The organism is Streptomyces sp. NPDC093600, assembly GCF_044764755.1.
GTDB lineage: Bacteria > Actinomycetota > Actinomycetes > Streptomycetales > Streptomycetaceae > Streptomyces.
This window is the reverse complement of the sequence record NZ_JBIWIU010000001.1, coordinates 791,569-847,823: the sequence shown is the minus strand read 5'-3', so window position 1 is coordinate 847,823 and position 56,255 is coordinate 791,569. Positions and strand designations below refer to the sequence as shown.

52 protein-coding genes (2 of these 52 only partly in view) are annotated in these 56,255 nt (G+C 70.1%); 19 read left to right on the top strand and 33 right to left on the bottom strand.

Going from position 1 to position 56,255, the window contains the following annotated elements:
• A protein-coding gene (locus tag ACIRB4_RS04160) for a DUF397 domain-containing protein (RefSeq protein ID WP_403288301.1) crosses the window boundary here: on the bottom strand, positions 1–50 show its 5' end (the start). 244 nt of this gene lie to the left of the window's left edge; only the first 50 of its 294 coding nucleotides appear in the window; its start codon is at positions 48–50; its stop codon lies off the left edge, out of view.
• On the bottom strand, positions 22–861 hold the full coding sequence (locus ACIRB4_RS04155; RefSeq protein WP_403288300.1) for a Scr1 family TA system antitoxin-like transcriptional regulator: 840 nt from the start codon (positions 859–861) through the stop codon (positions 22–24). The genes ACIRB4_RS04160 and ACIRB4_RS04155 overlap by 29 nt, the downstream gene beginning before the upstream one ends.
• A 111-nt stretch (positions 862–972) precedes the next feature.
• Here ACIRB4_RS04155 and ACIRB4_RS04150 point away from each other — a divergent pair, with 111 nt between their 5' ends.
• Positions 973–1,197: a hypothetical protein gene (locus tag ACIRB4_RS04150; RefSeq protein WP_403288299.1), complete on the top strand. Its 225-nt coding sequence runs from the start codon at positions 973–975 to the stop codon at positions 1,195–1,197.
• A 269-nt stretch (positions 1,198–1,466) separates the two neighbouring features.
• On the opposite strand, the gene ACIRB4_RS04145 is transcribed toward ACIRB4_RS04150, so the two are convergent.
• From ACIRB4_RS04145 to ACIRB4_RS04130, 4 genes are all read right to left on the bottom strand, one after another.
• Positions 1,467–3,413, bottom strand: coding sequence for a hypothetical protein (locus tag ACIRB4_RS04145; RefSeq protein WP_403288298.1), 1,947 nt, complete (start codon positions 3,411–3,413; stop codon positions 1,467–1,469).
• A 423-nt stretch (positions 3,414–3,836) separates the two neighbouring features.
• Complete coding sequence (locus ACIRB4_RS04140) at positions 3,837–4,193, bottom strand: DUF6113 family protein (protein ID WP_403288297.1); 357 nt, start codon at positions 4,191–4,193, stop codon at positions 3,837–3,839.
• Positions 4,190–5,080: an N-acetyl-1-D-myo-inositol-2-amino-2-deoxy-alpha-D-glucopyranoside deacetylase gene (mshB, locus tag ACIRB4_RS04135; protein WP_403288296.1), complete on the bottom strand. Its 891-nt coding sequence runs from the start codon at positions 5,078–5,080 to the stop codon at positions 4,190–4,192. Before mshB ends, ACIRB4_RS04140 begins: the two co-directional genes overlap by 4 nt.
• 64 nt (positions 5,081–5,144) lie before the next feature.
• Positions 5,145–5,339: a hypothetical protein gene (locus ACIRB4_RS04130; protein WP_137993529.1), complete on the bottom strand. Its 195-nt coding sequence runs from the start codon at positions 5,337–5,339 to the stop codon at positions 5,145–5,147.
• Positions 5,340–5,505: 166 nt separating this feature from the next.
• Between ACIRB4_RS04130 and ACIRB4_RS04125 the strand changes: the two genes are divergently transcribed.
• A complete protein-coding gene (locus ACIRB4_RS04125; protein WP_403288295.1) occupies positions 5,506–7,716 on the top strand; it encodes a prolyl oligopeptidase family serine peptidase in 2,211 nt (736 codons plus the stop codon).
• Between the two features lie 27 nt (positions 7,717–7,743).
• On the opposite strand, the gene ACIRB4_RS04120 is transcribed toward ACIRB4_RS04125, so the two are convergent.
• The 13 genes from ACIRB4_RS04120 to ACIRB4_RS04060 all read right to left on the bottom strand — a co-directional run bounded on the left by ACIRB4_RS04120 (position 7,744) and on the right by ACIRB4_RS04060 (position 25,881).
• A complete protein-coding gene (locus tag ACIRB4_RS04120; RefSeq protein WP_403288294.1) occupies positions 7,744–8,688 on the bottom strand; it encodes a hypothetical protein in 945 nt (314 codons plus the stop codon).
• Between the two features lie 343 nt (positions 8,689–9,031).
• Complete coding sequence (locus ACIRB4_RS04115; protein ID WP_403288293.1) at positions 9,032–10,135, bottom strand: ABC transporter ATP-binding protein; 1,104 nt, start codon at positions 10,133–10,135, stop codon at positions 9,032–9,034.
• Positions 10,128–11,111 (bottom strand): ABC transporter ATP-binding protein, encoded by a 984-nt coding sequence (locus tag ACIRB4_RS04110; protein WP_403288292.1) that lies wholly within the window; start codon positions 11,109–11,111, stop codon positions 10,128–10,130. The genes ACIRB4_RS04115 and ACIRB4_RS04110 overlap by 8 nt, the downstream gene beginning before the upstream one ends.
• Positions 11,112–11,117: 6 nt before the next feature.
• A complete protein-coding gene (locus ACIRB4_RS04105) occupies positions 11,118–12,098 on the bottom strand; it encodes an ABC transporter permease (RefSeq protein WP_403288291.1) in 981 nt (326 codons plus the stop codon).
• Positions 12,091–13,014, bottom strand: coding sequence for an ABC transporter permease (locus ACIRB4_RS04100; protein WP_403288290.1), 924 nt, complete (start codon positions 13,012–13,014; stop codon positions 12,091–12,093). The genes ACIRB4_RS04105 and ACIRB4_RS04100 overlap by 8 nt, the downstream gene beginning before the upstream one ends.
• 81 nt (positions 13,015–13,095) lie before the next feature.
• Positions 13,096–14,721 (bottom strand): ABC transporter substrate-binding protein, encoded by a 1,626-nt coding sequence (locus ACIRB4_RS04095; protein ID WP_403288289.1) that lies wholly within the window; start codon positions 14,719–14,721, stop codon positions 13,096–13,098.
• 198 nt (positions 14,722–14,919) lie between these two features.
• Positions 14,920–16,068: an ABC transporter ATP-binding protein gene (locus tag ACIRB4_RS04090; protein ID WP_403288288.1), complete on the bottom strand. Its 1,149-nt coding sequence runs from the start codon at positions 16,066–16,068 to the stop codon at positions 14,920–14,922.
• On the bottom strand, positions 16,061–17,119 hold the full coding sequence (locus tag ACIRB4_RS04085) for an ABC transporter ATP-binding protein (protein ID WP_403288286.1): 1,059 nt from the start codon (positions 17,117–17,119) through the stop codon (positions 16,061–16,063). The genes ACIRB4_RS04090 and ACIRB4_RS04085 overlap by 8 nt, the downstream gene beginning before the upstream one ends.
• Positions 17,120–17,136: 17 nt before the next feature.
• Complete coding sequence (locus tag ACIRB4_RS04080) at positions 17,137–18,087, bottom strand: ABC transporter permease (protein ID WP_403288284.1); 951 nt, start codon at positions 18,085–18,087, stop codon at positions 17,137–17,139.
• The gene (locus tag ACIRB4_RS04075) at positions 18,080–19,006 is read right to left on the bottom strand and encodes an ABC transporter permease (protein ID WP_403288283.1); all 927 of its coding nucleotides are present in this window, start codon (positions 19,004–19,006) and stop codon (positions 18,080–18,082) included. The genes ACIRB4_RS04080 and ACIRB4_RS04075 overlap by 8 nt, the downstream gene beginning before the upstream one ends.
• Before the next feature lie 92 nt (positions 19,007–19,098).
• On the bottom strand, positions 19,099–20,733 hold the full coding sequence (locus tag ACIRB4_RS04070) for an ABC transporter substrate-binding protein (protein WP_403288282.1): 1,635 nt from the start codon (positions 20,731–20,733) through the stop codon (positions 19,099–19,101).
• A 446-nt stretch (positions 20,734–21,179) separates the two neighbouring features.
• On the bottom strand, positions 21,180–23,081 hold the full coding sequence (typA, locus tag ACIRB4_RS04065) for a translational GTPase TypA (protein ID WP_403288280.1): 1,902 nt from the start codon (positions 23,079–23,081) through the stop codon (positions 21,180–21,182).
• 316 nt (positions 23,082–23,397) lie between these two features.
• Positions 23,398–25,881: an ABC transporter substrate-binding protein gene (locus ACIRB4_RS04060; RefSeq protein WP_403288278.1), complete on the bottom strand. Its 2,484-nt coding sequence runs from the start codon at positions 25,879–25,881 to the stop codon at positions 23,398–23,400.
• A gap of 305 nt (positions 25,882–26,186) precedes the next feature.
• On the opposite strand from ACIRB4_RS04060, the gene ACIRB4_RS04055 reads away from it, so the two are divergent.
• From ACIRB4_RS04055 to ACIRB4_RS04035, 5 genes are all read left to right on the top strand, one after another.
• Positions 26,187–26,411, top strand: a complete 225-nt coding sequence (locus tag ACIRB4_RS04055; protein WP_403288277.1) for a hypothetical protein — start codon at positions 26,187–26,189, stop codon at positions 26,409–26,411.
• A gap of 11 nt (positions 26,412–26,422) precedes the next feature.
• The gene (locus ACIRB4_RS04050) at positions 26,423–27,262 is read left to right on the top strand and encodes a hypothetical protein (protein ID WP_403288276.1); all 840 of its coding nucleotides are present in this window, start codon (positions 26,423–26,425) and stop codon (positions 27,260–27,262) included.
• 1 nt (position 27,263) lies between these two features.
• On the top strand, positions 27,264–29,159 hold the full coding sequence (locus tag ACIRB4_RS04045) for a fumarate reductase/succinate dehydrogenase flavoprotein subunit (protein WP_403288275.1): 1,896 nt from the start codon (positions 27,264–27,266) through the stop codon (positions 29,157–29,159).
• Complete coding sequence (locus tag ACIRB4_RS04040; protein ID WP_403288274.1) at positions 29,156–29,929, top strand: succinate dehydrogenase/fumarate reductase iron-sulfur subunit; 774 nt, start codon at positions 29,156–29,158, stop codon at positions 29,927–29,929. The genes ACIRB4_RS04045 and ACIRB4_RS04040 overlap by 4 nt, the downstream gene beginning before the upstream one ends.
• A gap of 83 nt (positions 29,930–30,012) precedes the next feature.
• Positions 30,013–31,131: an amidinotransferase gene (locus ACIRB4_RS04035; RefSeq protein ID WP_403288273.1), complete on the top strand. Its 1,119-nt coding sequence runs from the start codon at positions 30,013–30,015 to the stop codon at positions 31,129–31,131.
• Positions 31,132–31,165: 34 nt separating this feature from the next.
• On the opposite strand, the gene ACIRB4_RS04030 is transcribed toward ACIRB4_RS04035, so the two are convergent.
• Positions 31,166–32,185 (bottom strand): hypothetical protein, encoded by a 1,020-nt coding sequence (locus ACIRB4_RS04030; RefSeq protein WP_403288272.1) that lies wholly within the window; start codon positions 32,183–32,185, stop codon positions 31,166–31,168.
• Between the two features lie 126 nt (positions 32,186–32,311).
• Between ACIRB4_RS04030 and ACIRB4_RS04025 the strand changes: the two genes are divergently transcribed.
• Both ACIRB4_RS04025 and ACIRB4_RS04020 read left to right on the top strand, forming a co-directional pair.
• Positions 32,312–34,477 (top strand): TPM domain-containing protein, encoded by a 2,166-nt coding sequence (locus tag ACIRB4_RS04025; protein ID WP_403288271.1) that lies wholly within the window; start codon positions 32,312–32,314, stop codon positions 34,475–34,477.
• Between the two features lie 34 nt (positions 34,478–34,511).
• On the top strand, positions 34,512–35,219 hold the full coding sequence (locus ACIRB4_RS04020) for a PspA/IM30 family protein (RefSeq protein ID WP_403288270.1): 708 nt from the start codon (positions 34,512–34,514) through the stop codon (positions 35,217–35,219).
• 14 nt (positions 35,220–35,233) lie between these two features.
• Here the strand turns inward: ACIRB4_RS04020 and ACIRB4_RS04015 are convergent, their stop codons facing one another.
• From ACIRB4_RS04015 to ACIRB4_RS03990, 6 genes are all read right to left on the bottom strand, one after another.
• Complete coding sequence (locus ACIRB4_RS04015) at positions 35,234–37,801, bottom strand: SpoIIE family protein phosphatase (RefSeq protein ID WP_403288269.1); 2,568 nt, start codon at positions 37,799–37,801, stop codon at positions 35,234–35,236.
• A 148-nt stretch (positions 37,802–37,949) separates the two neighbouring features.
• Positions 37,950–38,369, bottom strand: a complete 420-nt coding sequence (locus tag ACIRB4_RS04010) for an ATP-binding protein (protein ID WP_403288267.1) — start codon at positions 38,367–38,369, stop codon at positions 37,950–37,952.
• 142 nt (positions 38,370–38,511) lie between these two features.
• On the bottom strand, positions 38,512–38,943 hold the full coding sequence (locus ACIRB4_RS04005; protein ID WP_403288266.1) for a (deoxy)nucleoside triphosphate pyrophosphohydrolase: 432 nt from the start codon (positions 38,941–38,943) through the stop codon (positions 38,512–38,514).
• Between the two features lie 24 nt (positions 38,944–38,967).
• Complete coding sequence (locus ACIRB4_RS04000; RefSeq protein WP_403288265.1) at positions 38,968–39,147, bottom strand: SPOR domain-containing protein; 180 nt, start codon at positions 39,145–39,147, stop codon at positions 38,968–38,970.
• 300 nt (positions 39,148–39,447) lie between these two features.
• Positions 39,448–40,200: a GntR family transcriptional regulator gene (locus ACIRB4_RS03995; RefSeq protein WP_403288264.1), complete on the bottom strand. Its 753-nt coding sequence runs from the start codon at positions 40,198–40,200 to the stop codon at positions 39,448–39,450.
• 248 nt (positions 40,201–40,448) lie between these two features.
• Positions 40,449–42,023, bottom strand: coding sequence for a S8 family peptidase (locus tag ACIRB4_RS03990; protein ID WP_403288263.1), 1,575 nt, complete (start codon positions 42,021–42,023; stop codon positions 40,449–40,451).
• A 203-nt stretch (positions 42,024–42,226) separates the two neighbouring features.
• Here ACIRB4_RS03990 and ACIRB4_RS03985 point away from each other — a divergent pair, with 203 nt between their 5' ends.
• Complete coding sequence (locus tag ACIRB4_RS03985) at positions 42,227–43,360, top strand: threonine synthase (protein ID WP_403288262.1); 1,134 nt, start codon at positions 42,227–42,229, stop codon at positions 43,358–43,360.
• On the opposite strand, the gene ACIRB4_RS03980 is transcribed toward ACIRB4_RS03985, so the two are convergent.
• On the bottom strand, positions 43,345–43,827 hold the full coding sequence (locus tag ACIRB4_RS03980) for a cupin domain-containing protein (RefSeq protein WP_403288261.1): 483 nt from the start codon (positions 43,825–43,827) through the stop codon (positions 43,345–43,347). The two genes, ACIRB4_RS03985 and ACIRB4_RS03980, sit on opposite strands and share 16 nt — an antisense overlap.
• A gap of 129 nt (positions 43,828–43,956) precedes the next feature.
• On the opposite strand from ACIRB4_RS03980, the gene ACIRB4_RS03975 reads away from it, so the two are divergent.
• From ACIRB4_RS03975 to ACIRB4_RS03965, 3 genes are all read left to right on the top strand, one after another.
• A complete protein-coding gene (locus tag ACIRB4_RS03975) occupies positions 43,957–44,382 on the top strand; it encodes a nuclear transport factor 2 family protein (RefSeq protein ID WP_403288260.1) in 426 nt (141 codons plus the stop codon).
• Between the two features lie 448 nt (positions 44,383–44,830).
• Entirely contained in the window at positions 44,831–45,100 is a 270-nt protein-coding gene (locus ACIRB4_RS03970) for a type II toxin-antitoxin system Phd/YefM family antitoxin (RefSeq protein ID WP_097874608.1), read from the top strand.
• A complete protein-coding gene (locus tag ACIRB4_RS03965; RefSeq protein ID WP_403288259.1) occupies positions 45,093–45,356 on the top strand; it encodes a type II toxin-antitoxin system RelE/ParE family toxin in 264 nt (87 codons plus the stop codon). Before ACIRB4_RS03970 ends, ACIRB4_RS03965 begins: the two co-directional genes overlap by 8 nt.
• A 133-nt stretch (positions 45,357–45,489) precedes the next feature.
• On the opposite strand, the gene ychF is transcribed toward ACIRB4_RS03965, so the two are convergent.
• Positions 45,490–46,578 (bottom strand): redox-regulated ATPase YchF, encoded by a 1,089-nt coding sequence (gene ychF / locus ACIRB4_RS03960; protein ID WP_403288258.1) that lies wholly within the window; start codon positions 46,576–46,578, stop codon positions 45,490–45,492.
• Positions 46,579–46,772: 194 nt separating this feature from the next.
• Here ychF and ACIRB4_RS03955 point away from each other — a divergent pair, with 194 nt between their 5' ends.
• A complete protein-coding gene (locus tag ACIRB4_RS03955; RefSeq protein ID WP_403288257.1) occupies positions 46,773–47,405 on the top strand; it encodes a DUF6542 domain-containing protein in 633 nt (210 codons plus the stop codon).
• 136 nt (positions 47,406–47,541) lie between these two features.
• Here the strand turns inward: ACIRB4_RS03955 and ppgK are convergent, their stop codons facing one another.
• Together ppgK and ACIRB4_RS03945 are read right to left on the bottom strand one after the other, a co-directional pair.
• Positions 47,542–48,285: a polyphosphate--glucose phosphotransferase gene (ppgK, locus tag ACIRB4_RS03950; protein ID WP_403288256.1), complete on the bottom strand. Its 744-nt coding sequence runs from the start codon at positions 48,283–48,285 to the stop codon at positions 47,542–47,544.
• Positions 48,286–48,335: 50 nt separating this feature from the next.
• Positions 48,336–49,340 carry a 4-hydroxy-3-methylbut-2-enyl diphosphate reductase gene (locus ACIRB4_RS03945; RefSeq protein WP_403288255.1) on the bottom strand — a complete coding sequence of 335 codons (1,005 nt, stop codon included), beginning with the start codon at positions 49,338–49,340 and terminating at the stop codon, positions 48,336–48,338.
• 148 nt (positions 49,341–49,488) lie between these two features.
• Here ACIRB4_RS03945 and ACIRB4_RS03940 point away from each other — a divergent pair, with 148 nt between their 5' ends.
• The 4 genes from ACIRB4_RS03940 (at position 49,489) to ACIRB4_RS03925 (ending at position 53,399) form a co-directional block, all read left to right on the top strand.
• Positions 49,489–50,844 (top strand): APC family permease, encoded by a 1,356-nt coding sequence (locus ACIRB4_RS03940; RefSeq protein ID WP_403288253.1) that lies wholly within the window; start codon positions 49,489–49,491, stop codon positions 50,842–50,844.
• 183 nt (positions 50,845–51,027) lie between these two features.
• Positions 51,028–52,413, top strand: coding sequence for an exodeoxyribonuclease VII large subunit (gene xseA, locus ACIRB4_RS03935; protein WP_403288252.1), 1,386 nt, complete (start codon positions 51,028–51,030; stop codon positions 52,411–52,413).
• Between the two features lie 34 nt (positions 52,414–52,447).
• The gene (locus ACIRB4_RS03930) at positions 52,448–52,681 is read left to right on the top strand and encodes an exodeoxyribonuclease VII small subunit (protein ID WP_403288251.1); all 234 of its coding nucleotides are present in this window, start codon (positions 52,448–52,450) and stop codon (positions 52,679–52,681) included.
• Between the two features lie 127 nt (positions 52,682–52,808).
• The gene (locus tag ACIRB4_RS03925; protein ID WP_356885544.1) at positions 52,809–53,399 is read left to right on the top strand and encodes a malonic semialdehyde reductase; all 591 of its coding nucleotides are present in this window, start codon (positions 52,809–52,811) and stop codon (positions 53,397–53,399) included.
• Positions 53,400–53,486: 87 nt separating this feature from the next.
• On the opposite strand, the gene ACIRB4_RS03920 is transcribed toward ACIRB4_RS03925, so the two are convergent.
• On the bottom strand, positions 53,487–54,020 hold the full coding sequence (locus tag ACIRB4_RS03920) for a DUF4245 domain-containing protein (RefSeq protein ID WP_403288250.1): 534 nt from the start codon (positions 54,018–54,020) through the stop codon (positions 53,487–53,489).
• A 118-nt stretch (positions 54,021–54,138) separates the two neighbouring features.
• Here ACIRB4_RS03920 and glpX point away from each other — a divergent pair, with 118 nt between their 5' ends.
• Positions 54,139–55,170, top strand: a complete 1,032-nt coding sequence (gene glpX, locus ACIRB4_RS03915) for a class II fructose-bisphosphatase (RefSeq protein WP_403288249.1) — start codon at positions 54,139–54,141, stop codon at positions 55,168–55,170.
• Between the two features lie 134 nt (positions 55,171–55,304).
• On the opposite strand, the gene ACIRB4_RS03910 is transcribed toward glpX, so the two are convergent.
• Both ACIRB4_RS03910 and ACIRB4_RS03905 read right to left on the bottom strand, forming a co-directional pair.
• Positions 55,305–55,673, bottom strand: a complete 369-nt coding sequence (locus tag ACIRB4_RS03910) for a WhiB family transcriptional regulator (RefSeq protein WP_403288248.1) — start codon at positions 55,671–55,673, stop codon at positions 55,305–55,307.
• 237 nt (positions 55,674–55,910) lie between these two features.
• Positions 55,911–56,255, bottom strand: partial view of a DUF1707 domain-containing protein gene (locus ACIRB4_RS03905; RefSeq protein ID WP_403288247.1) — the final stretch only. Its footprint extends 354 nt past the window's final position; only the last 345 of its 699 coding nucleotides appear in the window; the start codon falls outside the window, past its right edge; it ends in the stop codon at positions 55,911–55,913.

Genomic DNA, 56,255 nt, shown 5'->3' with positions numbered 1-56,255 from the left:
CAGGCAGAGAGGACCGAGGCGTCAGGGATGGTGGACTTGCCGTGCTGCATGCTCGTATTCCTCCGCGACGGACCTGATCAGCGCAAGTGACTCGCGATGTGAGAGCGCGTCACCCAGAGCGTGATCGTAAGCCACCTGACATTCCCGTACCACGGGCAGAGCCTCCCAGATCCGGCCGGACTTGAGTCCCTCCACGTACGCGATCGGCGGCTGGTCCTCGAACCACATGAGTTTGACCTCACCTTCAAGCATCGCGTGATAGCCAACCGCGAACGGCAGAACGTGCACGCGGATGCGGCGGCTCTCCCCCAGTCGCACAATGTGACGCAGCTGCTCGCACATCACCTCCGCCCCGCCCACCGGACGTCGCAGCACCGCTTCGTCCAGCATGATCCACACCACCGGGGAGTCGAAGTTGTCGAGGATCCGGGCTCGCGCCAGCCTAGTGACGAGAAGCCGGTCACGCTCCTCGTCACTCTTGGGCGAGGAACCCGAGGTCAAGACCTCCCTCGCGTAAGCCTCCGTCTGGAGAATCCCTGGCACCAGCTTCGGGGCGTACTCGCGAATCACCGTCGCCTCCCCCTCGAACTCCAGCGCCTCCGCGAAGTGCTCCGCCACCGCCTTCCCGTCCAGCGTCGGCAGGAACCGTTCGAAGAATCCCCCCGTCACCAGCACCTGATCCAGCCGTCTCGCGTCGTTGACGTCCGGGCGGCGTCTGCCCGCCTCCATGTGTGCCAGGTGTGTCCGCGAGATGATCGTCTGTTCGCTCAACTGTTCCTGTGTCAGGCCCGCCGCCTCCCGTCGGCGTTTCAGCTCTTCACCATATTTACGACGGGACTCCGGATTGTCCTCGATTGCCATGATCCAACTCCCCCACGTGCCGGTCGTGTTGTCACGTGAAAACCCCTACCGAGCGTAACGTGATCCACGCCACTGTGTGACCAGATCGACACACAGAGCGAAAGGCTCGCAATGAACTCCCCTCACGGCCCGGGCGCCTTCGTCGCCCACACGGGCACCGACGTCTACGGCCCCGGCAAGGTCATCGGCGTGGACGGCGTGCACCGGCGGGTGCGCTTCGTGCACTTCGTCGCGACGATCCGCGCCGCCGACCTACGCCCCGCGACGCCCAGCGAGACCCAGGAGATCCAGGACTGGCTGCGGGCGAAGAAGCAGCGGTACGGGGGCGAGTGGTGATGACGCTCCGCGTGTCGCGGGACGGTGGAAGGACCTGGTCCGCGCCGAAGACGTACGTGCCCCGGCGCGGGGCGGTGCCGAGCCAGTCGGCGCTGCGCTATCCGCCGTGCGCGTGCCTCCGGTGCGTGCGCCGGGAGGAGCGGGCCTCCGCCGTGCCCAGGCCCTGATCCACCCCATGTCGTGCGACAAGGGCGAGGGCCCCCGTCCGGACTGTCCGGACGAGGGCCCTCGTACAGCGTGCTGCCTACCGCTACCTCGGCGTCAGGGCGTCAGCCCTGGCCGTCCAGGTCGATGACCTTCGTGCGCTCGGCGGGGGTCTTGCCCAGCAGGGCGTCGCGCATCGCGAAGGCGACGTCGTCGGCGGTGACCTGGTGCTTCTTGCCGTCTCCCTTGGTGATCATGATGCCGTCGAAGACGCCGTCGAGAAGCTCCTCGATGGCCGCCTTGTTGTAGACCTCGACCAGGCGGCCGTCGACCGGCTTCATGGAGAGGATCTTCGGCAGGGACCTCGCCGGACCGAACTGGATCTGCTTCGAGCCGGCTTTGATCGTGATCAGGTCGGACATGGCGGGCTTGGCGAAGGTGTTCATCGCCCGGTCCAGCTCGGCCTTGGTGATGGTGGGCTCGCGGGTCACGACGGGGAGTTCGACGGTGTTCGTCTTGCCCGTCTGGACCTGGGCGCGGTACGCGTCCTTGACGGAGATCATGGAACGCATCACGTCCAGGCCCTTGCCGGGCTTGCCCTCCACGGCGGTGACCTTGCCGGGCGAGAACTTGATCGTGCCCTCGGTCGCGGAGCCGGACGCGCCGGCCACGTCCTTCAGGGCCACGCTCAGCTTCTCCTCGTCCACCGGGAGCACCGGCTGGGCGACGCGCTCGCCGCCGAAGAGGGTGCTGATCACGGAGACGGGGTTGTAGTCGCTGCCCGCCGCGCCCCGGACGGTCGCCTGGCTGTCGAGGGAGAGGCCGGCCTTGTCCGGCGCCAGCTCGACCTTCTTGCCGTCGACGCTGAGCTGGAGGGGGGTGGCGGCGCGCTTGCCGAGGGCCGCCTCCAGCTTGTTGACGGCCTCCTCCTTCGTACCGCCGCCGATGTCCACGCCGAGGACGGTGGTGCCCTTCGGGACGTCGGAGTGGTTGAGGAGCAGGCCGGCGCCGTAGGCGACACCGGCGAGGCCGATCACGCCGAAGGCGAGGAGGGGGAGCTTGGAGCGGCCCTTCTTCGCCGGGGCCGAGGAGGAGGACGGCGAGGACGAGGAGGGGCGTGCGGGTGCCGGCCTGCCGGAGGAGGCGACCTCCGGGGTGGAGAACCCTTCGTCGCCGCCCCGGGGGGCGTGCGGGCCCGGCGGGACGACGGGGATGCCGCTGGTGAGGGTGTCGCCGGAGATGTGGCCGCCGTGGCCGCCGTCGGCCGGCGGTCCCGGCGCGTGGGGGGTGACCGGGCCGGGGTTCTGCGGGGTCAGGACCGCGGTGTCGTCGGACATCTGCGGCACCGCGCCGAAGGGGTTGGGGGCCAGCGGGTTCGGTGCCAGCGGGTTGTGGGCCGGCGGGTTCGGGGCCAGCGGGTTGCCGCCCACGGAGCTGTCGCCGGTGACGGGGCCTGTCGTCGGGCCGCTGGGCGGCTGCGGGGCCGTGCCGTACGCGGCGTCGTCGTCCAGGGGCGGGGTCGTGAGGAACATCGGCGTACCGCCGGCAGGGGTGGCCGAGATCGAGGCGCCGCCGACCGTCGGGATACCGCCGGTCGCGGGCCCGGCGAAACCGGAACCGCGCGGGCCGCCGACGGGCTTGCCCGGCTGCCCGGGCGTCCCCGGCCCGGAGGGGCGAGGAGCACTCGCGCCCGGACGCGGGCCCGGGCCGCCCGCGCCGCCTGTCACCGCGGCACCCGCGCCCATGCCGGACGGAGCCGACGGACCGGAACGACCCGACGGACCAGACGGACCCGAGGGGGCGGCCGAACCCGAGGGAGCGGCCGGAGCGCTCGGGGCAGCCGGGGCGGCGGGCGTCGCCGGCTTGCGCGGGGCGAACCAGGCGCTGGTCTTCTCCTCCGTCTTCGGCCGCTCCGGCCTCGCCGCCTCCGCCGGGGCGGGGGCGGGCGACGGCTCGGGCGCCGGGGCGGGCACCGCGGCCGCGACCTGCGAGCCCCCCTCCGCCGACGCGTCCGAGGCCGAGCCCGAGCCCGAGCCCGAGGCCGAGTCGGCGACGGTCTTGCGCACGACCACGGGCGGGATCGGACGCGAACCCGGAATGTTGATCCGGATCCGGGTCGTCAGCGTCGTCTCGGTCTTCGGCTCCTCCGGCCGCGTCCGCGCGGGCGGAGCGGCCGTCTCCTCCGCCGCGTCCTGCGTGGGGTGGAGCGACGGATACTGGCGGGTTCCGTACGGCGGTGTACCCGAGGGGTACGCGGCTCCACCGCGCCCCTGGGCGCCGGAGGACGAACTGTCAGTCTCTCGACCAGTTTCACGACTCAAAGCAGGATCTCCCGGTTGGCTCCGCCGCCCGCTCTTGCTGATGCTCGTATACCCGGGCGGTTCGGCGGCGCGCACCACCATACTGTCCGCCGCCGCCCGGTATCGGACGGCCGTGCAATGTGCGACGGGCATTCCGGCCGAAGTCCGGGCAGCCTTCCGCCCAAGTCGGGCTGCTCACGGGGTAGGTCGGGGCAGCTTCACCATCGTGGCGCACATCACAGCGAGGGCCATGCCGCCCAGGAGATAGATCATCTCCGAGAGCCCTCCGGTGAAGACGCCGTCGCCTTCCGGCCGTCCGAAACTCAGCAGCACGACGGCGAGGAGCCAGCCCGCGCCGGGGACCACGACGCCGAGTTGTGTCTCGGTGGCGCGGAGCCCGCCGTAGAACACGCCCGCGGCGCCGAGCAGGGCGAGGAGCAACCCGCCGGGGAACCAGGCGCTTTGGACGAGGGAGCCCGCCGCCGCGACCAGTACCCCGAGCACGAAGAGGACTACGTACCAGACCACGCGGCCGTTCACACGCCCGTTCATTCGCTCACTCCCGCGAACAGGTCGTCCTCGCGCACGCCCTCGGGTGCGCCGGGCGTACCCACCACCAATTGGTAGTACTCCGTGGTGAAGATCGGCTGACCGAGGTTGTTGGACAGGGCGAAGAAGGGGCCGTCCACGGCGATCTGTGTGGCATGGGCGCGCATCGCGGCGGTCTTGCGGGCCGCGTGGACGGTGCCACCGTCGATCTCGGCGGTGATGAGCGCGTCGTCGACCACGCCGGGGAGGTCGTCGATGTCCGCGATGCCGGGGAAGTCCGCGCCCTCGGCGCGCAGCCGGGCGAAGCCGGCCTCGGCGACGGAGCGCGGGATCCGGTTCCAGTAGATCTTGGCGATCCGGTGGGCGGGGCCGAGGCCGGGGCGGTAGGCGTCGTCCGCGGCGAGTTCGGCGGCGCGCATGGCGACGCGGTGGGCCTGGATGTGGTCGGGGTGGCCGTAGCCGCCGTCGGGGTCGTAGGTGACAAGGACCTGCGGACGGGTCTCTCGGATGACCTCGACGAGGTAGGGGGCGGCGTCGTCGACGGCCGTGTTCCAGAAGGCGACCTCGCGCCGGTTCTGCTCGACGCCCATCATCCCGGAGTCGCGGAAGCGGCCGGGGCCCCCGAGGAAGCGGTGGTCGGTGACGCCCAGCTCCTTCATCGCGGCGGCGAGTTCGCCGACGCGGTGGTCGCCGAGCCGGTCCTCCCGGTCGGGCGCGAGATGGGCGAGGCCGGGCGGGATGACCTCGCCCTCCTCGCCGAGGGTGCAGGTAACCAGGGTGACCTGGGCGCCCTCGGACGCGTACCTGGCCATGGTGGCGCCGTTGTTGATCGACTCGTCGTCGGGGTGCGCGTGCACCAGGAGCAGACGACGGGCTGGGAGATCCGTCATGGCCCCACCCTACGAGGCGGGGCCGGTGACCTGCGCGAGGCTCAGACTTCGAGACCGCCGGTGCTCAGAACTTGAGACCGCCGATCATGCCCGCGACGTTCGTGGTGAGCGTACTGATGGACGGGGCGATGGACGAGCTCGCCAGGTAGAAACCGAGGAGCGCGCAGACCGCCGCATGTCCCGCCTTCAGCCCGGATTTCCGGATCAGGAGGAAGACGACGATCGCCAGCAGCACCACCGCCGAAATCGAGAGTGCCACGGCGGTTCACCTCCACACTTCTTCGGTCGGATATTCGGACGGGCAAGTCGGCGAGCATGTGCCAGGAGTTCCTTACCCACCTAGCGCTACGGATCATAACTATGTGTGGCTCCGTATCCATGGTGTACGGGGGCATAGGGGGGCGCACAGCGCTAGGTTCGGAAGTATGACCTCGCGACAGCAGCAGTCGGATCCGCGCCCGTCCCCGCGCTCGTCCCCCCTCTCGCCGCCGCTCTCGTTTCCGCGCCAGTACGCCCGGACTCAGCGCTTCACCCTGGGCGTTCCGCGTGGCTTCACGGTGTCTCCCGACGGTGAACGTGTGGTGTTCGTCCGTTCCGGTTCGGGTACGGACCGGTCGCACAAGCTGTGGGTGCTGGATCTCGCCGGGCCGGCGGGTGAGCCGCGGGAGCGGGTCGCGGCCGATCCCGGGACGCTGCTCGCGGGACGGGCCGAGGAGTTGTCGGCGGAGGAGCGGGCGCGGCGGGAGCGGAGCCGTGAGGGCTCGGGCGGGATCGTCTCCTACGCGGTGGACGCGACGGTGGAGTTGGCGGCCTTCCCGCTGTCGGGGCGCTTGTACGCGGCGGAGTTGAGGGCGGGGACGGCGCGGGAACTGACGGTTCCGGGGCCGGTGATCGATCCGCGGCCCTCGCCGGACGGGCGGCACATCGCGTACGTGGCACGGGGCGCGCTGCGGGTGACGGGCGCGGACGGGCAGGGGGACAGGGCGCTCGCGGAGCCGGAGGACGCGCATACGACGTACGGCCTCGCGGAGTTCGTGGCGGCCGAGGAGATGGGGCGCGGGCGCGGTTACTGGTGGTCTCCGGACTCGGACCGGCTCCTGGTGGCGCGGGCGCACGACCGGCCGGTGCGCCGGTGGTGGATCTCGGATCCGGCCCATCCGGACCGGGAGCCGCAGGCGGTGGCCTATCCGGCGGCGGGGACGCCGAACGCGGAGGTGCGGCTGTATCTGGTGGATCTGGGCGGGGAGCGTACGGAGGTCGGCTGGGACCGGGAGCGGTATCCGTATCTGGCCCGGGTGCACTGGTCGGCGGACGGGGCTCCGCTGCTGCTCGTCCAGGCCCGGGACCAGCGTAAGCAGCTCCATCTGGCGGTGGACACGGAGACCGGGGCGACGCGGACGGTGCGGGTGGAGGAGGACCGGGACTGGTTGGAGCTGCTGCCCGGCGTGCCGGCCTGGTCTGCCGACGGGCGGCTGGTCCGGATCGCGGACGAGGGTAGGGACGGAGGCACCTCCGCCGGACACAGGGCGAGGGTGCTGGTGGTCGGGGACCGGGCGCTGACCGGGGCCGAGCTCCATGTGCGGGCGGTCCTGGACATCGGCGAGGACGACGTGCTCGTGTCGGCGTCGGCGGGTGCGCGGGCGGCGGAGCCGGAGATCGGCGAGATCCATGTGTACCGGGTGAACGAGCGGGGCGTGGAGCGGGTCTCCGAGGGGGTGGGGGTGCACGCGGCGGTGCGTTCCGGTGCGGTCACGGTGCTGGTCTCGGCCCGTCCGGACGTTCCGGGGAGCGTGGCGCGGGTGCTGCGGGACGGCCGGCAGGTGGCGGTGGTCGCCTCGTACGCGGAGTCTCCGGTGCTGTCCGCGCGGGTCCGTCTGCTGGCGGGGGGCGCACGGCGGATTCCGTGCGCCGTCCTGCTTCCGGAGGGGTACCGGGAAGGTGACGGACCCCTGCCCGTACTGATGGATCCGTACGGCGGGCCGCACGGGCAGCGCGTGGTCGCCGGGCACCATGCGCATCTGACGTCGCAGTGGTTCGCCGACCAGGGGTTCGCGGTGATCGTGGCCGACGGGCGGGGCACGCCGGGCCGCTCTCCGGCGTGGGAGAAGGCGATCAGGAACGATCTGACATCGACCCTGGACGATCAGGTCGAGGCGCTGCACGCGCTGGCGGAGGAGTTCCCGCTGGACCTCGGGCGGGTGGCCATCCGGGGCTGGTCGTACGGCGGTTATCTCGCCGCGCTGGGGGTGCTGCGGCGGCCGGACGTCTTCCACGCGGGGATCGCGGGGGCGCCGGTGACCGACATGCGGCTGTACGACACCCATTACACCGAGCGGTATCTGGGGATGCCGCAGGACAGTCCGGAGGTGTACGCGGCGAACTCGCTGGTCACGGATGAGGGGCTGACGGCGCCGGAGAACCCGGCGCGGCCGCTGATGATCGTCCACGGGATGGCGGACGACAACGTGGTGGTGGCCCACACCCTGCGGCTGTCGTCGGCGCTGCTGGCGGCGGGCCGGCCGCACGAGGTGCTGCCGCTGACGGGCGTGACCCATATGACGCCGCAGGAACAGGTGGCGGAGAACCTGCTGCTGCTCCAGGTGGACTTCCTGAAGCGGTCGTTGGGGATGAGCTAGCCGGATGGGCTGGACACCCGGGGGGCGTCACCAGCCGGGCGGGCGCGGGGACGGCGGGGCGGGCGGCGGGACCGGGAGGGACGGCGGGGGCGGGGTGACATGGGGTTCGCCCCGGCCGGCCAGGACGGCGAGCACGGCGGCCCCGGCCAGCAGGTAGAACACGGCCGTGAGCTGGGAGAGTTGCTCGCCCCCGGCGAGGCGGGAGATCCGGTCGAGGACGTCGTACCGGACGGCCAGGGCGAGACCCATGGCGCCCGAGCCGCACAGCAGGACGCCGGTGATCAGACCCAGCGGGCGGGAGTAGGGGGACCGGGCGAAGGCGCCGGCCGCGGCGGTGAGGGCGAGCAGGACGAGAACGGCGCTGAGCCAGCCGGGCGGGGGTGCGAGCAGCGGCGCGAGGACCGAGCGTCCGCCGGTGAACCGGTCGACGCTGATCTCGACGGGGAGTTCGAGCGCCAGGTGGACCTCCCAGGCGGCACGGACGAGGGCGGCGAGCAGCAGCAGGACACCGGCGGCGACGGCTGGACCGGGGCGGGGCCGGGCCGGGAGCGGCGCGCGGAGTGTGTCGGCAGGGTGCCGGCCGACGGCGGCGGTGACGAGGAGACCGGCGGCGAGCCCGAGGTCGAGGAGCGTGGTGACCAGGGCGGCGTTGCCTGCGCCGGTGGCCCACAGGCCGGGCAGTCGTACGGCGAGGGTGACGGACCCGGCGGCGGCGAAGGCGGGCGCGGCGAGCGGGGAGCGCGGGGCGGCGACGGCGGTGGCGGCGTAGACACCGATCAGCACGGGGTCGAGCCCGGAGGTGGCCGACCGCTCCCGCAGCGGCAGCCGGTGGTCGCCGGCCCAGTACCAGGCGAGGTCGCCGGGCGAGCCGGTGAGGACGGCGAGGTCCCGCAGTATCCAGCCGGCGGTGATGAGGGCGAGCGCGACGCAGAGAGCGGCTCCGGTGAGACGTGCTGCGCGGGTCACTGTCACGAGGCCGATACTCACAGTGGCGACGCACCGAAACAAGAGGTTCCGCTTGGAGGTGCACAGACTCCCTGGCGAGTGAGCCGAAGGGGCGCGCGGGCGTCGAAAGGGAGAACGCGCGCAGGCCGCGAGGAACGAGCGGGCGAGCACGAGCGAGTGTCGACGCACGCACAAAGCGCCCCGGAGGGGAACCGAGCCCAAAAAGTAGGGGGCGGCGGCCGGCCGGGGCGCATCAGGCGTCCCGGCCGGCCTACGGCACCCGCACGGCCGTACGCTGCCCAGTCTGGCGCGTTCGTATATCGGACCCGGGTCGGTGAAGTTGCTTGCCTGTTAAGCGATCTGACGGCCGCTACCCCGGCTCGTCCTCCGTCGGCACCACGTGCTTCTCCTCCGCGAAGTGGCAGGCCGAGTCGTGTCTCGCCGGGGAGTCGGTCAGCCGGAATTCCGCCGGGACGGCGAGCGCCGGCACCTCCAGGGCGCAGCGTTCCTGTGCCTTCCAGCAGCGGGTGCGGAAGCGGCAGCCGGAGGGGATGTTGGCCGGGGAGGGGACGTCTCCGGTGAGGATGATGCGTTCGCGGTGGGCCCGGGCCTCGGGGTCGGGGACGGGGACGGCGGAGAGCAGGGCCTGGGTGTAGGGGTGGGTGGGGTGGTCGTAGATCTCGGCGTCGGTGCCGATCTCGACGATCCGGCCGAGGTACATGACGCCGACCCGGTCGGAGATGTGCCGCACGATGGACAGGTCGTGGGCGATGAAGACGTACGACAGCTTGAATTCGGTCTGGAGGCGTTCCAGGAGGTTGACGACCTGGGCCTGGACGGAGACGTCGAGGGCCGAGACCGGTTCGTCGGCGACGATGATCTCGGGCTGGAGCGCGAGGCCCCGGGCGATGCCGATGCGCTGGCGCTGGCCGCCGGAGAACTGGTGCGGATAGCGGTTGATGTACTCCGGGTTGAGGCCGACGACGTCCAGGAGGTCCTGGACCTTCTGGCGCCGGGAGCCTTTGGGGGCGACCTCGGGGTGGATCTCGTACGGCTCTCCGATGATGTCGCCGACGGTCATCCGGGGGTTGAGCGAGGTGTACGGGTCCTGGAAGACCATCTGGATGTTGCGGCGGACCGCCCGTAGGGCCTTGGCGGACATCTTGGTGATGTCCTCGCCCTTGTACGAGATGGTGCCGGACGTCGGGCGCTCCAGGTTGACCAGCAGCTTGGCCACGGTCGACTTGCCGCAGCCGGACTCGCCGACGATGCCGAGGGTCTCGCCCGCCGCGAGGTCGAAGGAGACGCCGTCGACGGCCTTGACGACGCCGATCTGCTTCTTGAGCACGATGCCCTGGGTGAGGGGGTAGTGCTTGTGCAGGTCGCGGACCCGGAGGATGGCCTCGCCGCCCCGGAGGCTGGCCTCACCGCGAGCCTCAGGAGCCTCACCGCGAGCCTCACGAGCCTCAGCCATGGAGGCACTCCTTCCAGTAGTGGCAAGCGCTGGTGCGCGGCACCGGGGACTCGGTCACCTCGTAGAGCGGCGGCACGTCGGTGCGGCAGCGGTCCTGGGCGAGGGGGCAGCGGGGGTTGAAGGCGCAGCCGGGCGGGATGGCGAGGAGGTTGGGGGGCAGGCCCTTGATCGCGTACAGCTCCGAGCCCTTCTGGTCCAGGCGCGGGATCGATTCGAGCAGGCCCTTGGTGTAGGGGTGGGCGGGGGCCTTGTAGATCTCGTGGACGGGGGCGTGCTCGACGATGCGGCCCGCGTACATGACGGCGATCTTGTCGGCGACGTCGGCGACGACGCCGAGGTCGTGGGTGATGAGGATGAGCCCCATCCTGAGCTCGCGCTGGAGTTCGGCGAGGAGGTCCATGACCTGGGCCTGGACGGTGACGTCGAGGGCGGTGGTGGGTTCGTCGGCGATGATGAGCTCGGGTTCGAGGGCGAGCGCCATGGCGATCATGATGCGCTGGCGCATGCCGCCGGAGAACTGGTGCGGGTACTGGCCCACCCGCTCCTTCGCGGCGGGGATGCGGACCCGGTCCATCAGCTCGACGGCCTTGGCCCGGGAATCCTTCTTCGACAGGCCCTGGTGGACCTGGAACATCTCGCCCAGCTGGTCGCCGACGCTGATGACCGGGTTCAGCGAGGACAGCGCGTCCTGGAAGATCATCGCCATCTTGGCGCCCCGGACCTTGCGGCGCTCCTCCTCCTTGAGCTTGAGCAGGTCCTGGCCCTGGAAGAGGATCTCGCCGCCGGTGATCTTCCCCGGCGGAATGTCGAGGATGCCCATGACGGCCTGGGCGGTGACGGACTTGCCGGAGCCGGACTCGCCGAGCACGGCGAGCGTCTCACCCGCGTCGACCGAGTAGTCGACGCCGTTGACCGCCTTGGCCACCCCGTCCCGCGTGTGGAACTCCACGTGCAGGTCGCGCACTTCGAGCAGCATGGGCGTCTACCTCAGCTTGGGGTCGAGGGCGTCGCGCACCGCGTCGCCGAGCATGATGAACGCGAGGACGGTGACGGCCAGCGCGCCGGCGGGCCAGAGCAGCATGTGCGGGGCGTTGCGGATGTACGGGGAGGCGGAGGAGATGTCGATGCCCCAGGACACGGTCGGCGGCTTGAGGCCGACGCCGAGGAAGGACAGGGTCGCCTCCAGGGCGATGTAGGTGCCCAGGGCGATGGTCGCGACGACGATGACGGGTGCGAGGGCGTTCGGCGCGATGTGGCGCAGCAGCATGCGGGAGTTGGAGGCGCCGAGGGCGCGGGCCGCCTGGACGTAGTCGTTCTGTTTGGCGGTGATGACGGAGCCGCGGGCGATCCGGGAGAGCTGGGGCCAGCCGAGCAGCACCATGAAGCCGATGACGGGCCAGACGGCGTTGCTGGTGACGACCGACAGCAGGACGAGTCCGCCGAGGACGACGGGGATGGCGAAGAAGATGTCGGTGATCCGGGAGAGGATCGCGTCCCAGACGCCGCCGAAGAAGCCGGCGAGTCCGCCGAGGACGGAGCCGAGGACGGTGACGCCGAGGGTGGCGAGGACGCCGACGGTGACGGAGGTCCGGGCGCCGTGGACCGTACGGGTGTAGACGTCGCAGCCCTGGCCGTTGAAGCCGAAGGGGTGGCCGGGCTGGGAGCCTTCCTGCGCCTTCGCGAGGTCGCAGTCGAGGGGGTCGCCGGAGGCGATGAGGGAGGGCCAGATCGCGATGACGATCAGGAAGAGGATGACCAGCCCGGAGAGGAGGAAGACGGGGTTGCGGCGCAGGTCGTGCCAGGCGTCGGACCACAGGGAGCGGGGCTTGCCGGCCGGACCCGTGCCCATCGGGCCGCCGGGAGTCTTCTCCAGGGTCTCGCCCTCGCTCATCGCGAGGTCCACGGCGCCGCCGGCTCCGGTGGGGGCGATGGCGGCTCCTTCGTCGTAGTTCGGCTCAGGCATAGCGGATCCTCGGGTCGAGTACGGCGTACAGGAGGTCGACGAGCAGGTTGGCCAGCAGGAAGACCAGGACGAGGACGGTCACGAAGCCGACGACGGTCTGGGTGTTCTGGCGGAGGATGCCCTGGTAGAGCTGGTAGCCGACGCCGTGGATGTTGAAGATCCGCTCGGTGACGATGGCGCCGCCCATCAGCGCGCCGACGTCGGTGCCGATGAAGGTGACCACGGGGATGAGCGAGTTGCGCAGCAGGTGGCGGGTGATGACCCGGCGGCGTGGCAGGCCCTTGGCGACGGCGGTGCGGACGTAGTCGGCGCGCTTGTTCTCGGCGATCGAGGTCCGGGTGAGCCGGGTGACGTACGCGAGCGAGACGGAGGCGAGGACGAGGCCGGGGACGATGAGTTCGCCGACGGGGGCCTCGGGTGAGACGGCCGGTTTGATCCAGGCCCATTTGACGCCGAGGAGGAGCTGGAGGAGCAGGCCGGTGACGAAGGTCGGTACGGAGATGACGACCAGGGTGAGCAGCAGCACGCCGGTGTCGACGGGGCGGCCGCGGCGCAGGCCGGTGAGGACGCCGAGGGTGATGCCGATGACGATCTCGAAGACGATGGCGACGAGGGTGAGGCGGATGGTGACGGGGAAGGCGTTGCCCATCAGTTCGGTGACCGGCTGGCCGTTGAAGGCCGTGCCGAAGTCGCCGGTGAAGACGTTGCCCATGTACGTCAGGTATTGCTGGACGACCGGCTTGTCGAGGCCGAACTCCTTGCGCAGCTGGGCGGCGGTGGCCGGGTCGCAGGCGCGGTCGCCGCAGAGTCCGGCGATGGGGTCGCCCATCACGTTCACCATCAGGAAGATCAGCAGGGTGGCGCCGAAGAAGACCGGGATCATCTGCAGCAGACGCCGGATCACATAACGACCCATGGGGGGCTCCGGGGGGTGGGGGGAAGGCGTACGGCCCCCGGCGCGGGAGGGACGCCGGGCCGTACCGCCGTTGCCCGTGCGTCAGTTGACGGTGATCTCGTTGTAGACGGGCACGCTGAACGGGTCGAGCGCGACGTTGGAGACCCGGTCGGAGTAGCCGGCGCTGCCGTTCTGGTACCAGAGCGGGATGGCGCCCATGTCGTCGCGGAGGACTTCCTCGGCCCGCTGGAACAGTGCGACGGCCTTCGCGGTGTCGGTCTCGGCGTTGGCCTGGTCGACGAGCTTGTCGAACTCGGGGTTGGAGTACTTGCCGTCGTTGGAGGAGGCGTTGGTGTAGTACATCGGCTGGAGGAAGTTCTGGATGAGCGGGTAGTCCATCTGCCAGCCGGCCCGGAAGGGGCCCTTGAGCTTCTGGGTGGTGACCTGGTGGCGGTAGTCGGCGAAGGTGCCGACGGGGTTGCCGACGCAGGCGTTGTTGCTGCCCAGGGCGTTGTTGATGGAGTTGCAGACGGCGTCCACCCACTCCTTGTGGGAGCCGGTGTCGGCGTTGTACGAGATCCTCATGGTGCCGCCGGGGATGCCGCCGCCCTCGGCGACCAGCCTCTTGGCCTCGGCCGCGTTGAACTCGCACGCCTCGCCGCACAGCTCCTTGTAGCCGCCTTCGGCGCCGAGGACCGGGGAGGTCCAGTCCTTGGCCGGGGTGCGGGTCTTCTGGAAGATCGTGTCGGTGATCTGCTGACGGTTGATGGCCATGGAGATGCCCTTGCGGAGCTTCTCCTGGCCCGGCCTGTTCCAGGCGGGTTCGTAGAACGGGATGGAGAGCGTCTGGATGATGCCGGCGGGGACGTTGATGTACCGGTCGCCGAGGTCGGCCTGGACGTTCTTGAGCTGGGAGGCGGGGACGTCGTCGACGAGGTCGAGGTTTCCGGCGGTCAGGTCGGTGTAGGCGGTGTTGTTGTCGGTGTAGACCTTGAGGGTCACTCCGCCGTTGCGCGCCTTGTCCTCGCCGGGGTAGCCGTCCCATCGCCGCAGGGCCATCTGGGAGCCCTTGGCGTACGAGTCGACGGTGTACGGGCCGTTGCCGACGGGCTTGGAGAGCCAGGCGGCGTGGTCGTCGAAGAACGCCCGGGGCAGCGGGGCGAAGGCGGCGTAGCCGAGGGTCTCGGGGAAGGTGGAGAACTTCTGGGTGAGCTTGACCGTGAAGGTCCTGTCGTTCACGACCTTCAGGCCGGACATGGTCTGGGCCTTGGGCTGGCCCTGTTCGGGGTGGACCTGTTCGTAGCCCTCGATATAGGCGAAGAAGTAGGCGTTCTTCTGGTTGTTCCTCAGGTGGGCGCCGTAGTTCCACGCGTCCACGAAGGACTTGGCGGTCACCTTCTCGCCGTTGGAGAAGGTCCAGCCGTCCTTGATGGTGATGGTGAAGTTGGTCGAGTCGGTCGTCTCGATCCGCTCGGCGAGCATGTCCCTGGCCTCGCCGGTCTTCGGGTCGTACTTCTTGAGACCGCGGAAGATCATGTTGAGGACCTTGCCGCCCTGGACCTCGTTGGTGTTCGCGGGTTCCAGCGGGTTCTGGGGGTCGCCCCACGAAGAGCTCACGATGCCGTCGGCGCCACCGGCGCCGGTGTCCGTACCGCCGCCGCAGGCGGTCGCCGCGAGGGCGACGGCCGCGGCCAGTGCGGCCCACTTGGCGTGCGTGGCTCCGCGCATGAGGTGCCTCCTGAGTGTCCTGACTCTCACGTAGGCCTCAATATCACCCCATATACGGTGCGATGCACTTTATTGACACCCGGACGCCGACCCCGGACGCACGGAGCCCCCGACACCCGAAGGGGGTGCCGGGGGCTCATCCCGCACAGGCTTCCGTACAGACGTACGAACGTGGCCGCGTACAGGCGTACGAGCGGGTCAGACCGCGTGGACGACGTCCTTCTCCTCGGCGAAGTGGCACGCCGACTCGTGCGCGGCCGGGGTGTCCTGACCGTGGAACCGCTCCGGGACCGCGAGCAGCGGGACCTCGGTGGCGCACCGCTCCTCCGCCTTCCAGCAGCGGGTGCGGAAGCGGCAGCCCGACGGCGGGTTGGCCGGCGAGGGGACGTCACCGGTGAGGATGATCCGCTCGCGGCCCTCACGGGCCTCGGGGTCCGGGACCGGGACCGCCGACAGCAGCGCCTGGGTGTAGGGGTGCGTCGGGTGGTCGTAGATCTGCGTGTCCGTACCGATCTCGGCCATCTTGCCGAGGTACATCACGCCGACCCGGTCGGAGATGTGCCGGACGATCGACAGGTCGTGCGCGATGAAGACGTAGGAGAGGTTGAACTCGTCCTGCAGCTTCTCCATCAGGTTGATGACCTGCGCCTGGACGGAGACGTCCAGGGCCGAGACCGGCTCGTCGCAGATGATGATCTCCGGGTTGAGCGCGAGGCCGCGGGCGATGCCGATGCGCTGGCGCTGACCGCCGGAGAACTGGTGCGGGTAGCGGTTGATGTACTCGGGGTTCAGACCGACCACATCGAGCAGCTCCTGCACCTTGCGGCGCCGGTCGCCCTTCGGGGCCACCTCGGGGTGGATGTCGAAGGGCTCGCCGATGATGTCGCCGACCGTCATCCGCGGGTTGAGCGAGGTGTACGGGTCCTGGAACACCATCTGGATGTTGCGGCGGACGGCCTTCAGCGCGCGGCCGGACAGCCTGGTGATGTCCTGGCCCTTGTAGAAGACCTCACCCGCGGTCGCCTGCTCCAGGTTCATCAGCAGCTTGGCGACCGTGGACTTGCCGCAGCCGGACTCGCCGACGATGCCGAGGGTCTCACCCTGGTAGAGGTCGAAGGAGACCCCGTCCACGGCCTTGACCGCGCCGACCTGCCGCTTGAACAGGATGCCCTGGGTCAGCGGGAAGTGCTTGACCAGGTTGCGCACCTGGAGGATCGGCTCCCCGCGTTCGACCGGCGCCTCGATGGCGGCTACTGCCTCCGCCTCGGTGGCCGCGTCGACCGTCGCCACCTCGGTGACATTGGGGGTCGCGTCCACGGCCTCATCCTTCTTGCCGAGCTCAGCCATGGATCGTCTCCTTCCAGAAGTGGCAGGCGCTGCCGCGGCCCGGCAGCTCCGTGCCGTCCTGCTCCGACACCGGCGCGAGCGCCGGGACGTCGGTGCGGCAGATGTCCTCGGCCCTGGGGCAGCGCGGGTTGAAGGCGCAGCCGGACGGGATCTTGAGCAGGTTGGGCGGCAGGCCCTTGATCGCGTACAGCTCCTGGCCCTTCTGGTCCAGGCGCGGGATCGAGTCCAGCAGGCCCTTGGTGTAGGGGTGGGCCGGGCGCTTGTACAGCTCGTGCACCGGCGCCTGCTCGACGATCCGGCCCGCGTACATGACCGCGATCTTGTCCGCGACGTCGGCGACGACGCCGAGGTCGTGGGTGATCAGGATCAGGCCCATGTTGTATTCCCGCTGGAGCTCCGCGAGGAGGTCCATGACCTGGGCCTGGACGGTCACGTCGAGCGCCGTGGTGGGCTCGTCCGCGATGATCAGGTCGGGCTCCAGGGCGAGCGCCATCGCGATCATGATGCGCTGGCGCATACCGCCGGAGAACTGGTGCGGGTAGTCGTTGACCCGGGCCGCGGCGGCCGGGATCTTCACCCGGTCCATCAGCTCGATCGCCTTGACCTTGGCCTCCTTCTTGGAGAGGCCCTGGTGCACCCGGTACATCTCGCCGAGCTGGTAGCCGACGCTGAGCACGGGGTTGAGCGAGGAGAGCGCGTCCTGGAAGATCATCGCGATCTTGCTGCCGCGCACCTTGCGGTGCTCGTCCTCGGACATCTTGAGCATGTCCTGACCGTGGAAGAGGATCTCTCCCTTGGTCACGAACCCCGGCGGGGTGTCGAGGATGCCCATGATGGCCTGCGCGGTCACGGACTTGCCGGAACCGGACTCGCCGAGGACGGCGAGGGTCTCGCCGGCCTTCACGGAGTACGAGACACCGTTCACGGCCTTCGCGACACCCTCACGGGTGCGGAATTCCACATGGAGGTCCCGCACGTCGAGCAGCGGGCCGTCGGAGGTCTCGCCGTCACGCGGCGCGGGGACGCTCGCGGTCTTGTCGATGGTAGTCACTGCGTTCGTCCTCACTCTCAGCGCAGCTTCGGGTCGAAGGCGTCACGGACCGCGTCGCCGAGCATGATGAACGCGAGGACCGTGATGCTGAGCATTCCGGACGGGAACAGCAGCGGGTGCAGGCCCTGCGAGATGCGCTGCTGGGCCTCGGAGATCATCACGCCCCAGGAGATGGCCGGTGGCCTGATGCCGATACCGAGGAAGCTCAGGGTCGCCTCCGCGCTGATGACCACACCCAGGGAGATCGTGGCGACCACGACGACCGGGGTGATGGAGTTCGGCATGACGTGACGGAACATCAGCCGCCAGGTCGAGGCGCCCAGCGAGCGCGCGGCGGCCACGTAGTCGGCCTGCTTGACCTGCATGACGGCGCCGCGCATGACGCGGGCCATGGACATCCAGCCGACGGCGGTCAGCGTGAGCACCACGGCCATCACGCCGGCGTTGCGCATGCCCTTCTCGTCACGGAAGTTGTTCAGGATGACGATCGCGGCGAGCAGCAGCGGCAGACCGAAGAAGACGTTGGTGACGAACGAGAGGAGGGCGTCCGTCCACTTGCCGAAGAAGCCGCCGAGCACACCGACGAAGCCACCGATGATCAGGGAGAAGACGGTCGTCAGCACACCCACGATGATCGAGTTGCGCGTGCCGTAAATGGTCTGCGAATAGACGTCGCAGCCCTGGAAGTTGTAGCCGAACCAGGCGCTGCCGCTCGGACCCGCCATCGAGTTCTTCAGGTTGCAGTCGAGCGGGTCGACGCTGGTGAAGAGACTCGGGAAGGCGGCGATGACCAGGATGAAGAGGATCAGAGTCGCCGAGACGAGGAACATCGGACGGCGGATCAGGTCCCGGAAGGCGTCCTGCGCGAGGCTGCGCGCCTTGTCCTGCTTGGCCGGGCTGGGCGACACGGGCACGTCGGGCCCGGCCGGGTTGACGACCGTGTCGGTCTTCTGGGTGGTCTCACTCATAGCGAATCCTCGGGTCAAGCACGGCGTACAGCATGTCCACAACCAGCGCGGTGATCAGGTAGACGAGCACCAGCAGGCTGACGAATCCGACGACCGCCGGTCCGTCCTCCACGTTCAGCGAGGTGAAGAGCTGGAAGCCCACGCCGGGGATGTTGAAGATGCCCTCGGTGACGATGGCGCCGCCCATGAGCGAGCCGAGGTCGGCGCCCAGGTAGGTGACCACGGGGATCAGCGAGTTGCGCAGCACGTGGATGCCGATGACCCGGCTCTTCGGAAGGCCCTTGGCCTTCGCGGTCCGGATGTAGTCGGCGCGGAGGTTCTCCGCGACCGATGCCCGTGCGAGACGGGCGATGTACGCCAGCGAGACCGCGCCGAGCACCATACCCGGCAGCAGATAGCTGATGAATCCATCGTCGGTGCCGGCGACGGGGAAGAGTTCCCACTCCACGCCCAGGAACGTCTGGGCGACGTTGCCGAGCACGAAGATCGGGATGGCGATGACGGTCAGGGTGGAGACCAGCACCAGGTTGTCGATGAAGCTGCCGCGGCGCATGCCCGCGAGCACACCGGCGGCCACACCGATGAGCACTTCGAAGGTGAAGGCCACGCCCGCGACCTTCAGGGTCTCCGGCCAGGCCTCGGCGAGCAGCTCGGCGATCGGCCGGCCCTGCGCGATGGACTCACCGAAGTCGCCCTGGAGCAGCCCGGTGAAGTAGTACCAGTACTGCATCCAGAACGGCTCGTCCAGGTGGTACTGGGCGGTGAGCGTGGCTCTGATGTTGTCGGGTACGGGCTTCTCGCCGTACAGGTTCTGGATGGGGTCGCCACCCATCTGTGTGACGAGCAAAAAGACGATGAACGTGGTGCCGATGAAGACGGGCACCATCTGAAGGATTCGTCGGATGACGAACCGGCCCATGGGTCCTCCTCGCGAGAAACGGCGGGGGCCGGTGTTGCCGGCCCCCGCCGCCGTTCTCGACTCTTAAATGTGGGTCAGATGCCTTAAGGCCGTCAGGCCTTGGAGATCTTGGTGACGTCGACCCGGTTGAAGAGGTCCATCTCGACGTTCGACACGTTCTTGCTGTGCGCGAACACGTTCTTGCCGAAGCGCAGCGGGATCACCGGCATGTCCTGGACGAGGATGTCCTCGGCCTGCTGCCAGAGCTTGATGGCCTCGGCGGAGGTCTTGGCGGCGCGGCCTTCCTCGACCAGCTTGTCGAAGTTCTTGTTGCTGTAGCCGTAGTAGTTCGAGGAACCACCGGTGGTGAACAGCGGGCCGAGGTAGTTCTCCATGGACGGGTAGTCCATGATCCAGCCCATCCGGAACATACCGGAGAACTTCTTCTGCTCGACCTGGGTCAGCAGCTCGGCGAACTGCGGGACGGCCGTGCCGACGCAGTCGACGCCGAGGTTCTTCTTGATCTGGTTGCAGGTGGCGTCCACCCACTCCTTGTGGGCGCCATCGCCGTTGTAGCCGATGTTGATCTTGTTGCCCTCGATGCCGCCGGCCTTGGCCAGCATCGCCTTGGCGGCGGCCGGGTCGAACTTGCAGGTGTCACCGCAGGTGTTCTCGCGGTAGCCACCCACGACCGGGGAGACGAAGGAACGGGCCGGCGACTGCGAGTCGTTGAGGACGACCTTGGTGATCTCCTCGCGGTCGATCGCCATGGAGATCGCCTTGCGGACCTCCGGCTTCGCGTACTTCTTGTCGTACGTCGGGAACGACACGAACTGGAAGGTGGAGGCCGGGGACGACTTGAAGCGGTCGCCGAACTGCTTGGGAGCGTTGGCCAGTTCCGAGCTCGGGACCTGCGGGACGACGTCCAGGGCGCCGGCGACGACGTCCTTATACATCGTCTCCTGCTTCTGGTAGATCTTGTACGTCACCGAGTCGACCTTGGGCTTGTTCTCGCCCGTGTAGTCGGGGTTCTTGACGACCTTGATGGCCTTGTTGTGGTCCCACTTGCCTTCGATCTTGAAGGCGCCCTGGCCGATCGGGGCCTGCTCGTACGCCTTGATGTCCTTGAAGGCGGCGTCCGGCATCGGGTAGAAGACCGTGTAACCGAGAACGGTCTTGTAGTCGGCGAAGGGCTTCGCCAGCTTGACGGTGAAGGTGGTGTCGTCGACGACCTTCAGACCGGAGAGCTCCTTGGCGGTCGGCTCGGGGGCCTTCTTCGCGCCCTCCTCGCCGTCCGGGTCCTTCGGGTTGAGGGCGTCGTAGCCCTCGATGGTGGCGAAGAAGTAGTTGCCGTCGGCCGCGTTCGGGCCGTAGGCGCCCCAGTTCCAGGCCTGGACGTAGCTCTTGGCGGTCACCGGGGTGCCGTCGTGGAACTTCTGGCCCGGCTTGATCTTGATGGTCCAGAGCGAGTTGTCGGTCGTGGTGATCGACTCGGCGGCGTCCTCGACCGGCTGGTTCTTGGCGTCGTAGCTGACGAGCGGACGGAACAGCGCGTCCAGCACCTGCGAGCCCTCGGACTCGGTCGTCGTAGCGGGGATCAGACGCTTCGGCTCGGAAATGCCGACGCTCACCGCGCCCCCGGCCTTCGCCTTGCCTTCCCCACCCTTGTCACTGCCGCCACAGGCGGTTGCTGCCAGGGCGACGACGATCGCGCCCGCTACCCACTTGGCGCTCTTGGCACCGCGCATGGGTTCCTCCTCATGAGTCCACTTGTCACTACGAGAGGGGGCACTCCGAGTCCGCCGACACCCCTGACGGCGATGTACTCGAGTTCCCCGAGTGTGCTCGTGAGTCGGCACTCCCCACAGTGCGAGACCCATTGACCCGAGCTCAATGGAGCCAACTATTAAGTACGTCCGGGCTGTAAACCACACTTAAGTGGTCTCGTTTTGACAACATCACCAAGGGCCTTGAGACCGAAATCCGGACAAAGCGATCACAGACAGACACCCCCGAAACGGACCGTTAACACACGTTCCGGAGAGCGACGGCCGATATCCGGACACCCGGCCCATGAAATGGATTTGACGAAAGGCCCGGGCCCCCGCAGTGACTGCGGGGGCCCGGGCCTTGGAGGTGAGACTATGTCAGGTCGATGCGGCGAAGGTCACCACGCCGACCCTCTGAGGGACGATCAGCCGTGCTTGGCGCGGGAGGCGGTGCGACCGCGCTCCTTCTGGTCCAGGACGACCTTGCGGATGCGCACGGCCTCCGGGGTCACCTCGACGCACTCGTCGTCGCGGCAGAACTCCAGCGACTGCTCCAGGGAGAGCTTGCGCGGCGGGATCACGTTCTCGGTGTTGTCCGCGGAAGCCGCACGCATGTTGGTGAGCTTCTTCTCCTTGGTGATGTTCACGTCCATGTCGTCGGAGCGCGAGTTCTCACCGACGATCATGCCTTCGTAGACCTCGGTGCCGGGCTCGACGAAGAGCACACCGCGCTCCTGCAGGTTGATCATCGCGAACGGCGTGACGGAACCGGCGCGGTCGGCGACCAGCGAGCCGTTGTTCCGCGTGACCAGCGGGCCGAACCACGGCTCGTGGCCCTCGTGGATCGAGTGCGCGATGCCCGTACCGCGGGTCTGGGTCAGGAACTCCGTACGGAAGCCGATGAGGCCACGGGACGGAACGACGAACTCCATGCGGACCCAGCCGGAGCCGTGGTTCGACATGTTGTCCATGCGGCCCTTGCGGACGCCCATGAGCTGCGTGACCGCACCCATGTGCTCCTCGGGGACGTCGATCGTCAGGCGCTCGACGGGCTCGTGCACCTTGCCGTCGACCTCCTTGGTGACGACCTGCGGCTTGCCGATGGTCAGCTCGAAGCCCTCGCGGCGCATCTGCTCGACCAGGATGGCGAGCGCGAGCTCACCACGGCCCTGGACCTCCCAGGCGTCCGGGCGCTCGGTGTCGAGAACCCGCAGCGAGACGTTACCGATCAGCTCGCGGTCCAGACGGTCCTTCACCTGGCGGGCGGTGACCTTGCGGTCCTTCACGGCGGACTTGGCATCCGCGCCCTTGCCCGTGCCACCGCGGCCGACGAGCGGCGAGGTGTTCGTACCGATGGTCATGGAGATCGCCGGCTGGTCCACCGTGATCAGCGGCAGCGCGACCGGGTTCTCCGGGTCGGCCAGAGTCTCGCCGATCATGATGTCGGGGATACCGGCCACGGCGCAGATGTCACCGGGGCCCGCAACCTCGGCCGGCTTGCGGGTGAGCGCCTCGGTCATCATCAGCTCGGTGATGCGGACGTTGGAGATCGAGCCGTCGCGCTTGATCCACGCGACCGTCTGGCCCTTGCGCAGCTCGCCCTGCTCGACACGGAGCAGCGCGATACGGCCGAGGAAGTTGTCGGCGTCGAGGTTGGTGACGTGGGCCTGGAGCGGCGCGTCCTCCTCGTACGTCGGGGCCGGGACGTGCTCCAGGATCGTGGAGAAGAACGGCTCCAGGTTGTCGCTGTCGGCCGGGACGGTGCCGTCCTCCGGCTTGGTCAGCGACGCGACGCCGTCACGGCCGCAGGCGTAGACGATCGGGAACTCGATCTGCTCCTCGTCCGCGTCCAGGTCGAGGAAGAGGTCGTAGGTCTCGTTGACGACCTCGTCGATCCGGGAGTCCGGGCGGTCCGTCTTGTTGATGCAGAGGATGACGGGCATCCGGGCCTGGAGGGCCTTGCGCAGCACGAAGCGGGTCTGCGGGAGCGGGCCCTCGGAGGCGTCGACGAGAAGGACGACCGCGTCGACCATCGACAGACCGCGCTCGACCTCGCCACCGAAGTCGGCGTGGCCGGGGGTGTCGATGATGTTGATCGTGATCGGGGCCCCGCCGTCCTTGGGGTGATACTTCACCGCCGTGTTCTTGGCGAGGATCGTGATGCCCTTCTCACGCTCCAGGTCGTTCGAGTCCATCATGCGGTCGTCGAGGTGCTGGTGGGCGGCGAAGGCACCGGCCTGCTTGAGCATGGCGTCGACGATGGTCGTCTTGCCATGGTCGACGTGGGCGACGATGGCGACGTTACGGATGTCGTGGCGCGTGGGCATGGGTGCTTGCGCTTCTCTCGGATCGTGGGATGCGGCGTCTGTTCCTCTTACGCCCGCCGGGCGGACGCGCCACGGCTACGTCCCATGGTACGGGGCCGCCGCGCAAGGGGCTTCCCCGACCGGATTCGAGAGGATCTTCCGGGAAGTTCTGGACTGTCTCGGTGGTGCGTTGCACTGGGGGTGCGGATACGAGCCGGCCGGGTCAAGGGGCCGGACGCGATCCTGCCCGCCGGGGATACCGGCGGGCAAGGCACTTGAGCGGGTTCTGAGGTTGTGACCTGCGCTTTTGGCTGGTTCGTCGTGACCTGTACTTCGGCTAGTTCTTCGTGTTCCGCTCGGCTCCCTTGGCGGTTTCGGGCTTCTTGAACCCGATGTCCTGGTAGAGCGGGGTCGCGAAGCCCCAGGCGCCCGCGTTCACCACGTTCTTCCTGGCCGCGACGAGCTGGGGGCGCTGGTAGAGAGGAATCGATCCGGCAGCGGCCCAGATCCGGGCGTCGGCCTGGCGGATCAGCTCCCGGGCCTCCTTCTCGTTCAGCGTGGCCACCGCCTGGTCGAACAGCTGGTCGATGCGGTCGGTGCCGACCCGGGAGTAGTTCTGCTCGACCAGGAGCGAGCCGTCCGAGGCGGGCTCGGGCTTGGCGAAGATCGGCCGGGCGTCCGTGGCGGGGAACGCGGTGGCGGGCCAGGAGTAGAGGGCCAGGTCGTACTCGCCGGAGGCGATGTGGTCCTTGAAGAAGCTGTCGTCGGAGACCTTGGTGACCGTCGTGCGGATGCCCACCGCGTCGAGCATCTGGACGATCTTGTCGCCGACCGCCCGGAGGGACTCCGAGCCCGGTCCCGAGGGGAGCACGAAGCGGAGACTGAGCGCCTTGCCGTCCTTGCCCAGGGGCTGGGCGGCCGCCGCGGGCACGGCGGGGGCGGCGGTGCCGCGCGGCGCGTAGGCGCCGGCGACGCCCTTGTCTGCCCTGTCCTCCTGCCGGGCCCCGGCCTCGGTGGTGGTGCGGGCGTCGAGGCCGGAGCCGGAGTCGCGGGTGGCGCCGAGTGAGGCGGCCTGGCGGAGCAGGGCCACGTTCTGGAGGGCGGCGCCCGGGGCGGGGGCGAGGATGTCGGTGCCGTTCTCGGGGCCCGCGGCGCCGAGGGCGGGCGCGTCGGCCTTCCCGTCCGCGGGGGACGCCGCCGTACCGCCGGGCTTGTCGTCGCCGACGATGTAGAGCCCGTCGTCGGAGGCGACATCGGCCTCGGGCTTCTTCGCCTCGGACCGCTTCTCCTCGCCCTGCTGCCGGCCTTCCGGCTTGTTCTCGCCGTCGGTCTTCGCGGGGGTCTTCTCCGCGTCCTTCCCGGCGCCCTTCTCCGCGCCCGTCTCCGCCTCGCTGCCGGCCTTCGCTCCGGCCGGCTTCTTGTTCGCGCCGCCCGGCACCCAGCCCGCGTCCGCGAGGAGCGCCCGCGCCTCGGCCGTGTCCTGGCCGCCGAGCGCCTCGCTGTTGTCCGCGTACGCCGCCTGCCCGGCCAGGGCGAGGTGGCTGCCCGGAGGCTTCGCGGGCAGCCCGAGCGGCTTGAGGACGACCTCGGCCAGTTCCTGGCGGTCGATCGCCCGGGCCACCGCCCGCCGTACCCGCTCGTCGCTGAGCGGCCCGGACTCGCCGTTCAGCGACAGCTGGGTGTAGGCGGGCTCCAGGGACTTGCGCACCACGAACGCGCTCAGCGCCCCCTGTTCGGCGGCGTACCGCTCGATCGCCCGCTGGTTCTGCTCGCGGGCGGCCTGGACCTCCTGCGCCCGCTCCGCGTCGGAGCCGTGCGCCAGCGCCCAGGACTTCAGCGCCGCGGACGGTGTGATCGCCGCGCCGGGCCCGTGCGTCAGCGGCAGACTGCCGCCGCGGCCGGAGCCCGCGTCGCGTACCGCCAGCGTGATCCGCTCCGCGGCGGCCCGGTCGATCTCGGCGAGGTCGAGATCGCCCGCGGCCAGCGCCGCCACCCGCTCCGTGCGGGGCACGGCCTTCAGGACGATCTTGTCCAGCTTGGCCGACCGTCCCCACCAGCGGGGGTTGCGTACGAGGGTGGCCGTGCCGGCCTTGCGGTCGACCGGGCCCAGCTGGAACGGGCCGGCGGTCGACTTCAGCGTGGCGCGCGCGCCGTCGTTGAAGCTGTTCGGGGAGCCCATCACCTCCTTCGGGTAGAGGGGGGTGAAGAGGGACTGCCAGTCGGCGTACGGCTTGCCGAAGGTGACCCGTACCTCCAGGTCGTTCTTGCCGCGCTCGATCTTGTCGATCCGCTCGTACCCGGAGTTGCGGGCGGTCCAGTACGCGGTGTCCCGGCCGCTGAGCGCGCGCCACTGGGCGACGAAGTCCGGGGCGCCGATCTCGCGGCCGTCGCTCCAGACCGCCTGCTGGTTGAGCTTGTAGAGGACGACCTGCTTCGGCTCCGTCTCGACGATCTGGGCGGACTCCAGATAGTCGGCGTTGCGCTGCGGCCGGCCGCGCTGGTCGAGGGTGTAGAGAGAGGGGAGCGCGGCCCCGGCGATGCGCGCGGTGGCCCCGTCGGCGTCGGCCTGGAAGGCGTTGAGCGTGGTGGGCATCGCGTCGACGGCCCAGGTGAGAGTGCCACCGTCGGTGACCTGGTCGCGGACGGTGGGGGCGTGGTCCTGGGCGGCGACCGGGGCTTCGTCGGCCTCGTCGCGGGAGCTGCAGCCGGCCAGCACGGAGACGGCGAGCACCGCACTCGTGAGGGGGGCGACGGAGCGGAGTGTGCGGGAGCGGGGGCTCCTGGAGCATGTCCTCCCGCGAGGGGCGCCGACCTGGGACATGACTTGTACCCCTTCGTCCAGTTTTATGGCATTTGGAGATGATCACACCTATTGCTCATACACTGAAGGGGACGTGACCGACCCGTCGACGGCGACACGGCGGCGCGGCGAGCGAAAGCCACCCGTGCGGCCCAACCACCGGGCGAGTCGGCCGCCCCGGACGAGTGGAATCCCGGCACATCGCTTCAGATGGGTTCACAAGCGGGATGTGACGCGCGACACTCTCCCCCGAGCTCGGCTTCGCTCGACCAGGGGGACCCCCAGCGCGTGTTCGCCACCCGCAATCGCGGAAGTGAGGGCAATCCATGACCCTTCAGGACGATCTGGCGGCCGTCAAACGCTGCCTCGAAGAGCTGGTCCGGACCGTCGGACAGCTCGAACGCAGTATCGCCGCGGAGCACGGCGTCCCCCCGGTGCCGACGAGCGGCCGGACGGACTTCGTGACGATCCCCGACACCCCCTACGACAGCGGGCTGTGGACGGACTCGGACGACGAGGGCCTGGGAGCACGCGACCGGCACGCCCCCTAGGAGGACCTCCGTTGGCCACAGGTACCGAACCACCCTCCCTGAACAAGGGGGCGTCGCCCTCCACCGGAGTGCACGCCCCCTCGCGTGCGGCCATCGCCCCCCGCCACCTGCGGACCGACCGCTGGTGGCTGGCGCCCGCCGCCACCGCCGCCGGACTGCTCGCCTTCGTCGTCTACTCCACCTGGCGGGCCTTCGCCAACAGCCACTACTACGCCGCGCCTTACGTCTCGCCGTTCTACTCGCCCTGCCTGGCGGAGAACTGCGTCCCGATGAAGGACGGACCCAACTGGGAGATCTTCGGCGGCTGGTGGGGCCTCTCCCCCGCCCTGCTGATCCTGATCTTCCCGCTCGGCTTCCGGCTGACCTGCTACTACTACCGCAAGGCGTACTACCGCGGGTTCTGGGCCTCGCCCCCGGCCTGCGCGGTCGCCGAGCCGCACGGGAAGTACACCGGCGAGACCCGCTTCCCGCTGATCCTGCAGAACATCCACCGGTACTTCTTCTACGCCGCCCTCCCGGTCGCCGCGATCCTCACCTACGACACGGTGCTGGCCTTCCGGGACGCCTCGTACGCCTGGGGCCACGCGGGGCTCGGGACGGTGATCTTCCTCGTCAACATCGTGCTGATCTGGGCGTACACCCTCTCCTGCCACTCCTGCCGGCACATCGTCGGCGGCCGGCTGCGGCACTTCTCCCGGCACCCCGTCCGCTACCGCCTGTGGGGTCTGGTCGGAAAGCTGAACGCCCGCCACATGCTCCTCGCCTGGACCTCGTTGATCAGCGTCGCCCTCTGCGACCTGTACGTGTACCTGCTCGCCACCGGCACCTTCGACGACCCGAGGATCTTCTGACATGGCGCAAGTCGAACGGCAGCAGTGGGACGTGGTCGTGGTCGGCGCGGGCGGCGCCGGACTGCGCGCCGCCATCGAGGCGCGCGAACGGGGCGCCCGTACGGCCGTGATCTGCAAGTCGCTCTTCGGCAAGGCCCACACGGTCATGGCGGAAGGCGGTATCGCCGCCTCCATGGCCAACGCCAACCCGCACGACACCTGGCAGATCCACTTCCGCGACACCATGCGCGGCGGGAAGTTCCTCAACCAGTGGCGGATGGCCGAGCTGCACGCGCGCGAGGCGCCGGACCGGGTGTGGGAGCTGGAGACGTGGGGCGCCCTCTTCGACCGTACGGCCGACGGCCGGATCTCCCAGCGCAACTTCGGCGGACACGAGTACCCGCGGCTCGCCCACGTCGGCGACCGGACGGGCCTTGAGCTGATCCGCACGCTCCAGCAGAAGACCGTGGCCCTGCAGCAGGAGGACTTCCGCGAGACCGGGGAGTACGAGTCCCGGCTGAAGGTCTTCCAGGAGTGCACCGTCACCCGCGTGCTGAAGGACGAGGCGGACCGGGTGAGCGGGGTCTTCTGCTACGAGCGCGAGACCGGCCGCTTCTTCGTCCTGGAGGCGCCCGCGGTGGTCCTCGCCACGGGCGGGATCGGCAAGTCCTTCAAGGTGACCTCGAACTCCTGGGAGTACACCGGCGACGGCCACGCCCTGGCCCTGCTCGCGGGCGCTCCGCTGGTGAACATGGAGTTCGTGCAGTTCCACCCGACCGGGATGGTCTGGCCGCCGTCGGTGAAGGGGATTTTGGTCACGGAGTCGGTGCGCGGCGACGGAGGGGTGCTGCGGAACTCCGAGGGCAAGCGGTTCATGTTCGACTACGTCCCCGACGTCTTCAAGGACAAGTACGCGCAGACGGAGGAGGAGGGCGACCGCTGGTACGAGGACCCGGACAACAACCGGCGCCCGCCCGAGCTGCTGCCGCGCGACGAGGTGGCGCGGGCCATCAACTCCGAGGTGAAGGCGGGGCGGGGCTCGCCGCACGGCGGGGTGTTCCTGGATGTGTCGACACGGATGCCTGCGGAGGTGATCAAGCGGCGCCTTCCGTCGATGTACCACCAGTTCAAGGAGCTGGCGGACGTGGACATCACGGCGGAGGCCATGGAGGTCGGACCGACCTGCCACTACGTGATGGGCGGTGTCGCGGTCGAATCGGACACGGCGGCGGCGCTGGGCGTGCCGGGACTCTTCGCGGCCGGGGAGGTCGCGGGCGGCATGCACGGCTCCAACCGGCTGGGCGGCAACTCGCTCTCCGACCTGCTGGTGTTCGGGCGGCGGGCGGGGCTCCACGCCGCCGAGTACGCGGCGGGCGCGGGCCGGCCTGCCGTCCCGGAGGGCGCCCTCGACGCGGCGGCCGCGGAGGCCCTGGCCCCGTTCGGTGCGGCCGGGGCACCGGCCTCGGAGGGACCGGCCGAGAACCCGTACACGCTCCACCAGGAACTCCAGCAGACGATGAACGACCTCGTCGGCATCATCCGGCGGGAGAGCGAGATGGCCGAGGCCCTGGAGCGGATCGCCGAGCTGAGCAAACGGGCCCGGCGGGCCGGGGTCGAGGGGCACCGGCAGTTCAACCCGGGCTGGCACCTGGCCCTGGACCTGCGCAACATGCTGCTGGTGAGCGAGTGCGTCGCCCGGGCGGCGCTGGAGCGGACCGAGAGCCGGGGCGGGCACACCCGCGAGGACTGTCCGTCGATGGAACGGGGGTGGCGCGCGGTGAACCTGCTGTGCCGCCTGGAGGGCGACGGCATCGCCCTGGAACGGACACGTACGGAACCCATCCGTCCGGACCTGCTCGCGCTCTTCGAGAACGAGGAGCTGGTCAAGTACCTCGCCGAAGAGGAGCTGTACGAGTGAGCAGCAGCTATCAGGCCGCCTTCAAGCTGTGGCGCGGCGACGCCGGCGGCGGGGAACTGACCGACTTCACGGTGGAGGTGAACGAGGGCGAGGTGGTCCTCGACATCATCCACCGCCTGCAGGCCACCCAGGCCCCTGATCTCGCCGTGCGGTGGAACTGCAAGGCGGGCAAGTGCGGTTCCTGCTCGGCCGAGATCAACGGCCGGCCTCGGCTGATGTGCATGACCCGGATGTCGGTCTTCGGCCCGGACGACGTCATCACGGTGACCCCGCTGCGGGCCTTCCCGGTCGTCCGGGACCTGGTGACGGACGTGTCCTTCAACTACGAGAAGGCGCGGGAGATCCCCGCCTTCGTCCCGCCGGAGGGCCTCGCACCGGGCGAGTACCGCATGCGCCAGGAGGACGTGGAGCGGCAGCAGGAGTTCCGTAAGTGCATCGAGTGCTTCCTGTGCCAGGACACCTGCCATGTGGTCCGCGACCACGAGGAGAACAAGGCCGCCTTCGCCGGCCCGCGCTTCCTGATGCGGATCGCGGAGCTGGACATGCACCCGCTGGACGCGGCGCGGGAGGCGGGCATCGACCGTAAGCGGACCGCGCAGGACGAACACGGGCTCGGGTACTGCAACATCACGAAGTGCTGCACGGAGGTGTGCCCCGAAGGGATCAAGATCACGGACAACGCGCTGATCCCCCTGAAGGAGCGGGTGGCGGACCGGAAGTACGACCCGCTGGTGTGGCTGGGGAACAAGATCCGCAGGCGGGGGGCGTAGCCACGACAGGCCACATCGCGCCACCTTGAGTAAGGTGGCCGGTACAGCAAGTCACGGACTCTGTGAGGAAGGCGGTACGCGTGATGGCGGCGCCGGCCACGACGGACAGCATCGCGGAACCTCTCGTTTCGCCGGTCAGTTCGCACAACGAGTGGGACCCGCTGGAGGAGGTCATCGTCGGGCGCCTCGACGGCGCGACGATCCCCTCCGGCCATCCGGTCGTGGCCTGCAACATCCCCCCGTGGGCGGCGCGGTTCCAGGGCCTCGCCGCCGGGTTCCGGTATCCGCGCAGGCTGATCGAGCCGGCGCAGCAGGAGCTCGACCAGTTCATCGCGCTGCTGCGGTCCCTCGGCGTCACGGTCACCCGCCCCGATCCCGTCGACCACAGGCAGCGCTTCAGCACCCCCGACTGGTCCTCACGCGGGTTCTGCAACACCTGCCCGCGCGACAGCATGCTGGTGATCGGCGACGAGATCATCGAGACCCCGATGGCCTGGCCGTGCCGGTACTTCGAGACCCACTCCTATCGCACGCTCCTCAAGGACTACTTCCGGCGCGGTGCCCGCTGGACGGCGGCGCCCCGGCCGCAGCTCACCGACGAACTCTTCGAGCCGGGCTTCCGCACCCCCGGGCCCGGCGAGCCCATGCGCTACATCCTCACCGAGTTCGAGCCGGTGTTCGACGCGGCGGACTTCGTGCGCGCGGGACGGGACCTCTTCGTCACGCGCAGCAACGTCACCAACCGCATGGGCATCGACTGGCTGCGCCGCCACCTGGGACCCGGCTACCGCATCCACGAGATCGAGAGCCGCTGTCGCACGCCCATGCACATCGACACGACGTTCCTGCTCCTCGCGCCCGGCAAGCTGCTCGTCAACCCCGAGTACATCGACGTCGACCGCCTGCCCGACGTCCTGAGCTCATGGGACGTGCTGGTCGCGCCCGAGCCCGACCCGCTCGACGAGCGCCTGCTCAAGATGACCTCGCTGTGCGGGAAGTGGCTCAGCATGAACGTCCTGATGATCGACGAGAAGCGGGTGATCGTGGAGCGGCACCACACCGCGATGCTGCGCGCGCTCGAAGGATGGGGCTTCGAGCCGATCCCGTGCGATCTGCTGCACTACGCGCCCTTCGGCGGCTCCTTCCACTGCGCGACGCTCGACGTGCGCCGCCGCGGCACGCTGGAGTCGTACTTCTCCTGACACCCTCCGGAGCAGCCGCCTTTCTCCGGCCGGCTCAGTGCCAGCCCTCGCGGTAGGCCGTCCAGTCGCCTTCCTCCGCGGCGAAGTCGACATAGAGGGCCACGCCGAACCGTTCACGATCCCGGTCCGTGCGCCCGAGCCCCAGGCGGGTGCCGCGGATGGCGGCCTCGACGGTCTCCGCCGACTCGTGGTGGCCGAGGTCGTCCTCGTGGAAGAAGGGCAGACCCATCAGCAGATCGGTGTCCTCGGGCGTGACTTCGAGGGCCAGGCTGGTCTGCTGGGCGACATAGCCGCCGTACAGGCCCTCCAGCGGCATCCAGGTGTCGTAGGACATGACCGCGATCTGGTCGACGCGACGGGCCACCTCTCCGAAGAACTCCTGCGACCACCACTTCTCGCTGCCGGTGATGCCGCCGACCACGGTGTGCGCCGCCGGCAGCGGGTCTATCTGGTGGGCGGCGACCGACAGCGGCACCTCGCGGGCCTTCGTCAGCTTCCCCAGGTCGTCGAGGAGGGAGAGGTAGTGCGCGTCGTCCGAGTGCAGGGGTTCCAGGTCGAAGTGGACCCCGTCGAAGCCCGCGTCGAGGATCTGGCGGGTCGAGCCGACCACGGCCGCCCGGGAGGCCGCGTTCTCCAGCCGTAGCCCCTCGGGCCCCTCGGTGGCCAGGATGTCGCCCAGCCATGCCTGGACCCGGATGCCCGGCATCGTCCGGTGCACGCTCTCGATCAGCCACTTCGCCCGTGGATAGCGGGCGGCCGGGAGCGTGCCGTCGTGTTCGAGCGGCCCGGCGTGGACGTACAGGTCGCGTATCCCGGTCCCCTGGATCCGGGCGGCGAACGCCGTGAGGTCGGCGTCCTTCTTCCGTCCGTCCACCCAGGCGTGACCGAGCCAGATGGCGTCCTTGCCGCGGGTCAGCGTCCCCTCCCGCGGATCACCCGCGTAGTTCATCCGCAGCGCGAGCGCGCTGCCGGCCGTCGGCACCAGGAGAAGGAGCGCGAGGCCGAGAACGATCCAGCGTCCCCGCCGCCACCAGCCGCGTACGCGTGTGTTCATCCGGGCCTCCGCGATTTCTGTCGTCGTGATCATCACCGTAGAGGTGACCACTGACAGTGACGCCCCTGGCCGGGAATGCGGTTTCGCCCGGTCGCGGGCAGATAGATCGGGACATAACCTCCCCATGTGACGCGAATAGCCACCCGAGCCCTTCTCGCGGTACTGGTGGCGGCGTGGTGGCTGGTCGTGCCCGCCGTTCACGGCGCCCATGCCGACGACCCCGTCGTGCTCTCCCGCGAGGGACAGATCACCGACAGGGTCGGGGCGCTGGGCGACCGCCGCGCAGCGGTGGCCCAGGCCCTGGACCGGCTGTACGACGACCGGCGCGTGCAGCTCTTCGTGGTCTACGTACGCGACTTCTCCGGCCGCTCGGCCAGGAGCTGGGCCGACGCCACCGCCGACCGCAACGGCCTGGGGCCCGACGACGTCCTGCTCGCGGTAGCCACCCACGACCGGCAGTACGCCTATGCGGCCGACCCCGACTCCCGTTTCACCCAGGCCCAGCTCGACGACGTGGCGCGGACCGCCATCGAGCCGGCGCTGCGCCAGAACGACTGGGCCGGGGCGGCGATCGGCGCGGCGAACGGCTTCGCCGCCGTACTCGCCGGACAGCCGGTGCCCACACCCGCGATCACTCCGGGCGCCGCCGATCCGGGCGGTACCGATCCGGGCGGGGCGGGCGACGAGGACGGTTCGGCGACGGACCTGCTGCTGCCGCTCGTGCTGGTCGGCGGGGCGGGGGTCGTCGCGGCCTACGCGTACGCCAAGCGCCGACGGCGCACCGAGACCCGTACGACACCCCGGGGCGGGCAGGGCGGCTGGGGTGGGCAGAACGGCCGGCACGCGGCGAAGGAGCCCGCGCCGCCTTCGCTGGACGAGCTGGACGGACAGGCCCGGCAGGAGCTGGTCGCCACCGACGACGCCGTACGCACGAGCCAGGAGGAACTGGGCTTCGCCACCGCCCAGTTCGGCGAGGCGGCGGTGGAGCCCTTCACCGAGGCCGTGGCCTTCGCCCAGCAGGAGCTGACGGCCGCGTTCCGGCTGCGGCAGCAGCTCGACGACGCCTTCCCGGAGGACGACGCCAGCCGCCGCTCCATGCTGGACGAGATCATCAGACGGTGCGGCGAGGCCAACGCGCGCCTGGACGGCGAGGCGGAGGCCTTCGACCGGCTACGGGCCCTGGAGCGCCGCGCTCCCGAAGCGCTGGAGGCGGCCGAGGCGGCGTTCCGCGAGCAGACCGGGCGGGTCGTCACGGCGGAGGCGACCCTGACCGCGATGCGCGAGCGGTACGCCGAGGCGGCCGCCTCCCCGGTCGCGAGCGACGTCGAGCAGGCCAAGGACCGGCTGGTCTTCGCTACGGCCAACCTCGACCAGGCCCGGCAGGCGATCGACGCGGACGACAACGGCGCGGCGGCCGTGCACATCAGGGCGGTGGAGAGCGCCGTCGACCAGGCGGCGCGGCTCAGCGAGGCGGTGGACCGGCGGGCGCGGGAGCTCGCCGAGGCGGTGGGGAAGCTGCCGACCGCGCTCAGCGAGACCGAGGCCGACCTCGCCGACGCCCGCGGTCTGCTGGAGGGCACGGCGGACGGGGTCTCCACCGCTGATCTGCGGGGCCGCATCGCACGGGCGGAGACCGTCGTCGCCGATGTGCGGCGGACGGTGGACGCGGGACGCTACGACCCGATCGACGCGCTGCGGCGGGTCGAGGAGGCAGACGGGGCGCTCGACGAGGCGCTGGAGGGCGCGCGAGAGCGCGCATCGGGGACACGGCGCGCCCGTGCGCTCCTGGAGCAGGCGACGCTGACCGCGCGCTCGGCGATCGGGGCGGCCACCGACTACGTCACCACGCACCGCGGGGCGGTGGGCAGTGAGGCGCGTACCCGACTGGCCGAGGCCCGGCGCCGGCTGGATGAGGCGCACGCGCTGGCCGCCGCCGAGGACCCGCAGGGCGCGCTGGCCGAGGCCCGGCAGGCGGACGCGCTGGCCCGGCGGGCGCAGGACCTCGCCGAGCAGGACGTCCGGATGTACGGGAACCCGGACGGCATGGGCGGTGTGACGGGGGTGGGAGGTGGCGGCGGCGGTCTCGGCGGCGCGGTGCTCGGCGGCATCATCCTCGGCGGACTGTTCGGGGGTGGAAGGGGAGGCGGCGGCCACGGCGGGGGATTCGGCGGAGGTTTCGGCGGAGGTTTCGGTGGGGGTTTCGGTGGGGGCCTCGGGGGCGGAAGGGGCGGGCCCGGCAGCTTCGGCGGCGGTGGGACTCGCGGCCGACTGGGCGGCGGCGGCCGCTTCTGACCCTGTCCACTCGTCGCGTTCAAGGAGAAGGAACATGAGCAAGCAGACCATCCTCGGCCGGGTCGCCCAGTTGGCGAAGGCCAACATCAACGCCTTGCTGGACCAGGCCGAGGACCCGCAGAAGATGCTGGACCAGCTGATCCGCGACTACACGAGCAACATCGCGGAGGCGGAAGAGGCCGTGGCGACGACCATCGGCAATCTGCGGCTGATGGAGCAGGACCACCGTGAGGACGTGGACGCGGCGAAGGAGTGGGGCGAGAAGGCCCTGGCCGCGAGCAGGAAGGGGGACGAGCTGCGGGCCGCCGGACAGACGGCGGACGCGGACAGGTTCGACAACCTGGCGAAGGTCGCGCTGGGCCGCCAGCTCCAGTCGGAGAGGGAGGCGAGGACGGCCGAGCCGACGATCGCCTCGCAGACCGAGGTGGTGGAGAAGCTGAAGGCCGGCCTGGACCAGATGAAGAGGAAGCTCGGCGAGCTCACGGCCAAGCGGGACGAGCTGGTGGCGCGGGCCAAGTCCGCCCAGGCGCAGAACCGGATGATGGACGCGGTGAAGAGCATCGACGTCATGGACCCGACGAGCGAACTGAGCCGCTTCGAGGACAAGGTGCGCCGCGAGGAGGCGAAGGCGCTGGGCAAGCAGGAGCTGGCCGCCTCCTCACTGGACGCCCAGTTCGAGCAGCTGGACGCGCTCGGCGACAGCGCGGAGATCGAGGCCCGGCTCGCGGCGCTCAAGGGGTGATCGGGGCCGGCCGGTCAGAACATGCTCAGGAGCTGCTCAACCGTCGGCTCGGCGACGCCGTCGCCGTCCGGGAGAGGCAGCTCGAACCAGACCGTCTTCCCCCGAGGGGTGCGGCGCGAGCCCCAGGCGGCGCTGAGCAGTCCGACCAGTTGCAGTCCACGGCCGCCCTCGTCGGTGTCCCGCGCCCGGCGGCGCCTCGGCTGGACCAGGCCGGCGTCCCAGACCTCGCAGACCAGGGTGCGGTCGCGCAGCAGCCGCAGCCTGATCTCGCCCTCGCCGTACCGCAGGGCGTTGGTCACCAGCTCGCTGACGAGCAGCTCGACGGTGTCGACGAGGGGTTCGAGACCCCACGCGGTGAGCTGGGCCCGGGCCAGTTCGCGGGCCCGGCCGACCGAGCGGGGTTCCCTCGGCAGCCGCCAGTCGCCCACCGCGTCGGAGGGAAGCCCCTGGATACGGGCCATGAGAAGGGCGATGTCGTCCTCGCCGTGCTGGGTGTCCAGGGTCGTCAGTACGTGGTCGCAGACGTCCTCGAGGGGCCGGGCGGGGTCGGCCAGCGCGCTGCGGAAGGCGCTCAGGCCCTCGTCGAGTGGATGGTCCCGGGACTCGACGAGTCCGTCGGTGTAGAGGGCGAGCAGGGAGCCCTCGGGCAGTTCGACCTCCACCTCCTCGAAGGGCTCGCCGCCGACGCCGAGCGGCATCCCGGGGGGCACGTCGAGCAGCAGCGCCGCCTCGCCGGGTTCGACGAGGACGGGGGGCAGATGGCCGGCGTTGGCGAAGGTGCAGCGCCGGGTGACGGGGTCGTAGACGGCGTAGACGCAGGTGGCGAGGTAGACCTCGGAGAGTTCGGGTCCGCGGGCCTTGTGGGCGCGGGGGTTCTGCTGGGCGCCGGCCGGGGCGCCGAGGCCGCGGGCGATCTCGTCGAGATGGGAGAGGACCTCGGCGGGTTCGAGGTCGAGCTGGGCCAGGGTGCGCACGGCGGTGCGCAGTTCGCCCATGGCGACGGCCGCCCGCAGTCCGCGGCCCATGACGTCGCCGATGACCAGGGCGGTGCGGTGGCCGGGGAGTTCGATGACGTCGAACCAGTCGCCGCCGACCTCGGTGGCCGTCGTGCCGGGGAGATAGCGGCAGGCGATGTCGAGACCGGCTGCCTCGGGGTCGCCGGGAGGGAGCAGGCTGCGCTGGAGGATGAGGGCGCGTTCGTGCTCGCGCCGGTAGAGGCGGGCGTTGTCGATGCAGACCGCGGCGCGGGCGGCCAGTTCGACGGCGAGGGCCCGGTCGCGTTCACCGAAGGGCTCGCTGCCCTTCGTACGGGAGAACTGGACGAGGCCGACGACGATGTCGTGGGCGACCATCGGCACCACGAGGGTGGACTGGACGAGGCCGCCGTCCGCGCCCGGCATGGTCCGTATGCGTCCGGTGCGCAGGGCTCCGGCGCAGGGCGAGTTGAAGGGGTAGCGGTGGACGGAGCCGAGCTCGACGGGGTCGGTGCCGCAACAGCCGTCGCCGTGGGCGGTGTCGGGGGACCTGGTCGGGGTGTCGGAGACGGCGCTGGCGACGGCGACCCGGCGCAGCTCGGCGCTGCCCGCTCCGTAGCCGACGTCGTGGGAGCTGCCCCACCGTCCGGGCGGGGCCTCGTCGCCGGTCAGCAGCCCTTGGTAGAGGTCGACGGAGGCGAGGTCGCAGAAGCCGGGGACCGCGACGTCGAGGAGTGCGCGGGCGGTGGCCTCCAGATCGAGGGAGTTGCCGATGCGCGCGCCGGCCTCGTTGAGCAGGGCCAGATTGCGGCGGGCGTTGGCCGCCTCGCGGGCGGCGTTGTGCCGGCGGGTCACATCGATGCCGAGCCCGGCGACCCCGATGGGCCGGCCGGTGCCGCTGTGCACGCGGTAGAGGTTGATGGACCAGTGGCGCCGGTCCGTGGAGCCGGGGGCCGCGCCGACGATCTGGAGTTCGGTGACGGCCTCGCCGGTCTCCAGCACCCGCTGGAGGGCCGCGGTCATCCGCTCGGCCTCGGGGTGCGAGAGATAGTCGTGGACGGTACGGCCCCGGTGGTCGTCGGCCGATCCGCCGAAGACGGTGGCGAAGCGCTGGTTGGCGCGCTTGACGGTGAGGTCGGTGCCGAACAGAAGAAAACCGAAGGGCGATTGGCCGAAAATGGCCTGCGAGGCGGCGAGGTCGGTCTCGATGCGCCGCAGCGCGCGTACGTCGACGACGATGCAGAGCGCGGCCCGTTCCCCGGCGGAGGTCTCGCTGGGCATGACGTACATCTCGGCGATTCCCTCGGGGCGGTTCTGCCCCGGTATGCGGAAAGGGACGAGGCCCGTCCACTCCTTGCCGTCGAGGATCTCCGCCACCCGGCGGCGGCCGCGTTCGCGCAGGTCCACGGGCATGAAGGCTTCGACAGGGTCCTTGCCCATCGCCTCTTCGGCGGGCACGCCGAAGAGGTCGACGGCCCGTCGGCTCCACTGGTCGACGAGCCCGTCGGGCCCTATCGAGAAGGAGGCGACCCTGATGTAGTCATAGATCGAGCCGGGCGGGCTGCTCTGCCACACGACGCCGCTCGCCGACTCAGGTATCTCGCTCACGCGACCGTCCCCTCCAGCTCACCGCACCGGACCGGCCATGCCCGCAGTATTCAGCACTACGGCCCCCGACGGCACGACGTTCACGATCACAGGGTGGTCTCGTTCATTTTGAGCCGAGCCCCCCGTTGATCGTTGTCCCAACGGTCTTCTAACCAGGCACGGCCAGCTCGAACCACACTGTCTTGCCCGTCCTGCCTTTCCGGGTGCCCCAGCGGCGAGCGGAACAGGCCACGAGCTGGAGGCCGCGGCCGCCCTCGTCATCGGGTCCGGCGGAGCGTTCGGTGGGCGGATCCGGAAGCGGATCGGAGACTTCCACGAGGAGGGCCAGGGGGTGGCCGGAGTCCTCGCCGTCGGTGTGGAGGAGGACGAGCCGCACGCCGATGGGGCCCGAGGCATAGCGCAGGGAATTGGTCACCAGCTCGCTCACCAGCAGAACTGTGACGTCACCGATCACCGCGTCGAGCCGCCAGGCCCGGAGCGTGTCGCGCACCGCGTGGCGGGCGGTGCGCACGGCATTGGCCTCCGCCGGAAAGTTCCATTCGGCGCAGTCGCCTTCGGTGTCGATCACGCCCGATCACTTCCCCAGCCCAGCACCAGCAGGAAGGCCCACGTCCTATTTCGGGGGGTTAATCAGCACATACCCGATATTCGGGGCGGGATATCGTGGGCGGGGGCTCGGTGGGCGCACGGTGGCACGAACGGCGTACAGCTCAGCCGCGCACTCCGTCCGCCGGGACGGCCGGCAGCCGCAGCCCGGCCTCGGCGACGGCGGGCCGGTCCTGGTCGAGCCAGTCGACGGAGGCCAGCTCGTGGCGGGCCAGCCAGCGCAGCTCGTCGTGGTCCTGCAGCGGGCGCGGCTCACCGGAGAGCAGACGGACGGTCCAGACCTGAAGCACATAGCCGGGCTTCAGCGGCCACTCGCCCGGGACGCGCTCGCCCGGCTCCGTCTCGATGCCGAGCTCCTCGCGCAGTTCACGGACGAGGGCGGCCTCGGGGCTCTCCCCCGGCTCGACCTTGCCGCCGGGCAGCTCCCAGCGGCCCGCGAGCTCGGCGGGGGCGCTGCGGCGCGCGGCCAGCAGACGCCCCCGGTGGTACACGGCTCCGGCGACCACGACCACGTGGTCGGCGCTGCGATCTGTCATGGGCGGGAGCGTAACCCGCGGGGCTCAGACGGCGGGCTGGCCGATGCGCTCCACCCAGTAGAGCTGCTTGTGCCCGCTGTCGTCGAGGCTGTCGGCGATCTTCTGAGCCTCGTCCTTGGTCGCGTACCGTCCGACGCGATAGCGGTTGCCGTTGTCGTCCTGGCGTATGACCAGCCAGGAAAGGACAGGGCCACTGTCGGTCATCGGGCTTCTCCCTCCGCCGGTCCGGGCGTCTCTAAGGATCTCCAGGAAACCGCAATCCGCATATGCCCGAGCCTACGCCTGACCTTTACACAGCGGATATGGATTTTCACAAAGAGAGACGAATGCGGCCGGGAACCGACGGAGGGAGGCCGAAGGTCACGCCCCGGGAGGCCGGGGAGGGAGAGCGATGGAGGTGAGGCGCGGAAAAGTTGAGACGCCGTCACGGGGGCCCACGCGGCTCGTACGCGGCGGTCCGTTCGCCTGCCTGCCCGTCAGGTCACGGTATGTCTGCCCGTCAGATCACCGTACGGGCAGGTGGTACGCGATCCGGTAGCGGTCGGCCGGAACGACGACATCGGCGGTCTCGACCGCCCGCCCCGAGGCGTAGTACGTCCGCTCGACCACCATCACCACATGGCCGGGCACCCCGCCGAGCGCCAGCAGTTCCTCCGCGAGGCCCGGACGGGCGCCGACCTCCTCCACCACGTTGTCGACGACCACGTCGATGGCCGCCATCCGCTCCACGACCCCGCAGCCGCCCAGCGGACCCTCCTCGGGAAGCATCACGGGCGTCCGGCCGGTGACCGAGAGAGGCTCCCAGGAGGTGGAGAGCATCATCGGCTCCCCCGCGTCCCGGTAGACGTACCGCGTGCGCATCACGCGCTCCCCCGGCGCGATGCCGAGCCGGGCGGCCACGGCCGCGCTCACCTGCTCCTGCTCGCTCGTGGACTCCCAGGTGCCGCGCGCGCCGTCATCGGCCTGTTCCTGCCGGAAGGGGCTGGCGCCGGACGGCGGGCGGTACCCGGAGCGGGCGATCCGGCGCGGCACCGGCCTCTCCCGTACGTACGTCCCCGAGCCGGATCGGCCCTCGACCAGACCTTCGGCCATCAGGACCTTGCGGGCCTCCAGGGCGACGGTGTCCGACACGCCGTACTCCTCGCGGATGCGCGCCTGCGAGGGCAGCCGGGTGTGCGGCGGCAGCGAGCCGTTGGCGATCTTCTCCCGGAGATCGCTCGCCACGCGGAGATAGGCGGGCTGCTCACCGAACGTCACTGGACACTCCCCTCAGGTTGACGGACAGCTACAGCCTGACAACCCTCGGTGTCCACCCGCAAGCATGGGCCAAAGTTTCACTCGATGTGATGACTTATCTTTGAGCGAGCGTTACCGCGGGTATGGCGCCATCCGCCGAAGCGCGCGGCGTCGGTGGACACGCCGAGGGGGCGGTCGTCCGCCGACGACCGCCCCCTCACTCATCCGCACCACTCACAGAGGCCTCACAGGCCTCACGGGCGAGCGATTCAGAACTGCAGCGCCCAGGAGTCGATCTTCCCGGTGTCGTAGTTCGCGTTGTCGCTGACCCGCAGCTTCCACGTGCCGTTCGCGACCTCCGAGGAGGCGTTGACCGTGTACGTGGTGTTGATGTTGTCCGCGCTGCCGCCGGAGCCGTACGCCTTCAGCGTGTACGCCGTTCCGTCGGGGGCGATCAGCTGGACCTGGAGGTCACCGATGTAGGTGTGCACGATGTTCACCGGCACCTGCAGGGCGGAGGGGGCGTTGCCCGAGACGCCGCTGACGGTGACCGGGGACTCGACGGTCGCGTTGTCGGCGATGGCGTAGTCCGTCGTGTTCTCGAACCTGCCACCGGGCGGCGGAGTGGTGCCGCCGTCACCGATGTACAGCAGCTTGTTCGGCGAACCGGTGCCCGGGCTCGTCACCACGTTCGACGTGGCGGCGCTGGTCAGCGCCGTCGACACCTGGGCCGGGGTCGCCGTCGGGTTGCCCGCGAGGTAGACCGCGGCCGCGCCGGCGACGTGCGGCGTCGCCATCGACGTACCGGAGATGGTGTTGGTGGCGGTGTCGCTGGTGTTCCAGGCCGACTTGATGGACGAGCCGGGCGCGAAGATGTCCAGCACGCTGCCGTAGTTGGAGAAGCTGGAGCGGGCGTCGGTGTTGGTCGTCGAGCCGACCGTGATGGCCTCGGAGACCCGCGCGGGCGAGTAGTTGGAGGCGTTGGAGTTGTCGTTGCCCGCGGCGACGGCGTACGTGACGCCGGAGGCGATCGAGTTGCGCACGGCCGTGTCGAGGGCGGAGTCGACGCCGCCGCCGAGGCTCATGTTGGCCACGGCCGGCTTCACGGCGTTGCGGGTCACCCAGTCGATGCCGGCGACGACCTGCGCGGTCGTGCCGGAACCCTGGTTGTTGAGCACGCGGACGCCGACGATCTTGGCCTTCTTGGCGACGCCGTGGGCGGATCCGGCGACGGTGCCGGCGACATGCGTGCCGTGGCCGTGGCCGTCCTGGGCGACGTTGTCGTTGTCGATGGCGTCGTAGCCGTTGGCGGCGCGGCCGCCGAAGTCGCTGTGGGAGATCCGTACACCGGTGTCGATGATGTACGCCGTCACACCCTGGCCGGCGCTGTCCGGGTAGGTGTAGCTCTGGTTCAGCGGAAGGGCCCGCTGGTCGATCCGGTCCAGACCCCAGGACGGCGGGGAGGGCTGGGTGGCGTTGACCTTGAAGACGCGGTTCTGCACGACGGACTCGACCGCTGGGTCGGCGGCGAGCTTCCTGGCCTGTGCCTCGGAGAGCTCGACGGAGTAGCCGTTGAGCGCCGAGGTGTACGTCTTCTTGATCTTCGCGCCGTACTCGGCCGCGACCGCGCGGCCCTCCGCCGACTCGGCCGGGGCGGACTCGTCGAGGGTGACGATGTAGCTGCCCGCGACGGTTCCGGGGGCTCCGGCGTTCTGGATGACACCTTCCGGGGCGGCCTCGGCGGCGGTGGCCGGGAGGGCGGAGGCGGTGCCGAGAGCCAGGGCGGCGACGGCTATGGCGCTGGCCGCGGCGAGTCTGCGCCGCGAATCACGCATCACTGACATGTGAGGGATCCTCCTCATTGGTGGTGCGCTGCTGTGGGGGAAGGCATGCGCATGTCAAAACAGGGCTCCAAGGCCACCGTGAGGTGTCCTCACCGTTTCGAGCATCCGGCTGCCGAGCGAAAGATTGACGGATCCATAGGAATCACACAAGGCCTCCGGACGCCCTGTCACAGATACGCCATACGCCTGTCATCCTGGCGCTCATGACGGCCTACGTGTGCCCCCGATGCCAGGTCCACGCCCCCGCGGACGCCCTCACCTGGTGTTGTCCCCGGTGCCGCGGTCCCTGGGATCTCGAGTTCACGAGCGGGGCGGTGTCACGCGCGTCCCTCACGTCACGCGTGAATTCCCTGTGGCGTTACGAGGAAGCGCTGCCGCTGGCGACGCACGCACCCACCGTCACCCTCGGCGAGGGCCGCACACCGCTCGTACCGCTCACTGACACCGTTTCAGCCAAACTCGACTTCCTCATGCCGACGCTGTCCTTCAAGGACCGGGGCGCGGCCATGCTCGCCGAACTCGCCCTCCGCCTCCACCAGGCCGGCGGCCTCAGCCATGTGCTCGCCGACAGCAGCGGCAACGCGGGAACGGCGATCGCCGCGTACTGCGCGCGGGCGGGCCTCGACTGCACCGTGTACGTACCGGAGGGCACGTCCCCCAAGAAGCTGGAGCAGATCCGGGCGCACGGGGCACGCCTGACGGTGGTGGCGGGCGACCGCGAGACCACGGCGCGGGCGGCCCGCGCCGCCGCCGACGCACCCGGCGCGTTCTACGCCTCGCATGTCTACAACCCGCACTTCCTGCACGGCACGAAGACGTACGTGTACGAACTCTGGGAGGACCTGGGCGGCCGGCTGCCGGACACGCTCGTCGTCCCGGTCGGCAACGGCACCCTCCTCCTGGGCGCCGCCCTGGCGGTGGACGAGCTGTACGGCCACGGACTCGTCGACCGCCGCCCGGCGCTCGTCGCCGTACAGGCCGAGGCGGTCTCCCCGCTCGCGTCGGCCTTCCACGCGGGCGAGGACGAACTGCCCGCACCGGCGGCCGCACAGCCCACCCTCGCCGAGGGTATCGCCATCCCGGACCCGCCTCGCGCCCGCCAGATCCTGCGGGCGGTCCGCGCGTCGGGCGGCACCTTCCTGACTGTGACGGACGATCAGATCCGGGCCGCCCAGCGGGACCTGGCGCGCCGCGGACTCTTCGTCGAGCCGACGGGCGTGGCCTGCTGGGCGGCCGTGCGGGCGGCGCCGCAGCCGGGCCGGTGCGTCGTACCGCTGTGCGGGGCGGGGGCGAAGACGGGCCTCGCGGCGGGCGTCACCCCTCAGTCCGTCCAGTAGGTGTCGTGCTTGAGGAAGAACTCCGTCCGCTCCTCGTCCGACATCCGCGCGACCGTCCCCACCTTCTCGAAGTACTCCTCACGGGGCGCGCCCGGCGCGAAGAGGATCAGGAACGACGCGGGGGCGTCGGATTCGTTGTGGAAGGCGTGCAGCCCGCCGGTCGGCACGTACAGGAAGTCGCCCTTCTTCGCATCGACCCACCGGGCACCGTCGTAGAGGCGGACGGTCCCGTCGAGGATGAAGAAGCTCTCGGAGATCGTCTTGTGGAAGTGCGTACCGGGGCCGCCGGCCCTGGGCGTCATGTCGACGCGGTAGAGGCCGAACTCACCACCGGTGGAGGCGGTGGTGGCCAGATAGTGGGTCTGCGTGCCGTTGCCGACGGTGAGCTCCGCGGGGGCGTCGGCACGGCGGAAGGAGGCGCTGACCTCGCCTTTCTCACCGTGGTAGCGGGGCTCGGGATACGACATGGCTGCTCCGTTCGTCATTGCTGTGCCCTCAAGATCCCAGGATTGCCGGGCCGCCGCCCCACGGTCACGGCGGAGAGGTGGGAAAATGAGGGCGGAGGCACCACCCGGATCCGTACCAGGAGGTGGATCATGGGAGAGGCACGCGCGGTCATGGACCGCCTCACCGAAGCGATCACCACCGCGGACCTCGACACCCTCGCCGACCTCTTCGCCGAGGACGCCGTGGCGATCACCCCGGACGCGGGCGAGCTACGGGGCCGCGAGGCGATCGTCGAGTACTGGCGCACGATGACGGGCTCCATCCCGGAGGCGACGTACACGCCGGTGCACACGTACGAGATCGGCGACACGGCTATCGACGAGGGGGTCTTCAGCGGCCGCAACACGGGCCCGATCCCGCTCCCCACGGGCGAGACCCTGCCACCGACGGACAGAAACGTGACGATGCGCGGAGTCGACTTGGCTACGGTCAAGGACGGTCGCGTGGTGAGCTACCGGATCTACTTCGACCAGCTGGAACTGCTGGGGCAGCTGGACCTGCTTCCTGAGGGCTGAGGCCCGAGAGCTGAGGGCATTTTCAGGCCCTTCGGATGGACGCCCTTCTCCTCCCACCAGAGCATCGATCCGACCATCGACGCCCACAGCACCGCGGGCATCGACGAGTATCTTGCCGCCGCCCAGAAGAACTTCACCGGAATGCTCTTCACCTACGACACGGTGCTGACTCACCACGACGCCATCCACTTCTCATGGCAGGTCGGCCCCACGGTGGCACACCGGTCGTGAACGGCTCCGCACGCCGCGGCGGGGGAGCCTTTCCTGTCCTGAGTCCTTGGCAAGGCCGTCACTCCGTGATGGCTGTCGGGGACACCACCGGCGTCCAGCAAGATCCCTTTTCGACGATCGCATCCGGTACAGATTCAGCAGGGTTGCGGTGCGCCCAGCGCCTGGAGCGCGACAATGCCCCTTGTGTACACATGAGACACTCGGTACTCTTGGGCGCATGACGCAGCCGCTGCCCGTAGAGTCCATCCGCGACGTGCGCGCACACCTGGCCGAGGTCGTGGAGCGCGCGGACCGCGACGACGTACCCACGGTGATCACACGCCGGGGCAAGGAAGTCGCCGCCGTCGTCTCCATCGAGGTGCTGCGCAAGTACCAAGAGTGGGAAGAGCGCGAGATCAACCGGATCATCGACGAGCGCATGGCCAACCCCGCGCCCGGCATCCCGATCGAGGACATCATGAGGGAGACGCTGGCACGCGGTGAGTGAGTACCGAACCGTCTTCCGCCCCGAGGCACAGGCCGAGCTTCGGAAGATCCCTCGCGACATGGCACTGCGCATCCTGGCCAAACTGACCGAGTTGGAGACCGACCCCCTCGGCTTCAACACCACCGCACTCGTGTCCCGGCCTGAACGACGTCGTCTGCGCGTCGGCGACTATCGCGTCGTCTACACGATCGACAACGGGGAGCTGATGGTCTGGGTCGTTCACGTGGGGCACCGGTCCACTGTTTACGAGACCTGATTACCCCTGACCCCACGTCAGAATATCCAGCACCAATCGAGCACGGTGACGACGAAGGGGTCGGGCTCGACTGAGCCCAACCCCTTCTGACCTGCATGTTTACTACGTCAGCGAAGTGGTGGTATGTCACCCGCTACACGTTGAAGCGGAACTCCACCACGTCGCCGTCCTGCATCACGTACTCCTTGCCCTCCATGCGCGCCTTGCCCGCCGCGCGGGCCTCGGCGACCGAGCCCGTTTCGACGAGGTCCGCGAAGGAGATGACCTCCGCCTTGATGAAGCCCTTCTGGAAGTCCGTGTGGATCACGCCGGCCGCCTCGGGGGCCGTCGCGCCCTTCTTGATCGTCCAGGCGCGGGACTCCTTCGGGCCGGCCGTCAGGTAGGTCTGGAGGCCCAGGGTGTCGAAGCCGACGCGGGCCAGGGTCGCCAGGCCCGGCTCCTCGGCGCCGACGGACTGGAGGAGCTCCATGGCGTCCTCCTCGTCCAGCTCGGCGAGGTCCTGCTCCAGCTTGGCGTTGAGGAAGATCGCCTCGGCCGGGGCCACCAGCGCCCGCTGCTCGTCCTTGAAGGCGTCGTCGGTCAGCTCGTCCTCGTCGACGTTGAAGACGTAGAGGAACGGCTTGGTCGTCAGCAGGTGCAGGTCGTGCAGCAGCTCCGCCTTCTCCGAACCCTGGACGATGCCGTGCGAGAAGAGGGTGTCGCCCTTCTCCAGGATCTCCTTCGCCGCCTCGACCGCCGCCACCTTCGGAGCCACGTCCTTCTTGATCCGCGCCTCCTTGGCCAGGCGCGGCAGGACCTTCTCGATCGTCTGGAGGTCGGCGAGGATCAGCTCGGTGTTGATCGTCTCGATGTCGTCCTTCGGCGAGACCTTGCCGTCGACGTGCACGACGTTCTCGTCCTTGAAGGCGCGGATGACCTGGCAGATCGCGTCCGACTCACGGATGTTCGCCAGGAACTTGTTGCCCAGGCCCTCGCCCTCGCTCGCGCCGCGCACGATGCCGGCGATGTCGACGAAGTCGACCGTCGCGGGGAGGACGCGCTGCGAGTTGAAGATCTCGGCCAGCTTGGTGAGGCGGGCGTCCGGGACGCCGACGACACCGACGTTCGGCTCGATCGTGGCGAACGGGTAGTTGGCCGCCAGCACGTCGTTCTTGGTCAGGGCGTTGAACAGGGTCGACTTGCCGACATTCGGCAGACCGACGATTCCGATCGTGAGCGACACGTTGACGACTTCCCTAGCGGTGTGGAGGCGGTGTGGGCGGTACGGATGATGGGCCGATCCCCCAGTTTACGGGCGTGGCGAACCGGCCAGCGACGTACGTTCCCCGTCGACTCTCGGTCGAACTCCACCCCAAGGTCACCCAAAGGGCGTGTCCCGTGACGGTCACCCGCCCCTACCCGACCTACGTTGGTGGGGTGGAGCAGCACAGGACAAGTCAGCCTCAAGGGCGCCCGCGGCCGCAAACCCCCCTCGCGCCGCCCGGCGCCCTCGTCGAAGGCGCCGCCGTCTACCGCGTCGCCGCCCGTACGGGGCGACCCGGCCGAGGCCGGGTCGAGCGGGCCGGCGAGCCCGTACGCGGCAGGCCCGTGCCCCCGATCGTGCTCGCCCTGCGGCGGATGCCGAACCCCCGGCTGACCGGCCTCGGAGCCGGGCTCTTCGCCTCCGCCGCCATGCTGGTCCTCGGCTTCCTCGACCGGCTGCTCCTCGACGGGTCGCCGCTCGTCTACGGCCTGCTCTTCCTGCCGGTCAGCGCCCTGACCGCGCTCTGGGTCCGTACCGCCGACCTCGTCACCGCCCCCATCAGCGTGCCCATCGCCTTCGCCGTCGGCGTGATCCCCATCTCCGGCGGCTCGGGCGGCTTCGGCGGCCAGGCCATGGCCGTCGTCACCGCCCTCGCCGTCCACGCCGGGTGGCTGTACGGAGGCACGCTGGTCGCCGGGCTGATCAGCAGCGTCAGGAAGGTACGGGACATGGGGCGCCGGCAGCGCGTCGCCGCCGCCCGTGCCGCGGCCGCGGGCGCGCAGGGCGGGCGCCGCCCGGCGTCGTAGCCGGACCCGCCCGCCCGCTCGGTGGCGGCCGCCGATGCCTCAGCCGACTCCCGGGGCCGTAAACCCGCAAACCCGGGAGGCCGGGGAGCAGGGCGGGAAGCCCGGGAGCCCGGCAAGCGCGGCGCGCGGTCAGGTCCTAGCGGCCCGCCGCCGCCATCGCCGCGCCGACGATTCCCGCGTTGTTCTGCAGGCCCGCGGGGACGATCTCCGCCCTGATGCCCTCGATCAGCGGCAGGAACTTGTCCGCCTTGCGGCTCACTCCCCCGCCGATGATGAACAGCTCCGGCGAGAACAGCATCTCCACATGCTCCAGATACTTCTGGAGGCGCCGCGTCGCCCAGTGCTCCCAGCTGAGGTCCTCGTCCTCCTTCGCCTTCGTCGAGGCGCGCTTCTCCGCGTCGTGGCCCTTCAGCTCCAGGTGGCCCAGCTCCGTGTTCGGCACAAGCCGGCCGTCAACGAAGAGCGCCGAGCCGATGCCCGTACCCAGCGTCAGCAGGATCACCGTCCCCTTGCGGCCCTGGCCCGCGCCGAAGGTCATCTCCGCGACCCCGGCCGCGTCGGCGTCGTTCAGGACCGTCACCGGGAGGCCGCCCAGGCGTTCCCCGATCAGCTTGCCCGCGTCGATGCCGACCCATGCCTTGTCGACATTGGCGGCCGTACGGATCGTGGAGCCGGTCACGACTCCGGGAAAGGTCACGCCCACCGGGCCCGACCAGCCGAAGTTCTCCACCACCTCCGCGACGCAGCCCGCCACACCGTCGGGTGTGGCGGGCTGTGGGGTGAGTACTTTGTGGCGCGGCTCCACGAGAGCGCCTCGCTCCAGATCCACGGGAGCGCCTTTGATGCCCGAGCCGCCGATGTCCACTCCGAAGACGTTCATGGACCCAACGGTAGGGGGAATCGGCCGCCGGCGGTCACTCCCGCCGGCGGTCACTCCTCCAGGAGCGCGGCCGCCTCCGCCCGCAGGTCCTTGTTGCGCAGCTCCTTGGGGAGCGAGAACGTCAGGGACTCGTCGGCCGTCTTGACGATCTCCACGTCGGCGTAGCCGCGTTCGGAGAGCCAGGCCAGGACCTCCTCGACCAGCACGTCCGGTACCGAGGCGCCCGACGAGAGGCCGACCGTCGCGACGCCCTCCAGCCACGCCTCGTCGATCTCGCTCGCGAAGTCGACGAGGTACGCCGCCGGCACACCGGCCTGCTTGGCGACCTCGACCATGCGGATGGAGTTCGAGGAGTTCTTCGAGCCGACCACGATCACCAGCTCGGCCTGTCCGGCGAGCTCCTTGATGGCGGTCTGACGGTTCTGGGTGGCGTAGCAGATGTCGCTGGACGGCGGGGAGATCAGCTGCGGGAACTTGTCCTGCAGCGCGTCCACCGTCTCCATCGTCTCGTCGACCGAGAGGGTGGTCTGGGAGAGCCAGACCACCTTGGAGGGGTCGCGCACCTCGACCTTGGCGACGTCCTCCGGGCCGTCGACCAGCTGGATGTGGTCCGGGGCCTCGCCGGAGGTGCCGATGACCTCCTCGTGGCCCTCGTGGCCGATCAGCAGGATGTCGAAGTCGGCCTCGGCGTACCGGACGGCCTCCTTGTGCACCTTGGTGACCAGCGGGCAGGTCGCGTCGATCGTCGCGAGCCGGCCCTGCCGGGCCTCCTCGTGGACGGTCGGGGCCACGCCGTGCGCGGAGAACATCACGATGTTGCCCGGGGGGACCTCGGTCGCCTGGTCGACGAAGATCGCGCCCTTCCGCTCCAGGGTCTGTACGACGTACTTGTTGTGGACGATCTCGTGGCGTACGTAGATCGGCGACCCGTACTGCTCCAGGGCCTTCTCCACGGCGATCACGGCACGGTCGACGCCCGCGCAGTAGCCACGGGGAGCGGCGAGCAGGACACGCTTCGGGCGGTTGGTCGCGGGCGTAGCAGTCATGCGTCCCATCGTAAGGCCGCGCCATGAGGGCCCTGCTCGTGCCACTCGCCGAGCCACCCGTCAGGTCCCACTGATGCGGGGCCGCACGCGCGCGTGGATGGCCGTAAGGCCGCGTCGGTCAGGCGGATGATCGACTTCGTGGCCGAGACTTGCCCCCATGGCGCAGGAATCACAGCAGGAGCCGCAGGTCTCGGATCACACCGGGCTGCGGCGGACCCTCGGCTTCCGCGACCTCGTCGTCTACGGGTTGCTCTTCATCGCTCCCATGGCCCCCGTCGGCGTCTTCGGCACCCTCGACGCGAAGTCGCACGGCGCCGTCGCCCTCGTGTACGTCGTCGCCACCATCGCCATGGCGTTCACCGCGTACAGCTACGCCCAGATGGTCCGGGTCGCCCCCCAGGCGGGTTCCGTCTTCACCTACGCCCGTAAGGGCCTGGGCGAGGGGCCCGGGTTCATCGCCGGGTGGATGGCGATGCTCGACTACCTCCTGATCCCCGCCGTGGCCTACCTCTTCGCGGGGATCGCCATGGAAGCGCTGGTTCCGGAGGTCGACCGGTGGGTGTGGACCGGGATCGCGGTGGTGATCACGACCCTGCTGAACCTCTGGGGCGTCCGCGCGGCGGCGCGGGTCGGCTTCGCCGTGCTGGCGATGGAGATCGTGGTGCTGCTGGTCTTCGTCGTGTCGGCCGTGACCGTTCTGGTACGGGACGGGGCGCGGCGCGACTGGTGGTCGCCGTTCGTCGGTGACGTGTCGTTCTCGCTCGCCGCCGTGTTGGGCGCGGTGTCGGTGGCCGTGCTCTCCTACCTCGGTTTCGACGCGATCGCCTCCTTCGCGGAGGAGGTCACCGGCGGCTCGGCGAAGGTGGCGCGGGCGGTGCTGTTCTGTCTGGCGCTGGCCGGGGTGCTGTTCGTCGCCCAGACGTATCTGGTGGCGCTGCTGGAGCCGCTGTCGTCGGCGGAGCTGGCGGCCGATCCCGCGAAGCAGGGCTCGGCCTTCTACGACGCCGTGGAGTCGTCCGTCGGCGGCTGGCTGCACGACCTGGTCGCGGTCTCCAAGGCGATCGGGGCGGCGTTCGCGGCGCTGGCCGGCCAGGCCGCGGGCGGACGGCTGCTGTTCGCGATGGGCCGGGAGCGGCGGCTGCCGCACGCGCTCGCGCGGACGGACTCGGGCGTGCCGAGGGTGGCGCTGCTGGTCGCGGCGACCGTGACGATGGTGGCCGCGGTGTGGGCGGCGCGGCGGGACGACGGGCTCGACCATCTCGTGTCGGTGGTCGACATCGGGGCGCTGACGGCGTTCGTGCTGCTGCACGCGAGCGTGGTGGGGTGGTTCGCGGTACGGAGGAGGGAGGGGCCGCCGCAGTGGTGGCGGCACGTGGTGGCCCCGGTGGCCGGTGCGGCGATCCTGGTCGCGGTGATCGTGGAGGCGGCGACGTCGGCGCAGCTGGTCGGCGCGGTGTGGCTCGGGGTCGGCCTGGTGGTCCTCGCCGTACAGGGCACCTCACGGCGCACCTGACCCGGCGTCGGGGGGTGAGCGGTGAGCGGTGAGCGGTGAGCCAGGCTGGGCGGGTGCGGCCACCCTGTCGCGGCGAGCGGGGACCCGGGCCCGCCACCGCCATGGCGTGAAAGGGCTGTCCCCGAGCGCCGGTCCTGCCGTCGGGGCGGGTCGGGTGTCCGAGGCTGGGACTAGTCTCGGCGCATGGGTCTCAATACGTCCGCCGAAGCACCGATTCCCGTAGGGGAGGTCTCCCGGCTCATCGGGGGGTGGATCGACCGGCTCGGAGCCGTGTGGGTCGAGGGGCAGATCACGCAGCTGTCCCGGCGGCCCGGGGCCGGAGTCGTGTTCCTGACCCTCCGGGACCCCTCGTACGACATCTCCATCGGCGTCACCTGCTACCGCCAGGTCTTCGACGCCGTCGCCGACGTCGTCTCCGAGGGCGCCCGCGTCGTCGTGCACGCCAAGCCCGAGTGGTACGCGCCGCGTGGACAGCTCTCGCTGCGCGCCGTGGAGATCAAGCCGGTCGGCATCGGTGAGCTTCTGGCCCGTCTCGAACAGCTGAAGCGGAGCCTCGGCGCCGAGGGGCTGTTCGCGCTCGACCGCAAGAAGCCGCTGCCGTTCCTGCCCCAGCTCATCGGTCTCGTCTGCGGCCGCGCCTCCGCCGCCGAGCGGGACGTCCTGGAGAACGCGCGACGGCGCTGGCCGGCCGTCCGGTTCGAGGTGCGCAACGTCGCCGTGCAGGGCGTGAAGGCCGTGCCGCAGGTCCTCCAGGCCGTCAAGGAGCTCGACGCGCACGACGGCGTGGACGTGATCATCGTGGCCCGGGGCGGCGGCAGCGTGGAGGATCTGCTGCCGTTCTCGGACGAGCAGCTGATCCGCGCCGTCGCCGACTGCCGTACGCCGGTGGTCTCCGCGATCGGCCACGAACCGGACTCGCCGCTGCTCGACCTGGTCGCCGACCTGCGGGCCTCCACGCCGACGGACGCGGCCAAGAAGGTCGTACCGGACGTCGGGGAGGAGCTCGACCGGGTGCAGGGGCTGCGGGACCGGGCGCTGCGGACGGTGCGGGGGCTCCTGGAGCGCGAGGAGCGCGGGCTCGCGCACGCGCTGGCGCGGCCGGTCATGGAGCATCCGCAGCGGATGGTGGAGCTGCGGGAGGACGAGCTCGACGCGCTGCTCGCGCGCAGTCGGCGGACCCTCAGGCACCTCCTCGACCGGGCGGACTCCGAGCTCTCGCACACCCGCGCGCGCGTCCGGGCGCTTTCGCCGGCCGCCACGATGGAGCGAGGGTACGCCGTGCTCCAGCGGGCGGACGGGTCGGTCGTACGGAGCCCGGAGGAGGTCGCCGTGGACGAGGAGCTGCGGGCGCGCGTGGCCGCGGGCGAGTTCGCGGTGCGCCGCGTCGACGGGCCCGTGGCCGACGGCGCCCCGGGCGGCCTGTCCCGCGTCGGCGGAGCAGGAGGGTCCCAGGCCGACGGACCCCAGGCCCACGAGTCCCGCGTCGGCGGCCGGTCCGAGGCGGACGAGGCCCACAGCGCCCCGGCCGACAGGCCACCCGTCGACAGGACCCCCGTCGACGGATCTTGATCCATTGTCCGAACCCACACATAGGGTGGTGCGCATGGCAGGCACGGTGGAAGAGGCGGCGCTCGGCTACGAGCAGGCACGCGACGAGCTGATCGAGGTCGTCCGGCGGCTGGAGGCGGGTGGGACGACCCTGGAGGAGTCCCTGGCCCTCTGGGAGCGCGGCGAGGAGCTGGCGAAGGTGTGCCGGCGCTGGCTCGAAGGGGCGCGGGCGCGGCTCGACGCCTCACTGGCGGCGGAGCAGGAGGGGACGGCCGGCGAGGACGAGTGACCTGACTTCGCTAGGGTGGGCGATGTGAACCGGATCACTATCCGCATGAGTTAGTTGAAAATTAACCAATCACCGTCGTACGGTCGGGACATCGGTTGATCCCTTGCATGTCCGGAAGGTACGCAGCATGTCTCTCGCCCTTGACCCCGCCGCCCAGGACCTCCTCTTCCGTGAGGCCCGCACCGCCAACACCTTCACCGACGAGCCGGTGACCGACGAGCAGATCCAGGCGATATACGACCTGATGAAGTTCGGCCCGACCGCCTTCAACCAGTCGCCGCTGCGCGTCGTCCTGGTCCGCTCCCCCGAGGCCCGCGAGCGCCTGGTCAAGCACATGGCCGAGGGCAACCAGCCCAAGACCGCCACCGCACCGCTGGTCGCGATCCTGGCCGCCGACAACGAGTTCCACGAGGAGCTCCCGGCCCTGTTCCCGCACTTCCCGCAGGCCAAGGACGTCTTCTTCGCCGAGCGCCCGACCCGCGAAGGCTCCGCCGCCCTGAACGCCGCCCTCCAGGCCGCCTACTTCATCATCGGCGTCCGCGCCGCCGGCCTCGCCGCCGGCCCGATGACCGGCCTCGACTTCGCCGGCGTCCAGAAGGAGTTCCTCGACGACGACCACACGCCCCTCATGGTCGTCAACATCGGCAAGCCCGGCGACGACGCGTGGTTCCCGCGCTCCCCGCGCCTGGCCTACGACGAGGTCGTCACCACCGTCTGAGCCCACCTCGGCACAGGACGAGACAAAGGCCCCCGGCGCTTCCCGCGCCGGGGGCCTTTCCCTTTCCTCACGTACGTCGCCGCGCGTCTAGACCTTCTTGGACTGCAGCGCGGCTGCCATCTCCGCCAGCCGCTCGAACGAGGCCGTACCCGTCACCACTGTGGTCGCCTTGCCGTCCGTCCGCACCAGGGCGTCGTACTTCGGGCCCTCCCAGCGCTGCCAGACCTGGCCGGCCACCGTCTGCGTCTTCCCGGTGTTCGCGGCCTGCTGCGTGACGTCGGGGACGAACTCCTTCGGCTCCGCCGTCGACTGGTGCAGCGAGACGTACTGCGTGTCCGGGTCCAGGAAGCCGAGGTGCCAGGCATCGCCCTTCTCGCGCTTGTACGAGACGACCGTCGCCTTCCACTCCTTGTCCAGCCCCTCGGGGGCCAGCACCGGATACGGCGCCGCCCGCTGGGCCGTCAGGAGCTCGATCCGGTAGTCCTTCGCCTGGACCGGGTTCGCGTCCTCGTCGTGCGGGATGAAGAGATACATCACGCCCGCGGCGACCATGATCACCGCCAGGGACTGGAACATCCCGCGTACCGTCTGCCTGCCTCGCATACCTGCCACGCCCCCCATGGTCGCATCATGGTGCTGTGCTCATACGTGGGCCCCTCTGCTCAATTTGTCGACGTACCGATAGAGTCGCAGGACCCTCTTCATTTCCGGCCGTCGCCGTACAGAAAGGTGCGCTCCGATGACCGAGCATCATCTGCCGTCCGAACTCGAGGTCTCCCCCGAGGCCCCCGACCGCAACCTCGCCCTGGAGCTGGTGCGCGTCACCGAGGCCGCCGCCATGGCCGCCGGCCGCTGGGTCGGTCGCGGCGACAAGATCGGTGCCGACGGCGCGGCGGTCAACGCCATGCGGACCCTCGTCTCCACCGTCTCGATGAACGGCGTCGTCGTCATCGGCGAGGGCGAGAAGGACGAAGCACCCATGCTCTACAACGGCGAGCGGATCGGTGACGGCACCGGTGCCGAGGTGGACATCGCCGTCGACCCGATCGACGGCACCACCCTGAACGCCAAGGGCATGCCGAACGCCATCGCCGTCCTGGCCGCCGCCGACCGCGGCACCATGTTCGACCCGTCCGCGGTGTTCTACATGGACAAGCTGGTCACCGGCCCCGAGGCCGCCGACTTCGTCGACATCAACGCCCCCGTCTCGGTCAACATCCGCCGGGTCGCCAAGGCCAAGAACATGGCACCCGAGGACGTCACGGTCGTCATCCTGGACCGTCCCCGCCACGAGGGGATCGTCAAGGAGATCCGCGAGACCGGCGCCCGGATCAAGTTCATCTCGGACGGCGATGTGGCCGGCTCGATCATGGCCGTCCGCGAGGGCACGGGCGTCGACCTGCTGCTCGGCATCGGCGGGACGCCCGAGGGCATCATCTCGGCCTGCGCGATCAAGTGCCTGGGCGGTGTCATCCAGGGCAAGCTGTGGCCGAAGGACGACGCCGAGCGCCAGAAGGCCATCGACGCGGGTCACGACCTCGACCGCGTGCTGTCCACGAACGACCTCGTCAGCGGCGAGAACGTGTTCTTCGTGGCCACCGGCATCACGGACGGCGAGCTGCTGCGCGGCGTCCGCTACCGCTCGGAGACGGCCACCACGTCGTCGCTCGTCATGCGCTCGAAGTCCGGCACGATCCGGCAGATCGACTCGACCCACCGGCTCGCGAAGCTGCGCGCCTACAGCAAGATCGACTTCGACCGCGCGAAGTAGCGGCGGAGGCAGAGGTACGAAGAGGGGCGCCCCCATGTGCGGTGGGGGCGCCCCTTCTCGTACGACCGGCCGCTCCGGACGTCTCCGTTCCGCGCGGCCGGCCGTCGAAGCGTCGAACCTCGGAGCCCCGACCGTCAGCCGGCCGCGGCGATCCGGTCCGTCGCCGCCTTTCTGAGCTCCACCTCGCGCCTGCGGCGGCGGGCGAGCACGACGCGGCGCTCGGCCGCGGTCAGCCCGCCCCACACGCCGTACGGCTCCGGCTGGAGCAGCGCGTGCTCCCGGCACTCGACCATCACGGGGCAGCGGGCGCAGACCCGCTTGGCCGCCTCCTCACGGGAGAGCCGGGCGGCGGTCGGCTCCTTGGAAGGGGCGAAGAACAGCCCGGCCTCGTCCCGGCGGCACACCGCCTCCGTGTGCCAGGGGCCGCCCTCGTCCTCTCGTGCGGGGGCACGCTGGGGAGGGACGGCGGCGACCTGGACGGGCTGATGCGGCAGATGCAGCACGGTCTACTCCTGACGACGGCTTCGCGAGCGAGAGACGATGCAGCAGCCTTACCCGCTGTGCGTGCGCCTATGCACTGGGTGCCGTGGAGTTCCGGACTCCGGAACCTCAGGGGCGGATTCCGGTCACCGAGGCCTCGTGCCGTTCACGGCCCCTGCCCGCTGGGGCAGTTGCCCTCCGGCCGGCGGCCCACGGTCAGTGGCTCTCCGGTCAGTGGCCGAGGCCGGTGGCCCCTCCGGTCAGTGGCCGAGGTGCTTGCGCAGCCGGCTCTGGAGGTTCGTGACCCACTTGCCCCGCTTCGGCTTCGCCTCGACGTTGCCGAAGACCGAATAGCCGTTGATCACGACGACCGGGGCCTGCGGGTCGGCCGCCTCCATGTTCACCACCTCGAAGTTCCCGAAGACCCCGGTGCCGTTGCCCCGCAGGCTGATGTTCTCCGGGACCCGCACCTCGACGTTGCCGAAGATCGAGGTGGCGTTGATGGTGGTGAGCCGCTGCGCGAAGAGCGCCTCGGTCAGGTCGATCTCGATGTGGCCGAAGAGGGAGAAGGCGTTGGTCCTGCGCCCCACGCGCCAGCGGCCCTT

Coding starts and splice junctions, on each gene's coding strand:
- ACIRB4_RS04155 (WP_403288300.1), bottom strand. CDS start 861: ATGGCAATCGAGGACAATCCGGAGTCCCGTCGTAAATATGGTGAAGAG.
- ACIRB4_RS04150 (WP_403288299.1), top strand. CDS start 973: ATGAACTCCCCTCACGGCCCGGGCGCCTTCGTCGCCCACACGGGCACC.
- ACIRB4_RS04140 (WP_403288297.1), bottom strand. CDS start 4,193: ATGAACGGGCGTGTGAACGGCCGCGTGGTCTGGTACGTAGTCCTCTTC.
- mshB (WP_403288296.1), bottom strand. CDS start 5,080: ATGACGGATCTCCCAGCCCGTCGTCTGCTCCTGGTGCACGCGCACCCC.
- ACIRB4_RS04125 (WP_403288295.1), top strand. CDS start 5,506: ATGACCTCGCGACAGCAGCAGTCGGATCCGCGCCCGTCCCCGCGCTCG.
- ACIRB4_RS04115 (WP_403288293.1), bottom strand. CDS start 10,135: ATGGCTGAGGCTCGTGAGGCTCGCGGTGAGGCTCCTGAGGCTCGCGGT.
- ACIRB4_RS04110 (WP_403288292.1), bottom strand. CDS start 11,111: ATGCTGCTCGAAGTGCGCGACCTGCACGTGGAGTTCCACACGCGGGAC.
- ACIRB4_RS04105 (WP_403288291.1), bottom strand. CDS start 12,098: ATGCCTGAGCCGAACTACGACGAAGGAGCCGCCATCGCCCCCACCGGA.
- ACIRB4_RS04100 (WP_403288290.1), bottom strand. CDS start 13,014: ATGGGTCGTTATGTGATCCGGCGTCTGCTGCAGATGATCCCGGTCTTC.
- ACIRB4_RS04095 (WP_403288289.1), bottom strand. CDS start 14,721: ATGCGCGGAGCCACGCACGCCAAGTGGGCCGCACTGGCCGCGGCCGTC.
- ACIRB4_RS04090 (WP_403288288.1), bottom strand. CDS start 16,068: ATGGCTGAGCTCGGCAAGAAGGATGAGGCCGTGGACGCGACCCCCAAT.
- ACIRB4_RS04080 (WP_403288284.1), bottom strand. CDS start 18,087: ATGAGTGAGACCACCCAGAAGACCGACACGGTCGTCAACCCGGCCGGG.
- ACIRB4_RS04075 (WP_403288283.1), bottom strand. CDS start 19,006: ATGGGCCGGTTCGTCATCCGACGAATCCTTCAGATGGTGCCCGTCTTC.
- ACIRB4_RS04070 (WP_403288282.1), bottom strand. CDS start 20,733: ATGCGCGGTGCCAAGAGCGCCAAGTGGGTAGCGGGCGCGATCGTCGTC.
- typA (WP_403288280.1), bottom strand. CDS start 23,081: ATGCCCACGCGCCACGACATCCGTAACGTCGCCATCGTCGCCCACGTC.
- ACIRB4_RS04060 (WP_403288278.1), bottom strand. CDS start 25,881: ATGTCCCAGGTCGGCGCCCCTCGCGGGAGGACATGCTCCAGGAGCCCC.
- ACIRB4_RS04055 (WP_403288277.1), top strand. CDS start 26,187: ATGACCCTTCAGGACGATCTGGCGGCCGTCAAACGCTGCCTCGAAGAG.
- ACIRB4_RS04045 (WP_403288275.1), top strand. CDS start 27,264: ATGGCGCAAGTCGAACGGCAGCAGTGGGACGTGGTCGTGGTCGGCGCG.
- ACIRB4_RS04035 (WP_403288273.1), top strand. CDS start 30,013: ATGGCGGCGCCGGCCACGACGGACAGCATCGCGGAACCTCTCGTTTCG.
- ACIRB4_RS04030 (WP_403288272.1), bottom strand. CDS start 32,185: ATGAACACACGCGTACGCGGCTGGTGGCGGCGGGGACGCTGGATCGTT.
- ACIRB4_RS04020 (WP_403288270.1), top strand. CDS start 34,512: ATGAGCAAGCAGACCATCCTCGGCCGGGTCGCCCAGTTGGCGAAGGCC.
- ACIRB4_RS04005 (WP_403288266.1), bottom strand. CDS start 38,943: ATGACAGATCGCAGCGCCGACCACGTGGTCGTGGTCGCCGGAGCCGTG.
- ACIRB4_RS04000 (WP_403288265.1), bottom strand. CDS start 39,147: ATGACCGACAGTGGCCCTGTCCTTTCCTGGCTGGTCATACGCCAGGAC.
- ACIRB4_RS03990 (WP_403288263.1), bottom strand. CDS start 42,023: ATGTCAGTGATGCGTGATTCGCGGCGCAGACTCGCCGCGGCCAGCGCC.
- ACIRB4_RS03985 (WP_403288262.1), top strand. CDS start 42,227: ATGACGGCCTACGTGTGCCCCCGATGCCAGGTCCACGCCCCCGCGGAC.
- ACIRB4_RS03980 (WP_403288261.1), bottom strand. CDS start 43,827: ATGTCGTATCCCGAGCCCCGCTACCACGGTGAGAAAGGCGAGGTCAGC.
- ACIRB4_RS03975 (WP_403288260.1), top strand. CDS start 43,957: ATGGGAGAGGCACGCGCGGTCATGGACCGCCTCACCGAAGCGATCACC.
- ACIRB4_RS03970 (WP_097874608.1), top strand. CDS start 44,831: ATGACGCAGCCGCTGCCCGTAGAGTCCATCCGCGACGTGCGCGCACAC.
- ppgK (WP_403288256.1), bottom strand. CDS start 48,285: ATGAACGTCTTCGGAGTGGACATCGGCGGCTCGGGCATCAAAGGCGCT.
- ACIRB4_RS03945 (WP_403288255.1), bottom strand. CDS start 49,340: ATGGGACGCATGACTGCTACGCCCGCGACCAACCGCCCGAAGCGTGTC.
- ACIRB4_RS03940 (WP_403288253.1), top strand. CDS start 49,489: ATGGCGCAGGAATCACAGCAGGAGCCGCAGGTCTCGGATCACACCGGG.
- xseA (WP_403288252.1), top strand. CDS start 51,028: ATGGGTCTCAATACGTCCGCCGAAGCACCGATTCCCGTAGGGGAGGTC.
- ACIRB4_RS03930 (WP_403288251.1), top strand. CDS start 52,448: ATGGCAGGCACGGTGGAAGAGGCGGCGCTCGGCTACGAGCAGGCACGC.
- ACIRB4_RS03925 (WP_356885544.1), top strand. CDS start 52,809: ATGTCTCTCGCCCTTGACCCCGCCGCCCAGGACCTCCTCTTCCGTGAG.
- ACIRB4_RS03920 (WP_403288250.1), bottom strand. CDS start 54,020: ATGGGGGGCGTGGCAGGTATGCGAGGCAGGCAGACGGTACGCGGGATG.
- glpX (WP_403288249.1), top strand. CDS start 54,139: ATGACCGAGCATCATCTGCCGTCCGAACTCGAGGTCTCCCCCGAGGCC.